The sequence below is a fragment of the Paraburkholderia silviterrae genome, assembly GCF_004353915.1.
Taxonomy (GTDB): Bacteria; Pseudomonadota; Gammaproteobacteria; order Burkholderiales; family Burkholderiaceae; genus Paraburkholderia; species Paraburkholderia silviterrae.
In genome coordinates, this window is the sequence record NZ_SMRP01000004.1 from 227,244 (window position 1) to 283,821 (window position 56,578).

Genomic DNA, 56,578 nt, shown 5'->3' on the forward strand with positions numbered 1-56,578 from the left:
GTTGATGTCCTTGTAGGCGCGCGCGGCACGGTCCACGTGCTCGCGCGAGGCCGCGAACTTGGGCGGATCGAGCACCACGAGGTCGAAGCGCTCGCCTTCTTCGTGCAGGCGGCGCAGCGTCTTGAAGGCGTCGGCGTCGAGCCAGGTCGCGCGGGCCGCGTCGAAGCCGTTCGCCTCGACGTTCTTCTGCGCGGTGGCGAGCGCCTCGCCCGACGAATCGATCGACACCACGCGCGTGGCGCCGCCCTTCATCGCAGCGAGCGAGAAGCCGCCCGTGTAGCAGAAGCAGTTGAGCACGTCGCGGCCCGGCGCGAAGGTCTGCACGAGCGCACGGTTGTCGCGCTGATCGACGTAGAAGCCGGTCTTGTGGCCGTTGCGCACGTCCACGTGATAGCGCACGCCGTTCTCATTGGTCACGATGGTCTCGGGCGGCTCGTCGCCGGCCATGAGGCCCGTGATCTGCTCGAGCCCTTCCTTTTCGCGGATCGAGACATCCGAGCGCTCGTACACGTTCGGGCAGCCCGTGGCCGCCGTGAGCGCCGCGACGATCGCTTCCTTCCATGCCTCGACGCCCGCCGCCATGAACTGGCAGACGAGCTGGCCGCGTGCATTTTCCGCCGCTGTGTCTTCCTTGTAGTAGTCGACGATCACGCCCGGCAGGCCGTCTGCCTCGCCGAAGATCAGGCGCACCGCGCCCGTGCCGCTCACCATCGCCTGGCGGTGTGCGACCGCGCGCTGCACGCGGCGCTTGAAGAACGCATGGTCGATGGGCTCGTTCTCGTCGAAGCTCCAGACGCGCGCGCGGATCTGCGAGTGCGGGCTGTAGGCGGCGCGCGCGAGGAAGCGGCCGTCATGCGCGCGCACGAGAACGGTCGCGCCGGAGGCGGGCTTGCCCTCGACGCGCTCGATCGCGTTGGCATAGACCCACGGATGGCGGCGCAGCAGGGATTTTTCTTTCGACGGCTTGAGAGTGACGATATTCATGATGGATTTGATGCCTGGCGTCGTGGCGAGCGGCGCTGCGAGGCGCCGCGCGCGCGAATGACGGGTGAATCGTGCGAGTCGTGTGAGTCGCGTGAATCGGAGGTTAATCAGTCGCGCTTCTTGGCGCGTGGGTGTGCGTTGTCGTAGACCTTCGCGAGATGCTGGAAATCGAGCGAAGTGTAGACCTGCGTGGCCGAGATGCTGGCGTGGCCGAGCAACTCCTGCACGGCGCGCAGATCGCCGCTCGACTGCAGCAGATGCGTCGCGAACGAGTGCCGCAACACGTGCGGATGGACGTTCGCCGGAATGCCGGCGAGCTGCGCCGCGCGCTTCACGCGCTCGCGCACGACGCCCGGCGCCATGCGGTTGCCGCGCACGGACAAGAAGAGCGGGGCGTCGTCGTGCTTGACCCAGGCGCCGCGCACGGCGAGCCACGCGTCGAGGGCTTCCAGCGCCTTCTTGCCGACCGGCACGAGGCGATGGCGCTCGCCCTTGCCGTGCACCTCCACTTCGGCGGCGTCGCGCTTTAGCCAGCCCGCCGATTCGTAGCCGTCGCGCTTCACGTAGCGCACGTCGAGGCCCACGAGCTCGGCGAGGCGTAGCCCCGACGAGTAGAAGAGCTCGAGCATGGCGTGATCGCGCAGCGCCTCGACACTGCCCGCGGCGCCTGCGCCGGCAGGGGCCGCATGCGTGGCCGAGGCGGGCGCCTCCATGAGCTTCACGGCGTCGTCGACGGAGAGCGCCTTCGGCAGCGTCTTCTCGCGCTTGGGCGCGCGCACCGCGGCCACCGGATTCGCGTCGAGCTCGATGCGGCCCGCGAGCCAGCGATAGAACGCGCGCCAGGCCGAGAGCCGATGCGCGATCGAGCGCGCCGAGAGGCCGCCCGCGTGGGCGCGTGCCACGGCACCGCGCACGTCGGCGGGCATGATTTTTTCGAGCGGCCGGCCGTTCGCGAGCTTTTTCAGTTCATCGAGCTCGTGCGCATAGCCACGCAGCGTGTGCGCCGAAAGCCGGCGCACGTGCTCGAGCTCTTCGAGATACGCGGCGATCGGGTCGGTCGGATTCACGGTGGGGACTTGAGCGTGGCGTCAGTGCGGCTGCGATGCGCGTGCTGCGCGCTTCAATGCGGCAGCAGCCGCGTGAGCCCGGCGCTCGCGAGCGTGCCGATCTTGCGCAGCAGGTCGGTGGCCATGCCATCGTGAAAGCGGCGCGGATCGGGCGAGCCCAGCACGAGCAGGCCGAACGCTTCGCCGCTCGGATCGCGCTCTTCGGCGCTCACGCGCTTGCGCAGCGCGACGATCGCCACCGACTGTGGCGTCTCATCGCCGCCTTCGAGCCACTGTGCGGCTTCGAAGCCGGTGTTCGCGCCGCAATACGGCACTTCGAGGCTGTTGGCGTAGAGCCGGACTTCTTCGCCCGTGTGCTTCGCGAAACTCGCCTGCGCATAGGCATCGGCCACGTCCCACAGGCGCAGCACGGCCTGTGGCACGTCGAATTCCTGGCGCAGCTGCTCGGCGATCAGGCGCGGCAGGGCGTGCGGGTCGCGCTCGGCGAGCACGTGCGAGACCCAGTGCACCGTCTTCGCGGCGATGCTGTCGTTCTCGTGCCCGTAGCGCAGCAGCTCGGACAAGCGCAGCTCCAGATGCTTGTTCTTCTCGCGCAGCATCTCCATCTGGCGTTCCTGCAGCGACACGGCCGCCTTGCCGTGCGGATTGCCGAGCTTGATCGTTGCCAGCAGTTCGGCGTGCTCAACGAAAAAATCGGGATTGGCGAGCAGATAGTCGGCGACTTCGCGATCGTTCATGTTGGTGGCGCGTTCGATGAAGAAGCGGCGCGCGGGCGCGCCATGCGTGATACGGGGGAAGCCGGCAAAGCTCAGCTCAACAGATCGTCGGCGAGTTCGATCTCGCCTTCGAAGACGGTCGCGGCGGGGCCAGCCATCGTCAGCGCGGCGGATTCGTCGCGCGCGCCGTCCCAGGCGATCGTGAGCAGGCCGCCGTGCGTATGCACCTTCACGGGCGAATCGAGCAAGCCGCGGCGAATGCCCGCCGCCACCGCCGCGCACGCGCCTGTGCCGCAGGCGAGCGTCTCGCCCGCGCCGCGCTCGTAGACGCGCAGCCGCACCTCGTTGCGCGAGACGATCTGCATGAAGCCTGCGTTCACCTTGTTCGGAAAGCGCCGGTGCGCCTCGATCACGGGGCCGTCGGCGAGCACGGCGAACGCCTCGGCGTCGTCGACCACCTGCACCGCGTGCGGATTGCCCATCGACACCGCCGAGATCCAGCGCGTCTGGCCGTTCACCTCGAGCGGCCAGAGCGTGTCGTTGCCTTCGCGGCGGCCCTCGAGGCCGTTCGCGTCGAACGGCACTTGCGAGGGCTCGAACACCGGGCTGCCCATGTCGACCACGACCTCGCCGTTTTCCTGCATGACGAGCGTGATGACGCCTTTCTGGACCTGCACGCGCACACGGCTCGCATCGGTGAGCTTGCGGTCGCGCACGAATTTCACGAAGCAGCGCGCGCCGTTGCCGCAATGCTCGACCTCGCCGCCGTCGCAATTGAAGATGCGATAGCGGAAGTCGACGCCATCGACGGTGGGCTTCTCGACCAGCAGCAACTGGTCCGCGCCAATGCCGAAGTGGCGGCTGGCGAGCGCGCGCACGCGCTCGGGCGTGAGCGCGATGGGCTGGCTATAGCCGTCGAGCACGACGAAGTCGTTGCCCGCGCCGTGCATCTTGGTGAACTTGAGTTTCATCCCGCTATTGTAAGCGACGAGCGGGCGAACGCCCGCGCGCTGTGCGCCGCTTGCCGGTGGGTATTGGCGGGTATTGGCGGGTCTCGGCGGGTATCCGCCGGTATCAATAAACGCTTGGCTCGCCGGGCGGGCGCGTCTTGAAGCGCTTGTGAACCCAGTAGTACTGCTCGGGAATGCGCGGAATCTGCTCTTCGAGGAAGGCGTTCATGCGTCGCGCATCCTGTTCGTCGTCGCCGGTGGGGTAGTTGTCCCAAGGTTTGAACACCTTCAGCCGATAACCCTTGTAATTGGGCAGCACCTCGCCGATGAACGGCAGGACCTGCGCATGGCCCACCTTCGCGAGGCGTCCCACGGCGGTCAGGGTACACGCGGGCACGCCGAAGAACGGCACGAAGGTGGAGTTGCGCATGCCGTAGTCCATGTCCGCGCCGAGCATCACGGGCTTCTTTTCGCGCAGCCAGCGCAGCACGACGCGCGCGCTGTCCGCGCGGCTCGCCAGTTCGGCGCCGAAGCGGCTGCGGCCCGCCTTGGCGGCGGCTTCGAACTCGGGGTTCGAGAACGGCTGATAAAGCGAGCCGCACGTGCGGCCCAACGCGTAATTGATGGCCATCGAGCCGGCTTCGATGCCCACGAAGTGCAGCCCGAGCAAGAGCGTGGGCGGCATATTGGGGTCGGTGAGGTCGACTTCGCTGTCGACTTCGACGATCTTTTCGAACTTCTTTGCCGAGGCGAACCACTGGAAGCTGCGTTCCACGTAGCTGCGGATCGCGTGGCGAAAGTGCAAGCCGGCGATTTCCTCGCGCTTCTCGTCGCTCCATTCGGGAAAGCACAGGCGCAGGTTGGTGTGGACGACGCGCTTGCGGCTGCTCGGGATCTGGTAGAGGAGCCAGCCGAGCCCGTCGCCGAAACGGGCGACGAGGCCATAGGGCAGGATCGCAAACAGCTTGAGCAAGCCAATGCCGAGGCGGGAGCCGAGCTTACCGAGCATGCGCGGCTCCCGTGGCAGGCGTGGATACAGTGAAGAGGGCGATGGACGGCACGCGGCGTGACTCTGCGACAAATTAGGGAAACCGCTATAATAAGGGCTTCGCCGAGTTAATAGACAACTTGCGGGGCGAAGCCGGCAGGCAGCCGATCGTGACGATCCATCCACGAATCAGGCGCCAACCGGACAGGTAATCCGCTAAAGCGTCGCCGCTTCAAAGCTCCCGAAGCTGGCTACGTGAATACAACCGTCACCAGCTACAAGGAGCCTTACACGTGGCAAACGACTATTTCTTCACCTCCGAATCCGTCTCCGAGGGCCATCCGGACAAGGTCGCCGACCAGATCTCGGACGCGATTCTCGACGCCATCCTCACGCAGGACAAATACTCGCGCGTTGCGGCTGAAACGCTGTGCAACACGGGTCTCGTCGTGCTCGCTGGCGAAATCACCACCACGGCCAATGTCGACTACATCCAGGTCGCGCGCGACACCATCAAGCGCATCGGCTACGACAACACCGATTACGGCATCGACTACCGCGGCTGCGCGGTGCTCGTCGCCTACGACAAGCAGTCGCCGGACATCGCCCAGGGCGTGGACCGCGCGCACGACAACAACCTCGATCAGGGCGCCGGCGACCAGGGCCTGATGTTCGGCTATGCGTGCGACGAAACGCCCGAACTGATGCCGCTGCCGATCCACCTTTCGCACCGTCTGGTCGAGCGCCAGTCGAACCTGCGCCGCGACGGCCGTCTGCCCTGGCTGCGTCCGGACGCCAAGTCGCAGGTCACCGTGCGCTACGTCGACGGCAAGCCGCACGCGATCGACACCGTCGTGCTCTCCACGCAGCACTCGCCGGACATCGACCTCGGCACGCTGCGCGAAGCCGTGATCGAAGAGATCATCAAGCCGGTGCTTCCGTCGGAGCTCATCAAGGGCGACATCAAGTTCCTCGTGAACCCGACCGGTCGCTTCGTGATCGGCGGCCCGCAGGGCGATTGCGGTCTCACGGGCCGCAAGATCATCGTCGACACGTACGGCGGCGCAGCCCCGCACGGCGGCGGTGCGTTCTCGGGCAAGGACCCGTCGAAGGTGGACCGCTCGGCCGCCTACGCAGGCCGCTACGTGGCGAAGAACATCGTGGCCGCCGGCCTCGCCTCGCGCTGCCTGATCCAGGTCTCGTACGCGATCGGCGTGGCGCAGCCCACCTCGGTCATGGTCAACACGTTCGGCACGGGCAAGGTCTCGGACGCCATCATCACGAAGCTCGTGCGCGAGCACTTCGACCTGCGTCCGAAGGGCATCATCCAGATGCTCGACCTGCTGCGTCCGGTCTACGAGAAGACGGCGGCATACGGCCACTTCGGCCGCGAAGAGCCGGAATTTTCGTGGGAAGCCACCGACCGCGCACTCGTGCTTGCCGAAGCGGCCGGTACGGAGCCGGTGGGCGCGCTCGCGTAAGCAACGCGCACGAAGGCCGGCGCACTCGCCGGCCTTGTCTGCCCGTATGAATAAAAACCCCGCCAGAGCATGTGCCCTGGCGGGGTTTTTCGTATCTGGGCGCGGGTTGGGTCAGCCCATGGCGAAGCCGAAGCCGAACCAGCCCGTGCTGCTGGCGCCCATGCGGCGCGGACGGCGGGAGGTGCGCGCCGCGTGCACGGTGGCGGGCGCCGCGAGCGCGCGCAGCGTCGCGTTGGGACGGTACAGGAGCGTGCGCAGCGAGAAGTGGCGTGCGCCCGCGCGCAGGCGCAGCACCGAGAAGAACGAATGGAACCAGGTGCGCATGTTGTCCACGGCGCGGGTGTCGCGCACCTGCTGCCCGAGCGCGCGCGTGCGCGCGGCGTGGTGGCGCAGCGCGCGCACGACGTGACGGCGGGCGGGGCGCGCCGCCTTCAGGGCGGCATGGGTCATGCGGCGGGTACTGAAAAGGGTATGCATGGCGTGTGCGGTGTCAGGTTCGGAGTGCGCCTTGCGCGAGGCTTCGCGCGGCACATCGATTCGAGCAGCAAACGTGCCCGTCTTCAGGACGGCCACGATAACGGAAATCGCGGGATGGATCGCGCGGCGTGCGCGAGGCAAGAGACGGCGCGCAGACGCGCACTGCGGGATCACTGCGGATAGCGGCGGCCTTGCTGGACAAGGCTTCGAAGGCGCCCCGTGCGCTCGATGGATGTTCTGGGTGAAGAAACTGCATGCGCGCAGACTACACGCGAATCATGACGCCCGAAAGTCGGTTAATACCCGCGCCTGCTCAAGTTTGAGGCAGGTGTCGCGGCCCGATCGCGCCCTTGGGCGCCATTGCGGTGCGTTTGCATCACGGTTGTGCGTGGCCCCCCCTTCCGCGCGTGCGCACACGTCTTACAATCGAGCGATTGGCGCGCGCGAGAAGCGCCGCCGTTGCTGCAGCCGTTCGCGGCTGCAGCCCTCGCAGGCCTCGAACAACGGAAGTCTCATGTCGATCCAATCAAAAAAGGAACAGGTGCAGGCGCTGCGCGAGCGCGGTTTCGTGGTCGTGCCGGGACTCGTCTCGCCCGAGCGGTGCGACGAGCTCAAGCGCGTGGCGCAGGAGCAGTTGCATGCGGCCGCCGCGCCGCTCGAATTCGAAGCCGATCTGCGCTACCCCGGCGCGCCCGAGTCGAAAGCGGCGCCTGGCGGCCATACGGTGCGCCGCTTGCTCGACGCGCACGCGCGCCATGCGCGTTTTCGCGAGTGGGCGACCTCGCCCGAAATCGCGGGATGGATGGAACTGTATTTCGGCGAAGAGCCGGTGCTCTCGCGCGCCCATCACAACTGCATGATGACGAAGCACCCGATGTACGGCAGCCTCACGGGCTGGCATCGCGACTCGCGCTACTGGTCGTTCGAGCGCGACGATCTGGTGTCGGTGTGGCTCGCGCTCGGGCCCGAGACGATCGAGAACGGCGGCCTGTGGTTCGTGCCGGGCTCGCATACGGAGCCGTTCACCTCGGAGCGTTTCGACGCCGCGAAATTCTTCCGCGCCGATCTGCCCGAGAATCAGGCCTGGATCGATCGAGCGACCTCGCCCACGCTCAACGCGGGCGACGTCGTGTTCTTCCATTGCAATACGCTGCATTCGGCGGGCCAGAACAGGAGCGGCGACGTGAAGTTTTCGCTCGTGTTCACCTACCACGGCGCGAGCAACGTGCCGTTGCCGGGCACGCGCTCGGCCTCGCTGCCCGAAGTGAAGCTGGTGTGAGCGCGCGGCGGGGCCGTATGCCCGCACCCGCCGAGGCGCCGCGCGTCTAGCGCCGGCGCCCTAAAAACGCGAGGCCGGAGATACCGGCGATGGTCGCGGCCACGCCGGCCGCGATCAGGGTCATCGTGCGGTCGGTGGGCGCGCCAGTGACGAGGCGCGAGACGTCATTCGAGAACGAGTGAAACGACTGGCCGCCGAAGTAGAGCAGCACGACGCCGCAGGCGATCAGCGCGAACGAAATCACTTTGACCATGAAGACCTCCCGGGGTATGACGAACGCCGCAGTGTAGGCGAGCGTCGCTTTGGCGTCCATCCGCGCATCCCACATGGTGGGCATCTGCAGGCGACGCGCGGATTGGCTACCATGACTGCCCGCGCCGCATGTGCATGTCGCCGGACCCTGTCACTCCCTCATTTCGTCGAGGATTCAAACGATGGCCTACGAAGCCGCTGCTGAACGCTATTCGGAGATGCAATACCGCTTTTGCGGCAAGTCGGGACTCAAGCTGCCGGCGCTGTCGCTCGGGCTGTGGCACAACTTTGGCGATACCACGCCGATCTCGACGCAGCGCGAAATCCTGCGCACCGCCTTCGATCTCGGCATCACGCACTTCGATCTCGCGAACAATTACGGCCCGCCCTACGGCAGCGCCGAAATCAATTTCGGCCGCATTTTCAGGGACGATTTCCGTCCTTACCGCGACGAGCTGCTGATCTCGTCGAAAGCCGGCTGGGACATGTGGCCGGGCCCCTATGGCCAGGGCGGCGGCTCGCGCAAGTACGTGCTCGCGAGTCTCGACCAGAGCTTGAAGCGCCTGGGCCTCGATTACGTCGACATTTTCTACTCGCACCGCTTCGACGTGGAGACGCCGCTGGAAGAGACCGCGGGCGCGCTCGCCATGGCGGTGCAGCAGGGCAAGGCGCTCTATGTGGGCATCTCGTCGTATTCGGCTGCGAAGACGCGCGAGATGGCGAAGCTGCTCGCCGAGTACAAGGTGCCGCTCTTGATCCATCAGCCGTCGTACAACATGCTCAACCGCTGGATCGAGCACGAGCTGCTCGACACGCTGGAGGATCTCGGCACGGGCAGCATCGCGTTCACGCCGCTCGCGCAGGGGCTGCTCACGAGCAAGTATCTGAATGGCGTGCCTGAAGACGCGCGCGTGAACCGTCCGGGCGGCGGCTCGCTCAAGAACGAGCACCTGAGCGCGCACAACATCGAGCACGTGCGCAAGCTCAACGAGCTCGCGCAGCGCCGCGGCCAGAGCCTCGCGCAGATGGCGATCGCGTGGACGCTGCGCGGCGGCCGCGTCACCTCCGCGCTGATCGGCGCGAGCCGTGCGGAGCAGGTGCGCGAGAACGTCGCCGCGCTGAAGAACCTCGAATTCTCGAAGGAGGAGCTCGCGGAAATCGACCGCTACGCGACCGAGGGCAGCGTGAACCTGTGGGAGAAACCGTCGACGGATCAGCGTATCTGACGACGCGCGCCTGCCTCGCTCCGCCGGCCACTGCTTCAGGAACCGCCTCGCTTCATGCGAGGCGGTTCTGTTTTCGGCGATGCGTTTTGTGTTGCGCAGCGGCGTACGCCGGCCGCCCTGGCCTCGCTTACCCGCGGCAGCGCCGCTTCATGTCGCTTAACCTCGCTTCACATCCCGCGGCGGCCTATTCGGAACGTCTTTGGCACGGCTTTCGCACGTCTTCGGCCTGTCACGCGGCGCTGCTAACGTCGCGGCAGTCTTTGCCGCGAGGAATGTCGATGGAGTCCACGAGCGCCGTTCGTCCCGTTGCTGCCGGGCCTGCTCAAGCCGTGCCGCAGCCCGTTGCGCAGGCGTTGCAACGCGCGCCCCATGTGGGCGCGAACGTTGCACTCATCGCTGTTGCCGGTTTGGCGCTCATCTATCAACTTTTCGGCTTGCCGTTGCTCTTGCGCGCGGCGGGTGGGCCGTCGTTTGCACTGCTCGCGTCGCTCGTGCCGGTCGTGCTGGCCACGCCGATCCATTGGGGCTTGATCCACGAGGGCATACACGGGCAGTTGCTCCCTTCGCGGCGCGCCAACGAAGCCGTTGCGCGCCTGCTCGCGATCGGCCTGGCGATACCGTTCGACGCCGTGCGTTTCGGACACCTGATGCATCACCGCTTCACGCGCGAGGCGTTCGATCGCCCCGATGTCGACGATGCGCGTGGCCCGCGCTGGCGGCGCCGGATCGCCTGGTACGTGCGGCTGCTGGGCGGGCTTTACGTGGCCGAGTTGCTCGTGCCGCTGCTGGCGTTCGTGCCGGCGCGCATGGCACGGGTGCTGGTCGAGCGAGGCGTGGGCACGCATGGCCGCGCGGGGCAGCATGTGCAGCGGCTATTCGCGAACCACGCCGCCGATCCCGTGAGACGCAGGCGCGCACGACGCGACGGGCTCTGCTCACTCGCGCTTTATGGGCTCGCTTTCTCGCTCTATGGGAAGGCCTGGCCGGTGCTGCTTGCCGCGATGTATTTGCGCGGGCTGTGGCTCTCGCTCGCCGACAACCTGCCGCATTACGGGGTGGCGCTCGACGAACCGGGCCGCGCGCGCGACTTTCGCGTGCCGCGCGGGATGGGCGTGATGCTCATGAATCATCATCTGCATCGGCAGCATCATCTGCATCCCACGCTGCCGTGGGTGCTGCTGCCCGCGCTCGCGTGTGCCGACGAGGGCGCGTCCGGACACGCGCGCATGCCCTATTGGTATGCGGCGCTGCGGCAGTTCAAGGGATTGCAGCCGGGTGTCGGGGTGCGTTCAAGCGTGCACTGAGGCGCGCGCGAACGGCACCGATGCGCGCCGGCGCCGTTCGGCGCGTGGCGCGCGACCGGCTGCGAACGCAGACGAATCGCGAATACGCGCGTGCTGCCGCTACATCAGCGCGGGCAGCGTTTCCACTAGCGCAACGGCACACATCGCACCGATCAGCGCGCCGATCACCCGCAGCGTGTTGTGCCTGAACTCGGTCGCGCACGGCACCGCGCCGAGGAAGAGCGCGCCGGCGAGGGCCATCGGGATGATCATCACGAAATCGCCGATCGTGAAATAACCTTCCATGCTCGTCTCCTGTGTCGACCGGAATAAGTACTTCAGCACTCACTCCAGCCCATTCGAGGCTGTCATATCGGCCACCGAAGACGCGGCGCGTGAAGTATGTCGTTATCGCGTGCTGTGCGCCGCTGCGGCTTCGGACCTCAATCGAGTATAGGAGAGCCTCACGAACAAGGCGGCCCGCGCGTGCCGCCGTGGTGCGAGTACCACGGTGCGCGGCCCCCGTCCGGCGGGGCTTTGAGGTGGGCGGCTGATGCGCTGCGCAAAACATTCGATTTCAGGAAAGGTTACGACTGCCTTTCTTTTGATGGCGCAAAGGCCATGACGCCAGGCGCGCCCTGATCAGATCGGATCACCGCGCAAATCCCCGGCGCAGATCCCGGCGCGGATGGCGGCGCAGATGACGACGCCCCGCAAGGCCACACGTCGAGCCTCAGGCCGCCCCGGCGCGCTCCCGTGCGCGCAGCATCCACGCCCCGGCCAGCCCCGCCACGAGCAGCACCGCAACGAGCCCGGTCACGCCGCCCCAGCCCCAACTGGCCCAGAAGTGCCCGCCGATCGACCCCACGATGCTCGAGCCCAGGTAGTACGCGAGCAAATAGAGCGCCGCGGCCTGGCCTTTCGCTTCGCGCGCGAGGCGTCCGACCCAGCCGCTCGCCACCGCGTGCCCCGCGAAAAAGCCGATGGTGAGGCAGCCGATGCCGGCCGCGATCATGCCGATCGAAGCGAACATCGTGAGCACGACGCCCACGAGCATCAACGCGATTGCGGCGATCAGCACGGGGGAGCGTCCGAACTTGTCGGCCATGCGGCCCGACCACGGCGAGGCGAGCACGCCGGTCAGATAGACGAGAAAGATCGCGCCGATGGCGGCCTGGCTCATGTTGTAGGGCGGCGCGATCAGCCGGTAGCCGATGTAGTTGTAGAGCGTGACGAAGCTGCCCATCAGCACGAAGCCGAGTGCGAACAGCACGGGCAGGCCCGGCCGTGCGAAATGGCGCATGAGCGCCGCACGGTGATGCGCGAAGCCAAGTCCGCTCTTGGGCGAGAAATGGCGCGAGGGCGGCAGGAGCGCACGGAACGCGAACATCGCGGCGAGCCCGAGCACGCCGATCACGGCAACAGCCACGCGCCAGCCGAGCAGATCGGTGCAGATGCCGGTGATCACGCGCCCCGCCATGCCGCCGATGGCCGTGCCGCCCACGTAGAGGCCCATCGAGAGGCCGAGGCCCTCGGGGTGCATCTCCTCGGCAAGCCAGGCCATGGCGACCGCGGGCACGCCGCCGAGCGCGATGCCTTCGAGCGTGCGCAGCACGAGCAGCGTGTGCCAGTGGGGCACGAACGCCACCGCGAGCGTGAGCAGCGACGAGACGGTGAGCGAGGCGGTCATCATGGCGCGCCGGCTCCAGCCTTCGGAGATGAAACCCGCCACGAAGATCGCGCAGGCGAGCGCCGCCGTGGTGAAGGAGAGCGAGAGGCTGCTCTGCGCGGGGCTCACGCCGAAGGCTTGCGAAAACGCGGGCAAGAGCGGCTGCACGCAATAGAGCAGCGAGAACGTGGCGTAGCCCGCGAACAGCAGCGCGAGGCTCGCGTGCCAGAAGGCGGGCGTGCCGCGCTCGATATAGGGAACGGCAGACGGGGTCGCGGAGGGTGAGGCGCTGGGCGTGGCGGTGTTTCGCCCGTCGCCCGGTGATGCAGTCACGACTAAAACTCCTCGCGGAAAAAAGCAAAGGCGCAACGATACGCCTTTCGCTCGATCCGTGCCGTGCCGCCTCCCGTCTCTCAGGGCGTTGCGCCGCCGCTCGCGGAAGGGGGCGGATGCACGAGCGCGTCGTCGGTGGGCAGCGCGGCCGTGCTCCAGCCGCCGCCCAGCGCCTTCACGAGCGCGACGCTTGCCGCGAGGCGGCGGCGCGCGATGCTCACGGCCTGGCGCTCGTTGGTGAGCGCCGTGGTTTGTGCGACCACCACGTCGAGATACGTGATCGCGCCGCTCTTGTAGCGGTTCTCGACGATCGCGAGCGTGCGTTTCGCGGCGTCCACCGCGCGGTCCTGCGCAATGGCTTCCTGTTCGAGCACGCGCAAGGCCGCGAGGTTGTCTTCGACCTGGCCGAACGCGTCGAGCACGGTCTCGCGATACATGGCGACGCTCTCGTCGTATTGCGCGCGCGCCTCGTCGCGCACGGCGGCGCGGCCGCCGAAGTCGAGCAGCGTGCCGGCGAGCGCGGGGCCGAGCGACCAGAAGCGCGCGGGCGCGACGAGCCATTGGCTGTAGCTGGTCGCCTCCAGCCCGCCCGTGACCGCGAGCATGAGGCTCGGGAAGAACGCGGCCTGCGCCACGCCCACCTGCGCATTCGCGGCGGCCACGCGGCGCTCGGCGGCGGCGATGTCCGGGCGCCGCTCCAGCAGCGTCGAGGGCACGCCGGGCGGCGCGACGAGCGCCTGTGCGGCAAGCGGGGCGCCGGGCAGCACGGGCAGCGCGAAGGTGGACGGCGATTGCCCCGTGAGAATCGCGATCGCGTGTTCGAGCTGTGCGCGCTGCACGCCCAGATCGATTGCCTGCGCTTCGGTGGTCTGCAATTGCGTCTGCGCCTGGCCGACGTCGGCGTCGGTGGCGATACCGCCGTCGTAGCGATGCTGCGTGAGCGCGAGCGATTCGCGGTAGGCGGCGAGCGTGTCGTCGAGGAGCTGGCGCTCGCGGTCGATGCCGCGCAGCTCGAAGTAGTCGGTCGCGAGCTCGGCCTGCATCGAGAGCAGCACGGCCTGCATGTCGGCGGCGCTTGCCTGGGCGCTGGCCTTCGCGCTTTCGACGCTGCGCGACACACGGCCCCAGACGTCGGGTTCCCAGCTGGCGTCGATGCCCACGAGGTAGTCGTTGAGCGTGAAGCCCGCGGTCGACTTGAACTCGATGTTCCTCGACGTGCGCGCGCGCGAGTAGTCCCCGCCCGCCGTGACCGTTGGGAAGAAGCTCGAGCGCTGCTGTGCGACGTTCGCACGCGCGGCGCGAAAGTGCGCCTGCGCGGCCTGCACGTTCTGGTTCGCGCGTTCGACCTGCGCTTCGAGCGCGTCCAGTTGCGCGTCGCCGTAGATCGACCACCAGGCGCCGCGCGGTGTGGAGTCGGCGGGTTGCGCGGGCGTCCAGCCAGTGCCTTCGAGCTCCTTGTACGTGGCGGCGATGCCGGCCTTCGGGCGCACGTAGTCGGGGCCGACCGTGCAGCCCGCGAGCGCGGCGCTCAGGGCGACGCAGAGCGCCACGCGGCGCAGCATGCTTTGCCGCGCAAGACGGTTCGAGCCGATGGCGCGCTTCATGGCGATGCGCCTCACGACGCCGCAGCGGCAGACGACGCGCCACGCGCCGCCGCGCCCGAGGGCGCGGCCGCCGAGGCTGGCGGGGCTGCAGGAGCCGCAGGAGCCGCAGAAGCCGCAGAAGTCGCAGAAGCCGCAGCCCCCGCCGCACCCTGCACGCCCGCTGGTTTTTCGACGATCCGCACCGGCGTCCCATCGACGATCGAATCCTGCGGATTCACGATCACGCGTTCGTTGCCGCTGAGACCCGCCACCACCGCCACGCGCGTGCCGAAATCGGTGCCGAGCGTGACCTCGACGAGCTTCACGCGCTCATCCGCGCCGACGGTCGCGACCTTCACGCCATCGGGACGGAACAGGAACGCGTTGCCCGGCAGCGTGAGCGGCGTGGCGTTGCCGTCGAGCGCGAAATGCACCTGCGCATAGGCGCCTGGCAGCAGATCGCCGTTGGGGTTATCGACGTCGACTTCCACGAGCATCGTGCGCTGCTGCGGATCGACCGCGCCCGCGGTGCGCGCGACCACGCCCGGGTAGCGCTTGCCTTGCGTCTCGTTGAGCGTGAGATACGCGTGCTGGTTGGGACGGATCTGCTGCGCGTAGGCCTGCGGAACATTCGCGTAGACGCGCAGGCGCTCGGCCTGCGCGACATGGAACAGCTCCTTTTGCTGCCCGCCCGAGCTGCCCGCGTCGATCAACGCGCCCACGTCGACGTTGCGCGCGGTGACGATGCCGTCGAACGGCGCCAACACCTTCTCGTATGACTGCAACTGCGAGAGCCGCGAGACGTTGAAGCGCGCCGCGTCGAGCGTCGCCTTCTTCGCGAGCATGTCGCCCACTTTCTCGTCGGCGTCCTGCTTCGCGACGGAACGGGTCTGGAGCATCTGCGTCCAGCGGTCGGCGGTTGTTTTCGCGAGCGCGTAGTTGGCTTCGGCGTTCGCGAGATCGGCGCGCGCGGCGCGCAGCTGGTCGTCGACTTCGGGCGCGTCGATTTCGGCGAGAAGCTGGCCCGCCTTCACATGCGCGCCGATATCGGCGTACCACTTGCGCAGATAGCCGTTGGTGCGCGCGTAGATGGGCGTGTCGAGAAACGCCTGCACGTTGCCGGGCAGCACGAGGTCGAGCGCGCGTGTGGAGCGCTGCGGCATGACGACTTGCACGCTCAGGGTGCTCGCGCGCGCAGCTTCCCGCTCGAGCGCCGCGTGCGCGTTGTGACGCGACCAGATGCCCTGCGCGGCGAGCGCGATCACCACGAGCGCCGCGAGCACGAGCGGCCAGCGGCGCTTCTTGCGCCCATTGTGGCCACCTTGCGGATCGCCCGGCGGCTGCGGCTGTGGAGGCGGCGGCGCGTCAGCGTGGCCAGGCTGCATGGCGGCTCCGCGTCGAAGGAGAAAAGAGAATCGTCGTCATGATTTGGGTACTACGTTTTCGATGGCGCGCTGGCGGTGCTCGCCGAGCTTGCGATACACGAGCGAGAACACCACGGGCACGAAGATGAGCGTCGCGAGCGTGCCCACCGCGAGCCCGCCGATCACGGCGCGCCCGAGCGGCGCGTTCTGCTCGCCGCCTTCGCCGAGACCGATGGCCATCGGCACCATGCCGATCACCATCGCGAGCGCCGTCATCAGCACCGGGCGAAAGCGCGTGAAGCCCGCCTCGATGGCGGCGCGCGCCGCGTCGCCGTGCTCGCGCAACTGCTCGCGCGCGAAGCTGATCACGAGAATCGAGTTCGCCGTGGCAATGCCGATGCACATGATGGCGCCCGTGAGCGCGGGAATCGAGAGCGTGGTGTGCGTGAGGAACAGCATCCAGACGATGCCCGCGAGGGCGCCTGGCAGCGCTGTGATGATGATGAACGGGTCGAGCCACGACTGGAAGTTCACGACGATCAAGAGGTACACGAGCGCAATGGCGAACACGAGGCCGCCCAACAATCCGGAGAACGAATTGTTCATCGTCTCGACTTGGCCGCGCAGGCGGATCGTCGAGCTTTTGGGCAAATCGGGCGTCGCGTCGCGAATGATCTTCTCGACATCGTCGGAGACCGCGCCGAGATCGCGGCCGTCCGCGCTGGCGTAGATGTCGATGGTGGTCTGCGCGTTGTAGTGTGTGAGCACCGCGTCGCCGGCCACGCGCCGCATGCTCGCGAGCGAGCCGAGGATATTGCTGCGCCCGTTCGCGGTGAGCGCAATGTTGGCGAGCGACTGCAGCGAATCGATCGTGTATTGCGGCGCTTCGGTGATGACGTTGTAGCTCACGCCGTTCATCGGGTTGAGCCAGAACGCGGGCGTGGTCTGCTGGCTGCCCGAGAGCGTGATGAGCAGATCGCTCGCCACGTCCTTCTGCGTGAAGCCCGCCTGCTGCGCGCGCGTGCGGTCCACGTCGATGAAGATGCGCGGCAGGTCGGCGGGCTGCTGGATGCGCGCGTCGGCAAGGCCCGGCACGCCGCGCAGCTTCATGAGCAGGCGCGCCGCGAAGGCGCGGTTGGCGTCCACGTCGCGGCCCACGATCTGCACGTCGATGGGCGCGGGCATGCCGAAGTTCAGCGTCTGGCTCACGATGTCGGCGGGCAGGAAGGCGAACTGGACGCCCGGGAATTCGTCGTTGAGCGTGCGGCGCAAGACGCGCACATAGCCGGCCGTGGGATGGTGGTCCTCGTTCAGCGAGATCAGCACGTCGGAGTCCGAGGTGCCGATCGTGCCGGTGTTGCTGTACGAGAGGTTGATGCCCGAAACCGGCAAGCCGATGTTGTCGATGATCGAATGCAGCTCGCGCGCAGGAATCAGCTGGCGGATGCGCTTGTCGATGCGGTCGGTGATGACGGCGGTCTCCTCCACGCGCGTGCCGGTTTTGGCGCGCAGGTGCAGCGCGATCGTGCCCGCATCCACTTGCGGAAAGAAGTCGCGGCCGAGAAACGGCAGCAACAGCAGCGAGGCGGCGCAGCACGCGAGAAACGCCGTCACGAACCACACCGGATGCGCCACCCGCGCCGCGAGAAACGCGCGATAGCGCACGCGCGTGCGCTCGAAGCCGCGCTCGAACGCGAGGTGAATGCGCATGAACGGATTGCGCGTGAGCGCGTGCATGTGATGCAGATCCGCAGGCTTGTGGTGATAGCGCAGCAGATACTTTGCGAGCGTGGGCACGAGCGTGCGCGAGAAGAAGTACGACGCGAGCATCGCGAACACCACGGCTTCGGCGAGCGGAATGAAGAGGTAGTGCGCCACGCCCGTGAGCATGAACATCGGCACGAACACGATGCAGATGGAGAGCGTGGAGACGAGCGTGGGAATGGCGATCTGCTGCGCGCCATCGAGAATCGCCTGCTCGAGCGTCTTGCCCTGTTCGAGCTGCTGGCTGATGTTCTCGATGGCAACCGTTGCGTCATCAACGAGTATGCCGACGGCGAGCGCAAGACCGCCGAGCGTCATGATGTTGATGGTCTCGCCGAGCGCCGCGAGCGCGATGATCGAAGTGATCATCGAAAGCGGAATGGAGATGGCGATGATGAGCGTCGCGCGCCAGTTGCCGAGAAAGAGCAGGATCATGAGGGCAGTGAGCGCGGCGGCGATGAGCGCCTCGCGCAGCACGCCTTGCACGGCCGCGCGCACGAACAGCGACTGGTCCGCGACCGGGTCGATGTTCATCGACGCGGGCACGAGATTGCGCAGCGTCGGCATCATCTCCTTGATGCGGTCGACGATCTCGAGCGTGGAGGTGTTGCCGCTCTTGTTGATCGTGAGGAGCGAGGCGCGCTGGCCGTTCACGCGCACGATATTCGTCTGCGGAATGAAGCCGTCGCGCACGTGCGCCACGTCGCGGATATAGATCGTGCCCGCCGCCGTGGTTTTCACAGGAATGTCGTTCAAGCCGGCTATGGTGTCCGGACTTGCATTCATCAGCACCGAATACTCGGCCGCGCCGATCTTGGCCGTCCCCGAGGGCAGGATGAGGTTCTGCGCGCTGATGGCGTCCACCACGTCCATCGGGGAGAGGTTGTGCTGCTGCAGCGCGCGCTGGTCGATGTCGACCATGATCTGCCGCTGCTTGCCCCCATAGGGCAGCGGCGCGGAGGCGCCCGGCACCGTGGCGAGCTGCGTCTTGAGGAAGTTGTTGCCGTAGTCGTACAGCTCCTGCTCGGTGAGCTGCGGCGAGGAGAGCGACAGGCGCAGGATCGGCACCGTCGACGCGTTGTAGCGCAGGATGAACGGCGGGTTGATGGCGGGCGGCAGCGAGCGCAATTGCGCCTGCGAGAGCGCCGTGACTTCGGCCAGCGCCTCCTGCACGTTGGCATGCGGCTGGAAGAAGATCTTCACGACCGTCACGCCGTTGAGCGAAGTGGACTCGGTGTGCTCGATGTCGTTGACGGCCACCGAAAGGCCGCGCTCGTAGTTGATGGCGATGCGTTGCGACATCTCGTCGGCGGGCAGGCCCGTGTAGGTCCAGATGACCGAGAGCACGGGAATGTCGATGTTCGGGAAGATGTCCGTGGGCGTGCGCTGAATCGTCAGCGGGCCGACGATCAGGAGCAGGAGCGCCAGCACGACGAACGTGTAGGGGCGCTTGAGTGCGAGCCGGACGATCCACATGAACGGGAAGATTCCTTCGCTTGTGCTGCCTGGGGTGGCGTGCGCCGCGCGAGGACGCCGGCGCATGCCGCCGTGGCCCCGGGCGGCGATGTTATTGCCGGTATCAGTGCGCAGTGATCGCGCTGTTAATGGATCAGGCGATGATGCGTGCTTCCAGGCACGCGTTGTTTGTCCCCTTGCTTTTTTCCGCTCCTGCCGCTTGCCTTGCTTCGGCAGGACTATAGCCCCTGCACGCAATAGTCAGAGTACTTTTGCCGATGGCGCTCCACAAGCGCGGGGCGGGGGGTGTTTACCATCTGCTACAGTCAGGATTTCGCTGGTTGACTGGGGCGTATGAGATGCCCCCCTATTTTTTGCTTTGCGCATGCCGCCGAAATGTGGCAACAATGCGTAAACCGGTCGGGTCCGAAGCGCGCCAGCGGGCAGCGGAGAAGAAGCAGTGAAGAGGTAGTGAAGCGAGGCAGCGACTCGCCGGAGCAGGTTGGATGTGTGCGCAACATCGAATGCGCACCGGTTTTTATCAGCACATTGACTGGCTTTTTCCTGCGGGGAAGCCGGCACTGGAATGGGAACGGGGAAACATCATGCAAGTCGGTTCTATCGTCCGCACCGTACATATCGCTGTGCCTCATGGCGCGCGCGGTATTGTGATGCGCATTCTCGGCGACATGGCCATGGTCACCTGGTACGTCGGGGAGCCTGGCGCGTCGAGGCAACTCAATACCGAACCCTTTTTTCTGGTAGACCTGATAGACACGGGCGAGCACGTCATGCCCGCCGGCGCGAACCTGCATTGAACGCGCCCCGAATCTGGCCTGAATTCGCAACGAGTTTGACCTGAACTCCCCGCCGCGGCCCGCACGATGCACAATGCGGAGATGAACGATCCAACCACACTTGCATCGGGCGAGCCGTCCGCGCCCACGCCGGGCAGCGGCGATCCGCCGGACACCGGCGCGGCCGCACCTTACGCCCGCCTCACGCCCGAATGCGTGCTCGACGCCGTCGACGGCGTTCTGATGCCCACAGGCCGCCGCACCGACGGCCGCATGCTCGCGCTCAACAGCTACGAAAACCGCGTCTACCAGATTGGCGTAGAAGACGAAACGCCACTCGTCGCGAAGTTCTATCGTCCCGGGCGCTGGAGCAACGAGGCGATTCTCGAGGAGCATGCATTCGTGGCCGAGCTCGCCGCGCGCGAGATTCCCGCCGTGCCCGCGCTCGTGTTGGAAGGCCGCACGCTGCACGAGCACGAAGGCTATCGCTTCGCGCTCTTCGAGCGGCGCGGCGGCCGCGCGCCCGAGCTCGACCGCAGCGACACGCTCGAATGGCTCGGGCGCTTCATCGGCCGCATTCATGCGGTGGGCGCAACCGAGCCGTACCCCACACGCCCGTCGATCGACATCGAGAGCTATGGCTACGAGCCGCGCGCGTACCTGCTCGAACACGGTTTCGTGCCCGCCGACGTGCGCGACGCCTGGCAGGCCGTCGTCGCGCTCGCGCTGCAGGGCGTGGAAGTGGCGTTCGAGCGCGCGGGCGACGTGCGCAAGCTGCGCCTGCACGGCGATTGCCACCCGAGCAACGTGCTCTGGACCGATGCGGGCCCGCACTTCGTCGACTTCGACGACAGCCGCATGGGTCCCGCTATCCAGGATTTGTGGCTGCTGCTGCCGGGCGAGCGCGCGGACGCCTCGCGCGCGCTCGCCGATCTGCTCGCGGGCTACGAGGACTTCTGCGAATTCGATCCGCGCGAACTGCATTTGATCGAGGCGCTGCGCACGCTGCGGCTCATTCACTATTCGGCGTGGCTCGCGCGGCGCTGGAGCGATCCTGCGTTCCCGGCGGCGTTCCCATGGTTCAACACGCAGCGCTATTGGGAAGAGCGCATTCTCGAATTGCGCGAGCAGATTGGCGCGATGCAGGAAGGGCCGCTCTGGCCGGTTTGAGCGGAGCGCTTTTCGCACGCCGCGTCGCAGGTGTACGGCGCGGGAAACATCAAGGCGGCGTGCGCGGCGCCGATGCCAGTGGTTCTTCGACGTCGTGGGCGCTGCCCGGTTGCTCCGTCACGCCAGGCCCCGGTTTCGCAATGGGCTTGACGATCAGCGGGGCGCGCAGGTCGCGCGCCATGGTCTCGAAGGTGGGGCGCATCTGCATGAAGTCGGCGGGCGTGCAGACGTCGCTCGCAAAATGCGTGCGGCCCGTGCGCGTCACGCGCAGCACGTTCGCATTCGTATCGAGCGTGTACTGTGAGCTGTAGTCGAGCAGCGCATTCCCGGCGCGCTGCGGCGAAGGCATGTCGAGCACGCGCAGCCCCGGCGGTAGCTGGATGCGCGTGCGCTCGGTCACGGCCACGTTGCGGCAGACGAACGGCTGGGTGCGGCGCGGCTCGCCCAGCCAGTAGCGCAGATTCGCGTCGAGCCCGCCCACGAGGCTCGTGAGCGTGGGCACGGGCGTTGTCATCCGCGGGTCGACGAAACCGTCCAGCGTGCCCGTGAGTGTCACCACGAGCGGCCCCGAGGTCGCGTCGAGCGGGCTCGACGCGAGCAGGGCATTGCCGCGCAGGTTCGCATTGCGCAGCTCCCATTGCAGTGATTCCTCGCGCTGCGCGGGCGTTTGCAGGCGCAGCACGCTGCGCGTCTGCTCCGCGGCCCAGCCTTCGGACTGCAGACGATAGATGAAGCGCGCCGAGCCGTCGGGGGCGACAGTGATGTCGAGATCGCTGTCGCGCGCGGTCATCTCGGTGGCGGGCGTGCGCATGAGCGTGCCGTCGCCGGCGAGCACCGTCTCGCGGTCCATGTCGGTCGAGGGTAGATAGCCGAACTCGACGTTGTTCGCTGTGGAGTCCGCGAAGAGCTGGAGCTCGGGCAGCCAGGTGATGACGTGATTGATCACGCCGAATCCCGGCACCGAAGGCAGCGTGTAGATCGTGCCGCTGTTCACGAGCGCGGGCACGTTGCGCACGCCCACGGCGTCTAGCAACGCGCCATAGAGCGCGACATGATCCTTGCAGTCTCCATAGCGGTTTGCGAGCACCTCGGTTACGCGGTGCGGCACGATCTCGCCGCGTCCGACATTGACGGCCACATAGCGGATGCCGCGGCGCACCCAGTCGTAAAGCGTTTGCGCCTTCGCGCGCGTGGTTGCATCGTGTGCGGTGAGCGTCTGCGCGAGCTGCACGATGGCCGCGTCGCGCGCGCTCGGGTCGGCGGCCGCCTCGCGGTAGACCTTCGCGAATGCCGCGTAGTCCGGAAAGGTCGAGACCATCAGCCGGTCTCCGTAGCTTACATAGGAAACCGAACCATATTCGAGGCGTGCGAAATTCGCCTTGTCGTAGCGGTATTCGTAGCGCGTTCGGCCGTTCGCCGTAACGGGCTTGAGCGCGGTGAAGCCGCGTGCGTCGGCGAAGAGCGGGACCTCCGCGGGCAGGTCGTAGATCACGCGGAAATTGTGCGTCGGCGCCATGTCGGGTGGCGTGAAGTCGCTGAACCAGCCGGGCACGAGCGGCACGTGCTGGGTCTTGCGCCACGTGAGATGCACGCGCGCGCCGGGCTCCACGGCCGGGAACACGATGACCTTGTCCTGCACGTCCTGGAACATCGGGGCATCGAAGGAGCGGACTTCCTGCACGTCGCGAATCTGCTCGGGCTGCACGTCGTGGCGCTGGCCCTGGGCGTCCTCGGTCCACGCCTGCAGGACGTCCACGTGTGCCATGCCGCGGTTGAACCAGACATAGTACTGGCCCGCGCGCGCGATGCCCGCTTCGGTATTGATGCGCAGGGTGAGCGCATCGACCTTGGTATAGGAGCCGTCCGCGTTGACGGTGAACGTCTGCGTCTCCGACTCATTGGTGTACGGCGCCTGGTCGGCGGCGACGCCGGCTGTGGCCTCGGCGGTCTCAATGGAGGCGGGCATCCCCGCCGCATGCGAGCCGAAGGCCGGGCCGAGAATTGCGATGCAAAGGACGAGGACGTGACGCATGGCGGCGTTCCGTGAGCGGCGCTACGGTTATAAGAACGGCTCTCGCAGGGAAAATCGGCGCAATCCTCCACTTAAAAGTCATGCTTTTCCCTTGTCTAGCGGGTCCCCCACATAGCGGTGCAGATGGCCCTTCGGGACGCGTTTGCGCCGCGGTTTCGGCCGCTTTTTCTCCATGCGTTTGCCCAGTTGCTGGATGGGCTGCGCTTCGTCTTCTACGTATGTAATAATAACCATTCTCATTTGTAAGGTGGCGCTGACGCAGGCTGTGCGCGGCGCTCATCCCTGTTCGAATTGGCGCGTGTCGGCGCGGCCTGGGTAGGGCCCTCGCGACGCTTGCGCGCCGAGCCTGGAGCCGTGCCTTGAACGCCCGTCTTGACGAGTCTCTGATCGAATCCCCGAGCGCCGAAGCTGGCGATGACGTTCGCGTCGAACCCTTGCGCCGCGCCGGCCAGCCCCTCGCTGCCGCCGATCTCGCCGCAAGGCGCCAGCGCTCGCGCCGCGCGAACTTCATCAAGTGGCTGCGCAAGGTGCATGGCTGGGTGGGGCTGTGGGGCGCCGTGCTGGGGCTGCTGTTCGGCGTGACGGGCTTTTTGCTCAATCATCGCGCGGGGCCGCTGCAGATCTCCACGGGCACGCCCCAAGTCACGCAGATGCAGCTCGCGCTGCCCGCCGAGCGTCCCGCCACGCCCGAGGCGCTCGCGCAGTGGCTCCAGCGCGAATTGTCGTTCGACGGCAAGCCGGGCAAGATCCGCCGCGAGCGCGCGCATCCGGTGGCGTGGGGCGAGCGCAACGTCGTGCAGCCCGAGTCCTGGCAGTTCGCGTTGATGGGGCCGCGCCAGAGCGTCGCCGTGGAGTACTGGGTGGGCAATAGCACGGTCGCCGTGCGCCGCACGCAGAGCGCATTTCTCGCGACGCTGAGCAATCTCCATCGCGGCGTGGGCATGGGCATCGGCTGGGTGCTGCTCATGGACACCATCGCGGGCAGCCTCATCCTGCTTTCGCTGACCGGTGTGCTGCTGTGGACCGAGCTCAATCGGCGCCGCACCACAGGCGTGGTGCTCGTGGCGGGCTCGGTGGCGGCGGCACTTGCGCTCGGGTTGCACCAGGGCCTGTTATTAGCGTGAACAGGCCCTGGCCCGCTTCCTTGCGCGCGCAACCGGTGATCGGGTTCGCCTGTGCGCACCGCGCACGAGGGCACGAGAAGCCCGAGGAAGCCCGGGACGGGCACAGCGCGGGTTCGCGGCGCGCCTGAAGCGGCGAGGACGTGGTCAGACGCGTAGCGTTGCGCCTGCGGCGTCGAGGCCGCAGGACACCCTCAGCACCCGTCCGGCACCTTCAGACATCAGACGTCGCAGCTCGACCCGACGCTCGCGGCCTGTTCGCGCGCGGCCTTGGCGCCTTCGACCTGAAGCAGGGTGGGCAGCGAAACGCCGTTCTTCGCCGCCGTGACTTCGGCCAGGATCGACACGGCGATCTCGGGCGGCGTGCGGCTGCCGATATAGATGCCCACCGGCCCGTGCAGGCGCGCGAGCTCGGCATCGCTCAGATCGAACTCCTTGAGCCGCTCGCGCCGCGCCGCGTTGTTGCGCCGCGAGCCGAGCGCGCCCACGTAGAACGCACGCGTCTTGAGCGCTTCCATGAGCGCGAGGTCGTCGAGCTTCGGGTCGTGCGTGAGCGCGATCACGGCGCAGCGCTCGTCGAGCTTCATGTCGAGCACGGTGTCGTCGGGCATGGTGCGCACGAGCGCGGTGCCGGGCACGTCCCATGTGTCGGTGTATTCCTCGCGCGGGTCGCACACCGTCACCTGATAGTCGAGCCCCACGGCGATCTGGCACAGGTAGTGCGAGAGCTGCCCCGCGCCGATCACGAGCATGCGGTAGCGCGGGCCGTGGATCGTGAGCAGGCGCGTGTCGTCGAAGTCCACGCCATCGGTGGCGCTCGCGGGGCCGAGCGTGGCCTTGCCGCTCGCGATGTCGAGCGTGCGCGCGACCAGCTCGCCGCGCTCGACTGCTTCCAGCAGCGCGTGGATGCCCGAAGCCTCGGTGAGCGGCTCCAGCACGAGCTGGATGGTGCCGCCGCAGGGCAGTCCGAAGCGATGCGCCTCTTCCGCCGTGATGCCGTACTTGACGGCCTCGGGCTTGACGATGCCGATGCCTTCGCGGCGCACGCGCTCGATCAGGTCGTCTTCGATGCAGCCGCCCGAGACCGAGCCCACCACGAGGCCGTCGTCGCGCACGACGAGCATCGCGCCCTCCGGACGCGGCGACGAGCCCCACGTCTTCACCACCGTCACCAGCAGGGCGCGGTGGCCTTCTTCGAGCCAGCGAACGCTGGATTTCAGGACTTCGAGATCCACGCTGTCCATGATCGTTTCCTCTTTTGCGGTTCATCGCCGCCGGCGCCTTCGGCGTCGCTGGCGGCTTGTGTTTCAGATGGCTCTTGCTGCGCTTCGGCGCCTGGCTCAGCGATGCCCCCGGCTTGCGCGCCCCCACCGAGCTGCTCGGTGAAGCGCTTGAAGAATTCGGCGGCGATCTTGCGCGCCGCGCCGTCCACGAGCCGCGAGCCGATCTGCGCGAGCTTGCCGCCCACCTGGGCGCTGGCCGTGTAGCTGAGCGTGGTTGCGTCCTCGCCCGCCGGTTCGAGCATCACGCGCGCGTCGCCCTTGCCGAAGCCTGCCGCGCCGCCCTGGCCCTCGAACTGGATCGTGTAGCTGCGTGGCGCGTCGATGTCGGCGAGCTGCATGCGGCCCTTAAAGCGCGCCTTCACGGGCCCGACAGCGGCGGTGAGGGCGACAGCATACGCGTTCTCGCCATCGGCATCGATGCTCTCGCAGCCCGGAATGCACACCTTGAGTATCGCCGTGTCGTTGAGGGCTTCCCACGCGCGCTGCTGCGGCACTGGCAGCGTGTGGGTTTCGGTCAGCTCCATCGTGTCGCTCCTTGTGTTGATCCCTGCGTCGGTCTCTGCGTCGTTGGAGAGGGTTTGGCCGAATGCGTCGACAAAAGCGACGAATTCGGGCGCGAACGGCCGGGCGATGCGTCTTGCAGGCTGCGGCCGAACGCTTCCAGGCTCTCCAGGTTGTGAACGGGGTAATGCGCGTCGACGTGCGGCAGCATTGCCTGCACGCCGCGTGCCTTCGCCTCGAAACCGCGGTAGCGCAACAGCGGATTGAGCCACACCACGCGATGCGCGAAGCGGTGCAGCCGCGCCATTTCCTCGGCCAGCGCGCTGCCCGGGTCGTGATCGAGGCCGTCGGTGACCATCAGCACCGTGGCGCGGCCGCCGAGCACGCGGCGCGCCCAGCGCCGGTTGAACTGCGCGAGCGTCTCGCCAATACGCGTGCCGCCCGACCAGTCCGCCACCTGGGTGGCGAGCTGGGCGAGCGCGACATCGGGGTCGCGTTCGCGCAGCGCGCGCGTGGCGTGCGTGAGGCGCGTGCCGAACAGGAACACCTGCAAGCGCTCGCGCGATTGCAGCAGCGCATGGCAGAAGTAGAGCACGGCTCGCGAATAGCTGCTCATCGACCCGGAGATGTCGAGCAGCAGCACGAGCGGCACGCGGCGCTCGACGCACGCGCGGTACTTCCAGACGGTCCAGTCGCCGCCCGCGCGCACGGCGTGGCGCGCGCTCGCGCGCAAATCGGCGTGCGTGCCGTGCGACGACGCCTTCAGGCGCCGCGTGCGCTCGGTCGCGAGCGGCAGGCGCCGCGCGCGGATCAAGTGGCGCAGCGTGCGCCATTCGTCGGCGGAAAGGGTGTCGAAGTCGCGATGGCGCAGGCGCTCTTCAGCGCTGAAGCTCGCATGCGCGCGCAGTTCGTGCTCCTCGTGCGCGGGCGGCGTCTGCGCGCCCGCGCGTGAGGCTGCGCGCGCCGCGAGCGCATCGGCGAGGCGATTGTTGCGGCGCGGCGGCGGCAGGGCGCCTTGCACTTTCGGCAGCAGCAGCGCGCGCAGCTTGCCCTCCCAGTCTGGATCGCGCCAGAACAGCTCGAACGCGGCGTGAAAGAGCTCGCGCTCGTCGGGCGCGGCGGTGAGCAAGGCGGCCAGCGCGGCGCGCACGTCGTCGCGGCGCGTGAGGTCGATGAAGCTCAGCGCTTCGAGCGCATCCACGGCGCGCGCGCTCGACATCGGCAAACCCGCGCCGCGCAGCACGCGCACGAAATGCACGACGTTGCGCGCGAACATCGGCGGCAGCGTGTCCGGGGCGTGCGGTTCGCGTTCGTCGCGTTGGTCGCTTTCGTGGCGTTGGTCGCGTGCTTCGCGTGCATCGCATGTGTCACTTGTCTCGCGTGCCACGCGCGGGGCGTGCGCCCGCAGCGCTTCGCGCGCTTGCTGCGCTTCGTGAGGGCGGTTCGGCGCGTGCGGCATCGGCGTCACTCCGCGAGCGCGAGCGTCTGCGCGATCCGCTGCGGATCGAGCTGCGCGAGGTCGTCCTGATACTTGAGCAGCACCCCGAGCGTGTCCTGCACCGACTGCGGGTCGAGCTCGGTGACCGAAAGCGCGGCGAGCGCGCGGCACCAGTCGATCGTCTCGGCGATGCCGGGCGCCTTGTACAGATCCATCGTGCGCAGTTGATGCACGAACGCGACGGCGCGGCGCTGCAGCTCGGCGCCGGTCTCGGGCGCGCGCGCCGCGACGATGGCAAGCTCCCGCGCGCGCTCGGGGTAGCCGAGCCATTGATAGAGGCAGCGCCGCTTGAGCGCGTCGTGCACCTCGCGCGTGCGGTTGGAGGTGATGACGACGAGCGGCGGCACGCTCGCGCGCACCGTGCCGTACTCGGGAATCGATACCTGGAAGTCCGAAAGAAGCTCGAGCAGGAAGGCTTCGAACGGCTCGTCGGCGCGGTCGATCTCGTCGATCAGGAGCACGCGGCGCGCGCCGGGATGATGCGGGTCCGGTTGCAGCGCCTGCAGCAGCGGGCGCTTGAGGAGGAATTCGTCGCGATAAAGCGTGTCGCCGCGCGGCTTCTCGCCGGCGGCTTCGGCCAGACGCAGCGCCATGATCTGGCGCGGATAGTCCCACTCGTAGAGCGCGCTCGCCGTATCGAGCCCCTCGTAGCACTGCAGGCGCAGGAGCGTGGTGCCGGCAAGCGCCGCCGCCGCCTTCGCCAGCTCGGTCTTGCCCACACCCGGCTCGCCTTCGAGAAACAGCGGGCGCTCCATCTTGAGCGCGAGAAACAACGCCGTGGCCAGTTCGCGGCTCGCGAAATAGCCTTGCGCTTCGAGCTGCGAGAGCGTGTCGTCGATCGTGGCGGGGAGCATGGCGGGCCTGAAAATAGGGCTAGAAGTGCTGGCAAGAAGGGCGGAAGAAAAAACGCCGATGAGAAGCCTCGGTGCGTACCGCAGCCAAATGGCGATGGCAAAAAGCGCCTGCGCGGCGGCAATACGCAGTCAGCCCGCAGTCGGCCGCTCGCACCGCGCGTGATGCCGGGCGCGGCGCGAGCGGCCGTGAACAGCGAGTCTAGCCGAGCGCCTTCGTCACCGCCCGCGCCGCCAGCACCGGAATCAGGTGCGCGCGGTACGCTGCGCTCGCGTGCAGGTCGGTGTTGAGCTCGTCCGGCGCGATGCTCACCGCACGCGCCGCGGCGGGCGTGAAGCTCGCCTTGAGCGCATCTTCGAGCGCCGTCGCGCGGAACACCGAAGACGCCGCCCCGGTGATCGCCACGCGCACAGAGCTATCCGCGAACTGCGCCACAAACACGCCCGTCAACGCGAAATGCGAGGCCGGGTTGTGGAACTTCTCGTAGGCGGCGCGCTGTGGCACGGGAAACTCGACCGCGACGATCAGCTCGTCGGGCTCGAGCGCGGTCTCGTACATGCCGAGGAAGAAGTCGTCGGCGGCAATGCGGCGGCGGTCCGTCACGACCGTGGCGTTCAGGCCGAGCACGGCGGCCGGGTAGTCGGCGGCGGGGTCGTCGTTGGCGAGCGAGCCGCCCAGCGTGCCGAGCGCGCGCACCTGGCGGTCGCCGATGCCGGCGGCCAATTGGGCGAGCGCCGGCAGCGAGGCCTGGATCTGCGCGTTTGCCGCCACGTCGGCGTGGCAGACCGCGGCGCCGATCTTCACCACCTTGCCGTCCACCTGCACGGCCTTGAGCTCGGGAATGCGCGTGACGTCCACGAGCGTCGAAGGCTGCGCGAGCCGCAGCTTCATCGCCGCGAGCAGGCTCTGGCCGCCCGCGAGGAATTTGGCGTCGGGGTCGGCGCCAAGCGTCTTCACTGCGCCTTGCGCGTCGCTGGCGCGCTGGTAATCGAATGCATACATGGTGCGCCTCCGCTCAAGGTTGTTGTGATGCCGGCGTGGACTGGGCGGCCTGGATCGCTTGCCAGACACGATGCGGGGTGGCCGGCATCTGCAGGTCCTTCACGCCGAGCGGCGCGAGAGCGTCGAGGATCGCGTTGATGACGGCGGGCGGCGAGCCGATCGCGCCCGCCTCGCCGCAGCCCTTCACGCCAAGCGGATTGTGCGTGCACGGTGTGCCCTTCGCGGTCTCCACGGTGAACGACGGCACATCGCAGGCGTGCGGCATCGCGTAGTCCATGTACGAGCCCGAGAGCAACTGGCCGCTGTCCTTGTCGTAGATGCACTGCTCCAGCAAGGCCTGGCCGATCCCCTGGCCAAGCCCGCCGTGCACCTGGCCTTCGACGATCATCGGATTGATGACGTTGCCGAAGTCGTCCACGGCCGTGAAGCGGTCGATGCGTGTCTCTCCGGTGTCGGGATCGACTTCCAGCTCGCAGATATACGCGCCCGCCGGGTAGGTAAAGTTGGTGGGGTCGTAGAACGCGCTTTCGTCGAGGCCCGGCTCGAGCGTTTCGAGCGGATAGTTGTGCGGCACGTAGGCCGAGAGCGCGATTTCGGCGAAGGTCTTGGTGCGGTCGGTGCCCGCGACGCGAAACACGCCATCGGCGAATTCGATGTCTTCCACGCCCGCTTCGAGCATGTGCGCGGCGATCTTCTTCGCTTTGGCTTCGATCTTGTCGAGCGCCTTCATGATGGCCGAGCCGCCCACCGCGATCGAGCGCGAGCCATAGGTGCCCATCCCGAACGGAATGCGCGCGGTGTCGCCGTGCACGATTTCGATCTGCTCGATGGGCACGCCCAGACGCTCCGACACCACCTGCGCGAAGGTCGTCTCGTGGCCCTGGCCGTGGCTGTGCGAGCCCGTGAAGACGGTGACCGAGCCGGTGGGATTCACGCGGATTTCGCCCGCTTCGAAGAGGCCCGCGCGCGCGCCCAGCGCCCCGGCGATATTCGACGGCGCGAGGCCGCACGCCTCGATGTAGCACGAGTGGCCGAGGCCGCGCAGTTTCCCTTGAGCCTTCGATGCGTCGCGCCGCGCCGGGTAGCCCTGCACGTCGGCGAGTTCGAGCGCGCGCGCGAGGCACGCCTCGTAGTCGCCGATGTCATAAGTGAGGCCCACGGGCGTCGCGTAGGGGAAGCTCGTGATGAAGTTGCGGCGGCGGATTTCGGCCGGGTCGATGTTCATTTCGCGCGCGGCGGTCTCCACAAGCCGCTCGACCACGTAGGTCGCCTCGGGGCGGCCCGCGCCGCGATACGCGTCCACGGGCACCGTGTTCGTGAACACGGCCTTCACTTCGGCGTAGATCGCAGGCGTGGTGTACTGGCCCGCGAGCAGCGTCGCGTAGAGGATGGTGGGCACGCTCGAAGCGAAGGTCGAGAGATACGCGCCCATGTTCGCCGTGGTGTGCACGCGCATGGCGAGGAACTTGCCGTCCTTGTCGAGGGCGAGCTCGGCCTTTGTCACGTGGTCGCGGCCATGGGCGTCGGAGACGAACGACTCGCTGCGCTCGGCCGTCCACTTCACCGGGCGGCCAATCTTCTTCGCGGCCCAGGTGAGCGCCACATCTTCGGCGTACAGAAAGATCTTCGAGCCGAAGCCGCCGCCCACGTCGGGCGCGACGATGCGCAGCTTCGTCTCCGGCAGCCCGAGCACGAACGCGGCCATGAGCAGCCGCTCGACGTGCGGATTCTGGTTCGACACGTAGACGGTGTAGCCGTCGTCGTGGCGGCTGTAGCTCGCGTTCACGGCGCGCGGCTCGATCGCGTTCGGAATGAGCCGGTTGTTCACGATATCGAGCGTCGTGACGTGCGCGGCAGTGGCGAAGGCGGCGTCGGTGGCGGCCTTGTCGCCGTGGCCCCACGTGTAGCAGGTGTTGTCCGGCACGCCGTCGTGGACGAGCGCCTGGCCCGCGTCGGCGGCATGTGCGGTGTCGACGGTGGCGGGCAGCTCCTCGTAGTCGACTTCGACGAGCTCGGCGGCGTCCTTCGCTTCTTTCAGCGATTCGGCGATTACGAGCGCGACCTGGTCGCCCACGTGGCGCGCTTTCTCGTGCGCGATCACCGGATGCGGCGGCTCGTGCATGGGCGTGCCGTCGATGCTGTGGATGAGCCACCCGCAGGGCAGGCCGCCCACGTTATCGGCGGCGAGGTCTGCGCCGGTGAAGACGGCCACCACGCCGGGCGCGACCTTGGCCGCGTTGGTGTCGACGCTCTTGATGCGCGCGTGCGCATGCGGCGAGCGCACGAACACGGCATACGTCTGTGCGGGCAGGACGACGTCGTCGGTGTACTGGCCCGCGCCGGTGAGGAAGCGATAGTCTTCCTTGCGCTTGACCGAGGCGCCGATCATGCGGGGCGTTTGGGAGTCGGGTGCGTTCATGGCGTCTCTCCCTTACGCTGCCGATGTGGCTGGCGTGGCCGGTAGAGCCGAACCGGAGCGCATGCCTTCGGCGCCCGCGAGCACGGCCTTCACGATGTTGTGATAGCCCGTGCAGCGGCACAGATTGCCGTCGAGGCCCGCGCGCACATCGGCTTCGGTGAGTTCTGGCTTTTCGGCGGCGAGCGCCGCGGCGCTCATCACCATGCCGGGTGTGCAGAAGCCGCATTGCAAGCCATGGCATTCGCGGAAGGCCGCCTGCATGGGATGAAGTGCGCCGTTCCCGGAAGTCGCCGCGAGCCCTTCGATCGTCGTCACGTCCATGCCCTCGCACTGCACGGCGAGCTGGTTGCACGACTTGACCGCGCGGCCATTGAGGTGGACGGTGCACGCGCCGCACTGCGCGGTGTCGCAGCCGACGTGCGTGCCGGTGAGGCGCAACTGCTCGCGCAGGAACTGGACTAGAAGCGTGTGGGGTTCGACTTCGGCGGTCACGGGCTTGCCGTTGACCGTCAGGCTGAGACTGATCGCCATTGACTGTCTCCTCTTGGCCAGAGTTCGAGCGCCGCGCGTCGTGCTCTGGACCCATGCAAAGTGATGGTAGGGACCGGCCTGGGCCCGCATTCATCCATTGCCCCGCATTTGCCGCCTGCTGTCTATCGCCCAGAGCGCGTCGCGCGGCTGGCGCGAAGCGTCTGCCGCGCGCGATGGCGGGCAGGCTGGACGGAAACGGGGACGAGGGTCCGGCTGGTGCTTTGCTTGTTCAGTGATGCCTGGGTGATGCTGGGTGATGCTGGGTGTTGCCTGGTATTGCCTGAATCCAGGCGTGAAGCTGCGTATTTCCTGGAAATTGCGAGGTGCCGCGACAACAATGCCCGAACAGTAAAGCACACTTTGCCGATTCGCGCTGCGCGGGCTTATCCCCGATTTTTAAGCGATTTTTAGCCGTATTTCGACGGCCGCGCGCCATGTGAAACGGCCCGCGCCGGAGACCGGGGCGGGCCGTTGCAGTGCAGCGAACCGGGCTGCCGGGCGTGCCATGAAGCGCGCCGCGAGTCGTGCAGAAAAGCGTGCAGAAAAGCGCGCGGCGGGCGCGCTGTGCGAGAACGCCTCAGTGCTCGTGCGGATGACGCCCGAGGTGCGAATGATGGCGAGAGTAGAGGAAGTAGATCGACAGGCCGATCAGCAGCCACACCACGAACGCGACCCACGTGATCCACGCGAGATTGAGCATCAGGAACAGGCACGAGGCCACCGCGAGGATCGGCACGACCGGGACACCCGGGCAGCGGAACGCGCGCGGCAGATCGGGGTGCGTGCGGCGCAGGACGAGCACGGCGATCGAGACCATCGAGAACGCGGCGAGCGTGCCGATGTTGATGAGCTCGGCGAGCACGTTCAGCGGCACGAGCGCGCCGATCATGCCAAAGAAGATGCCGACGAGCCAGGTGGTGAAGAACGGCGTGGCGTAGCGCGGATGGACCTTCGAGAGCTTTGCGGGCAAGAGGCCGTCACGCGACATGGCGAAGATGATGCGGGTCTGGCCGTAGCTCATCACGAGAATCACGGTGAGCATGCCGAGCACGGCGCCAAGGTCGATGAAGCCGGCGACCCATTTCTCGCCGGCCACCTGCAGGGCGTACGAAACGGGGTGGGCGATGCCGGCGAACTGCTGCCAGGGGACGATGCCCGTGACGACGGCCGCGACGGCCACATACAGCACCGCGCAGACGATGAGCGACGCGATGATGCCCACAGGCAGGTCGCGCTTCGGATCCTTGACCTCTTCGGCCGCCGAGGAGACCGAGTCGAAGCCAATGAACGCGAAGAACATCACGGCGGCGGCGCCGAACACGCCGTTCCAGCCGTGCGGCATGAACGGGTGCCAATTCTCGGGCGTCACGTGGAAGGCGCCCACGGCGATCACGAGCAGCACGACCGTGACCTTGATCGCGACCATGACGTTGTTGATGCGCGTGGATTCGCGCACGCCAATGGAGAGCAGCGCCGTGATGACCATCATCACGAGGAAGGCGGGCAGGTTGAAGAGCGTGAACGCGCCGGGCACGGCGCCGGGCGCGGCCGTGAGGGCCGTGGGCAGCGAAATGCCGAAGCCGGAGAGCAGCGACTGCAGATAGCCCGACCAGCCCACCGAGACGGCCGAGGTGGCGAGTCCGTACTCGAGCATCAGGTCCCAGCCGATGATCCACGCCACCAGCTCGCCGAGCGTGGCGTACGAGTAGGTGTAGATCGAGCCCGCCACGGGAATGGTCGAGGCGAACTCGGCGTAGGCGAGGGCGGCGAAGCAACAGGCCACGGCGGCGATGAGGAACGAGAGCATCAGCGCGGGGCCGGCCTGCACGGCGCCGGTGCCGGTCAGCACGAAAATGCCGGTGCCGATGATCGCGCCGACGCCGAGAAAGGTGAGGTCCAGTGCGCCGAGGGCCTTCTTCAGGCCGGCGCCCTGGGCGCTCGCCTGCAGCATGTGTTCGACGTTCTTTTTGCGAAAGAGGGACATTGGGCGGGGGACTCCAGGTAAAGCGCGCGGGCGGCAACGCAAACGCGAGGGACGCTATCGCGCTCTTGTGCCTTCTCGTGCCGTATGGCGGGGAAACCCATAATTTTAGCGGATCGGGGCGGTGCAGCCGGTCCAGCCGGGTTGGGCGCGAGCCGGATTCGGCGCGGGGCGGCAGTCGATTCCGCCGCAAAGGGGCAGAGGCGCGTGCAATCCTTGCACGAACCCGCGCGAAAAGGCGCAATTCATCTCCGGATCAACGGCTTATGGCGAGAAGGCGCCTTAGTGACGCGTCCTTTGCGCAGTACATGCGGTGCGGTGGAGCGCCGTCGGACCGCTCGCGGCCCGACCGCCCGGGCGGCCGCTGGGAAGCGCCGCTGTCGAGCGATGCGCCGACTCAGAGCCCGGGCGTGGGCGCGAGATCGACGAGCCGGTTGCTCATCACATAGAAGGTGAGCTCGGCGTTGTTGGTGAGCTTCATCTTTTCGAGCAGGCGCGTGCGGTAGACGCTCACCGTCTTCACCGAAAGCGAGAGCGTGTGCGCGATGTCGGTGAGCCGCTTGCCCGAGGCGAGCATGCACAGCGTCTGGTACTCGCGGTCGGAAAGCTTTTCGTGCGGCATTTGCTCGCCGTCGACGAGCACGTAGTCGGCGAGCGCTTCGGCCATCGCCGGGCTCACGTACTTGCGGCCGTTCGCGACCTGCTGAATCGCTGCGATCATCTGCGCGGCGTCCACCGTCTTCGAGAGATAGCCCGAAGCGCCCGCCTTCAGCGCGCGCACGGCGTACTGATCTTCGCGATACATCGAGAACATCAGCACCGGCACGCGCGGCGCCTTTTTCTTCGCGCGCTTGAGCACTTCGATGCCACTCATGTCGGGCAGCGAGATGTCGAGCAGCGCCACGTCGCAGGCGTGCTTCGCGACGGCGGCGAGCGCTTCGGCGCCGCTTTGCGCCTCGATCACTTCGCACGCGACGCCACGATCGAGCAGCAGCTGGCGCACGCCCTGGCGCACCACAGCGTGATCGTCGACGAGCAGGATGCGCAGGGTCATGAGCGCACGCCTTTCACGAGGTTCGGAGCCTGCTCGGCGCACGGGCGCGAGAGCAGCGCCTCCCACAGGAAGCGTGCTTCGATGGTCGTGCCGGGACGGGCTGGATCGGCGGCTGCGCGGTGGGTCTGCGCGTCGCTGGCGTGTTCAGTGGGCATGTCGCAAGCCGGCTGGCCGGCCTGAGTGTTCTGGCTGGCGGACAAGGCGTGGCGAGCGGGCGCGGTGCGCAGCGTGCCGCCGAAGGCGGCGCAGCGCTCGCGCATGCCGGCAATGCCATAGGCGCTGCGGCCGTTCGCGTGGCTCTCGCCGTTGTGCGCCGCTTGTCCGCACTGGCGCCTTGCGCGCCGTGCGGCTTCGCGCGAGAGGCCCACGCCGTCGTCGATCACGCTCACGATCAGCTCGCGCGGCGTGCTCGTCAGCCATACCTCGATTCGCGTGGCTCGCGCATGGCGTGCGACGTTAGTGAGCGCTTCCTGCGCGACGCGAAAGAGCGCGAGCGCCGCCTCGGCGGGCAGGCGCGCGAGGCGCGCCTCGTCGTCGCGGGAGAATCCAGTGGTGTGGGTGGTGGCTGGCGCGCCGGCGGTCGAACGGCTTGTTGAGGGGGGCGTTGAGCGGGTCGTTGAGCGGGCCGTAAAGCGCGCGGCAAGCCCGGTGCGCGAGGCGAAGCCGCGCGTCCAGCTGGCGAGCGCGGCGGCGAGCCCCGCATCCAGCTCGGGCGCGTACAACCCGTCGAGCACGCGGCGCAAGGCGTCTCCGGCGCAATCCAGCGAGCCCCTGACGAGCGCGAGTGCCTCGGTGCATTGCGGCGGCGCGTCGGCGGGCAGCCAGGTGTGGACGTTCGCGAGGGCGATGCGCGTAGCCGCCAGTTCGGCGCCCACGCTGTCGTGCAACTCTTGTGCGAGCCGGTGGCGCGCGACCTCGTCCGCGTGAACGCGGGCGGCGCAGGATGCGACAATCTGCCGCTGCACGCGCGCGATGGCGTCGAGCGCCACGCGCGCGCCTTCGGCGTTGGCGAGCAGGGGCGGGCCGCTGGCCGCGCAGGCGGCACGCGTGCCTGGCGCGTCAGCACGAGGCACGCCCGCATCAAACGCGGCGCGAGTCGACGTATCCATCCATCCCCCGTTATTTCCCGTCCAGGAACCGGCTCTTTTCTGCTTTTGCTTGCGCGCCGACGCCTTGGCATCATCCAGAGCACGGCGCAGCGTAACGAAACTTACATTCAGTAACAGTCGAGCTCTGACCTTGTCAGGCGCTCTGATCCGGCCCATGTTGCGCCGCGATAATATCTGAAAAAAATGAAAACTTCAGTCGGGACAACACTTAGCGGCGAAAGCTAAGAGACTGTATGAAGTTGCCCAGCGCTGTCTATGTAGGAAAAACGCTGACACGGAAGCTACGCGAAGTCTGTGAAAAATGTAACCGCGAGATGGGTGTTGCGCGGGGTTTTTTGACGTGCGGCTGTGACGGGTAGTCGGCAAATAAAAAAACCGGAGCGCGAGGCTCCGGTTTTGTGTGCCGGGCATGCCGGTGGTTCAAGCCGGCGATGCTGGCGAGGGGGCATGCCCCAAAGCGGCTTGACCGATAGACCCAGCCGCTCGATTCAGCCAATGGGCTTAGCCAACGGGTTTAGCCAACAAAGGCCTTTTCCACGACGTAATGGCCAGGTTCGTTGTTGCTGCCTTCCTTGAGGCCGGCCTTTTCGAGCAGGGCGACCGTGTCGCGCAGCATATGCGTGCTGCCACACATCATGATGCGGTCGCGCTCCGGCGAGAACCCGGGCAGGTCGAGGTCGGCAAACAGCTTGCCGGTATCGATGAGCTCAGTGATGCGGCCGCGGTTGTCGAACACTTCGCGCGTCACGGTCGGGTAGTAGACCAGCTTCTCGCGCACGATCTCGCCGAGGTACTCGTGCTCGCGCAGCTCCTCGGTGATGAATTCCTTGTACGCGAGTTCGTCGACGAAACGGCAGGTGTGCGTGAGCACGATCTTCTCGTAACGGTCGTAAATGTCCGGGTCCTTGATGATCGACATGAAGGGCGCGAGGCCCGTGCCGGTCGAGAGCAGCCACAGGACCTTGCCGGGCAGCAGGTTGTCGGCCACCAGCGTGCCGACGGGCTTCTTGCCGATCAGAACCTTGTCGCCGACCTTCAGGTGCTGCAGGCGCGACGTGAGCGGGCCGTCCGGCACCTTGATGCTCAGGAACTCGAGATGCTCTTCATAGTTCGCGCTCGCAAGCGAGTACGCGCGCATCAGCGGCTTGCCTTCGACCTCGAGGCCGACCATGGTGAACTGGCCGTTGTCGAAACGCAGGGCCTGGTCGCGCGTGCAGGTGAAGCTGAATAGCGTGTCGGTCCAGTGGTGGACGCTCAGAACGGTTTCTTCGGTGTGTTTGCTCATGGTTCCTGATGATGCGAAACAAGGTCCGCCGGACGGGGGCGTTCCTTCCGGCCGCGCATGACGGTGCATGACGGACTCGGTTTGACGATGCGCAGCGTGCGCGTTTTGGCGGTTGCCCATGCGTGCGCCTTGCGTTCTTGCGCCGCGCTTTGCTTCCGCTTCGTGCCCCGCTTTTTTGCCAGCTTGCCAGCCGTCCCATTGCGAACGAGGCGCAGCCCGTTATTTTACCGCGAGCGTGCCTCATGGGCTGCGCCGCGTCTAACGAGCGTGGTGGCCTGCGCTACGCGAGGTGTCGCAGGGTGCTGTGTCGGCGCCTGCGCGGCCCATGCATACAGGCCGTGACGCGACAAAGCGGGCTTCGGCGGGATGCGGCGCGAAGGCGCGAAAGCCTCGGATTTCGACAGCCCTTGGGACGGGCCGGTTTGGCCCGTCAGGGCGTGCGCGCTTGCCGCAGGCGGCACGCGCTCGAATACGACGCATGCCGCTCGAATGTTCGCCCAAATGATACCGGAAGGTCTGACAGGCCGCAGCAGAGACCCTGCTCGCGGGGGCAGATTCGGCGCGTGGCGGCGGTGTATCGCCGCGCTTTTATGGCCCAGCGGCGCGCGGGTGTCAGCGGTCGGCGGCGAGCTTCGCGGCGAGGCCGATCAGCGCCGCGCCGCAGAACGCGTCGATGGGGCGGCGCAGCCGCTTGTAGCCGCGTTGCGTGCGGTGGTCGGCGAACAGGAGCGCGAGGCTCGAGTGATAGCCAAACGACATCGCCGCAACGAGTGTGAGCGCCGTGCCGTAGAACCACAGCGGCGGATGAGCCGGAAAGATCGCCGCGAACACGCTGGTCCAGAACACGCAGGACTTCGGGTTCGTGAGGCAGGTGAGAAAGCCCGCGCGCCACGTGCGCAGCCATGCGCGCCGGTCGGGCGGCGGCAGCGGGGCGACGGGGGCGTTTTCGGCGCTGCGGCTCGCTCCGGCGTCACGGGCGGCGTGGGGTTCATCGGCCGTATTGGCGTCCCGTCGTGCGCCCGAGCGCAGCAGCTTGATGCCGAACCAGAGCAGATAGAGTGCGCCGGCGACGCGCACGCCGTGATAGAGCCATTCGATGTGCTGGAGCACCGCGGCGAAGCCGAGCATGGCGAGCGCGGCCCAGAGCGTGGAGCCCGTGCCCACGCCGAACGCCGAGGCGATGCCAAGGCTGCGCCTGCCGGCCAGCGAGAGCTGCGTCACCATGAAGAAGTTCGGGCCGGGGCTCACGAGCGCGAGCAAATAGACAATGGCGATCTGAAGCAGCGTGGTGAAGGGATGCATGGGGGAGCCGGGCGGGAAGGACGCACCCCGAGGGCGCGCGACGCGCCATATTAGCGCGATTGCGCTGGCCTTTCGCGGGTGTTTGGCGGGTGCCTCACGGCGGCGCGCTGGGCATCGCGTGCTGGCGGAACTTGCGCTGCACGTGGTTCCGCCGCCGGCTGGGTGTCCTGGCGCCGCGTGGGGCGGCCGCCGGCTGGGTGGCGTGGCGCATCGTGGGGCGCGGCGCGCCCCGGCGCGTCATTCGAGCCGCAGCCGCGCCATGTAAGGCAGGTGATCGGAGAGCCAGGCTGTTTCCTGCGCGGGCTGGATCAGCTCGACGGGCTGCAGGCCGCGCACGAACATCTTGTCGAGCGCGAGCGCGGGCGAGAACGCCGGAAACGTGCGCGCCGGCTCGCCGAGCAGCGTCGCGACTTCCTGCAGGCCGTGCTCCGCGAAGAGCGGCACCGAGTCGTTGCGCCAGTCGTTGAAGTCGCCCGCGAGCACGAGCGGCCCTTGCGGCGCCTCCTTGGCGATCCAGTGCGCGATCCAGGCCATCTGCCGCAGGCGCGCGCTGCGCGTGAGCGCGAGGTGCGCGCACAGCAGCGTGACCGACTGGCCCGCCACGCTTGCGCGCGCGACGAGCAGGCCGCGCCGCTCGAAGCGGTGCGCCGAGATATCCCAGCGTCCGCCCAGATCGAGCGGATGGGGCGAGAGGATGGCGTTGCCATGCCGCCACGAAGGCTTGAACACGTTCGGCCCGAGCGCGATCTGCAACTCGAGCGCGTCGGCGATTTCGGTGGCCTGGCAGTGCCAGACGTCCTCGAGCGGGTCGCCGAGCTCGGCGCCGAAAGTCGAGGAGAGCACCGGTTGCGGCAGTCGCCGCGCCATCGCCTCCTGAAGGAACCAGGCGTCGGCGTGGGTGGACTGCACCCAGCGCCGCATGGCCTGCCAGGCCTGAAAGCCAAGCGGTGAGCGGCCCTTGTGCAGGTTCCAGCTCACCGCAACGAAGTCCCGGGTGTTGGCCGGCACCGTGTCGATGAGGGGTTGTTCGAAATTTCGCATGCGCTTGTTACGACGAGTTCTTACGACAGTTTCGTGCGGATGGCGGATCGCGCTTCGAGGCGGCACATCCGGGCAGTATCTCAGGGCTGCTGGGATGGCGGCGCGAGGCTTGCGCGCACCCGGTAGAGCAACTTGGGATTCTTGTCGATGATGGGCCAGTCGACCCACTGGCCCGCGGGCACGACGAGCCCCGGATGGCTGGCGTGCACCTGGCGCGGCGTGGGCGGCAACTTGCAGCCTTCCGGGGTTTGCGGCGCGACGTCGCCTTCGATTGTCTCCTGGGCTTCGATCGCCAGGATCGACTCGGTCCGGTTCGCCCGCAACGGCGAGACCGTGATGGTGCGCTGCAGGTCGATGCTGCCGGCGGGCTGGTCCTTGCAGCCGACATCGTGTGAAACGACCTTGTGATGGGTGTCGGTGCGCGCCTGGCCGACCGTGGTCGTGCCGTCGAATGAATCGATCAACTGGCCGTCGCGGAGTATCTGCAGCGTCCACTGGACGACGGGTTGCTCGGCGGATTGCATAGAGGGCTGCGACGCTGGCGCCGGCTGTGCGGCGGGTTGCGGCGTGGTTACCGGCACTGGCTGTGCGGTGCGCTGTGGTGCGGGTGCGGGTGCGGGCGCCGTGGCTGGCTGTGCATACGGCTGCGGGGCGGGTGCCGGCTGCGTGTATGGCTGGGGCGCGCTCTGCATGGCGGGCTGCCGCGCTGGCGCGGGTTGCACGCCCGGTTGCGGCGCAGGTGCGAGCTGCGCGGCCGGTTGTGGCGCGGGTGCGGACTGCACGGCTGGTTGCGGCGCGGGCGTGGACTGCGCGGCCGGTTGTGGCGCGGGCGCGGACTTTGCGGCTGGCTGCGGCGCGGGCGCGGACTTCGCGGCTGGCTGCGGCGTCGGTGCGGGCTGCACGCTCGTTTGTGATGCCGGTGCCGGCAGCAATGGCGGCTCCGCCGTGAGGGTGGGCTGCACGGCGGGCTGCGCATTCTGCTGGGGAGCGGGCTCATAAGCGGGTTCATACGCCGGCTTGTGAGCGGGCTTATGGGGGCGCTTGTGAACGGGGTGGGGGGCCGGCTTCGATGCTGCCGGTGCCGCCGGCTGTTGAGCCGGTTGCGCTGCTGGCTGCTGAGCGGTCCCGGCAGAGGGGGCCGGAACGGCGTGCACCTTCGGTTGAGAGGCGGGAACCGCGGGCTGCACCACACCCTGCGTCTCCGTCTGCGCGCTCACACATGCGGCGGCAGCGGCGAACACTACAGCGGCGAGGCAATTCTTCAACAACGTCATATCGGCAGGCTCCATGCACGCGTGCCGCGCGAGTCGGCAGTGCGGGCTCGCAACGGCGGGGCGGGTTCCTTATGACCTTCGATCCTATACCGGGTTCGCAAACGCCGGACCGCGGACATCGATTTCAAATGGGGACAGCGCGGCGCCGCTTCATCGGGGCCGCGCGTGACTATTTGTAATATAGAGGCAACAACGGTGCATTTCGAGGTCTACTATGGAAGAGATTGTTATTTTCATTGCAACGATGAACGTCATTTAATCGAAGTTGCCGATCGATAGCCAAGGCATGCGCCGACACGGGCTGGCTCGCAAGAGTATGCGCGATGCGTGGATTTGCCCGCATATCCGGCGAGTATTCGAGTCGAGCACGCCTTGCACGAGGCGTACAATTTTTCTCATGGCGGCGCCGGCGAGCAGCCGCCGCCTCATTCGCCGGAGGCGGACGCAGGACATGGATCAGATCGAGTGTGTGGTGATCGGCGCGGGCGTAGTCGGCCTCGCCGTGGCGCGTGCCCTGGCAGCGCGCGGACGTGAAGTGATCGTGCTGGAGGCCGCCGACGCGATCGGCACCAGCACCAGCTCGCGCAACAGCGAGGTGATCCATGCGGGGCTCTACTACCCGCGCGGCTCGCTCAAGGCGACGCTATGCGTGCGCGGGCGCGAGATGCTCTACGAGTACTGCGCGGCGCGCAACGTCGCGCATGAGCGCTGCGGCAAGCTGCTCGTGGCCACCACGCCCGCTCAGGTCGCGCAACTCGAGGCGATTCGCGTGCGCGGCAAGGAAAACGGCGTGTTCGACCTCACGCGCATCAACAAGACGGAGGCCCTCGCGCTCGAGCCTGCGCTCGAATGCGTGGCGGCGGTGTATTCGCCGCAGACGGGCATTGTCGACAGCCATCAGCTGATGCTGGCCCTGCAAGGCGACGCCGAGCGCGACGGCGCTGTGGTCGCGCTCAAGTCGCCGGTCGAGTCAGTCGACGCGACCGCGAACGGCTTCGTGATCAAGACGGGCGGCGACGCGCCCACCGAAATCCGCGCGGCCTGCCTCATCAACAGCGCGGGTCTGCACGCCACACGGATCGCCAAGCGCATTCGCGGGCTCGACCCGCGTCATATCCCGCCGCTCTATCTCGCGCGCGGCAGTTACTTCAGCGTCTCGGGGCGCGTGCCGTTTTCGCGCCTCATCTACCCGCTGCCGAACGAGGCCGGGCTCGGCGTGCACCTCACGCTGGACCTCGGCGGCCAGGCGCGCTTCGGTCCCGACGTGGAGTGGATCGATGCGATCGACTACGACGTCGACCCGCGCCGCGCTCAAGCCTTCTACTCGCAGATCCGCAGCTACTGGCCAGGCTTGCCCGACGGCGCGCTGCAGCCCGCCTACGCGGGCATCCGCCCCAAGCTCTCGGGCCCGGGCGAGAGCGCCGCCGACTTCGTGATCCAGGGCGGCGCGGCGCACGGCGTGCGCGGGCTCGTGAACCTGTTCGGCATCGAGTCGCCAGGGCTCACGGCGTCGCTCGCCATCGCCCAGCGCGTCTGCGAAATCTCCGGGCACGCCTGAGGGGCCTGATTGGACTGATTGGCTTGATCGGGCTGATTGGACTGATCGGACTGATCGGACTGATCGGACTGATCGGCCAGATCGGCCGCCGTGTTTTGCCGGCCCCGTATCCTCAGCACCGCCTGCGCGCCCCGACGCCTCGCGGGCGGCATCCCCGCGCGTGGCGCATCACGTGGCGCATCGTTTCCACAATGCGAATCGCTTATCTCCGGAATTCCTGACGCACGCATGGCGGCTTCGTTGCTATTCTTCTCGCCACGCCGTCGGCAGAACGGTGTGCCCACAATATTGGAGTACTGCTCATGAAATCGTCCCGCCGCAGCTTTCTGATCACGAGTGTTGGCGTTGCCGCAACCGTCGCGCTGTCGCGCCAGGCTTTCGCCGACGCGCCCAAGGTCGGCGAATCCGAACCCACCGCGCAGGCACTCGGCTACAAGGCCGACGCCACCAAGGTCGACAAGGCCAAGTTCGCGAAGTACGCCGCCGGCCAGGATTGCAGCAACTGCACGTTCTATCAAGGCAAGGCCACCGACGCCTACGCCGCCTGCCCGATGTTCCCCGGCAAGCAGGTCGCGGGCAAGGGCTGGTGCAGCGCCTACAACAAGAAGGCCTGATCGCCCGAGCCCGGCGTGCCGGGCAGACCTGGAAGCGGCGCGCCGCATCGATGCGCGCGCAAGCGTTTCTGGGCTAGACCCGCGCCATCAGCAGAGGCGGCCGCCGTGCGAACCACGGGCGTGCCGCTTCGAGCTGGGCCGCCAGGCGCAGCAGCAAGGCATCGTTGCCTTCGCGCGCCGCGAATTGCACGCCGATCGGCAGGCCGCGCGTATTCCACGCGAGCGGCACCGACATCGAAGGCTGCCCCGTCATGTTGAACAGCTCGGTGCAGCCCGCCCACGCGAAGGCCTTGTTCGCGGCTTCCGTCAGCAGTTTTCTCATTAGCGCATCCATCGGCATCGCGCTGACGGCGCGCATCTGCATGCGCTCCGAAGGCGTGGGCTTGAGCTCGCCGATCTTCACCGGCGCCGCGGCCGTCGTCGCGCACAGGATCACGTCGAAACGCGTCATCAGGTCGGCGATCTGCGCCGTGATGCGCTGCTGCGTCTCGAGCGCGGCGGGCAGAGCGCGCTCGCCGAGCTTGCGGCCGACGAGCGCCATCGCCCAGGTGGAGATCTCGAAGTCCTCGCGGCGCGGCTTCTTGCCCGTGATCGAGTCGGCCTCGAACACGTATTTTTCGACGACCACCGACCACAGCATCAGGAACGCCTCGCGCGCCGCCGCGAAATCCACGCCGAGCTTCACTGGCTCCACGTTGTGCCCGAGCGAGGCGAGCAGCGCGGCCGCGTTGTCGAGCGCTTCACGCACGTCGGGCGCGAGCGTGTCGGCGAACAGCGGCTCGGTGATGAAGGCGACCGCGAGCGGCTTGCCGCCGTCGAGCGGCTCGCGCGCCGCCGCGAGAAAGGTGCCCGGCGCACCGGGCGCGCGAGCGGGGTCGCCGGCGAGCAGGTCGAGCACGAGTGCGCTGTCGCGCACGCTGCGCGACACGGCGAGATCGACGCCCAATTCACCCGGCGACGGCGGCACGTCCGAAGGCGGTTGATTGCCGCGCGACGGCTTGAGGCCAAAGAGCCCGCAGCACGACGCGGGAATGCGGATCGAGCCGCCGCCGTCCGAGGCATGCGCGAGCGGCACGATGCCGGCCGCGACCGACGCGGCCGCGCCGCCGCTCGAGCCGCCCGGCGTGTGGTCGAGATTCCACGGATTGCGGCACGGGCCAAATAGCTCGGGCTCGGTGTACGGCATCTGGCCGAGCTCTGAAGCGCTGGTCTTGCCGAACAGATTCAGGCCCGCGGCGCGAAAGCGCTCGATTACGGGCGCGTCGGCCGTCGGCACGTAATGGCGATAGTGGCGGCTGCCGAACGTCATGCGCAGGCCCGCGACCGCCGCGCCCAGATCCTTGACGAGAAACGGCACGCCGGCGAGCGGCCCCTGCGCGAGGGTGTCGAAGCCGTTGCCGCCCGCCTCGATGCGCAGCGCCCGCTTGCGCGCGGCGTCATAGTCCTTGAGCACGATCGAATTGATCGCGGGATTGGCGGCCTCGGCGCGCGCGATCGCGGTGTCGAGCAGCTCGCGCGCGCTCACCTCGCGGCGCCGCACGAGTTCGGCCAGGCCGATGGCGTCGTATTCCAGATAGTCGGACTGCAAGGTGCGCACTCCTTGGGGGGCGTCGTTGAATTCAGCGGGCCGATAAGTCGGTTGGCCGATGAAGGCTTCAGGCGCCATGAAACGAAAGCGGCCATTGCAGCGATTCTGCCGCAATGGCCGCTTGCCATGCCGGGCCTGCGCGCAAGCCGCGCGCGCCGGGCTCTTGCGGCTTAGAGGTTTTCGGCGAGGAACGTCAGCGTGCGGCCGTGCGCGAGCGCCGACGCATTCTGGTTGTACGACGCGCGCACCGAGCAGTTGAAGCCGTGATCGGCGCCCGGGTAGATATGGAATTCGGCGTTGTCGCGCCCGGCGAAGCGCTCCTTCACCTGGCCCACCGCGTCGAGCGGAATGCCGTGGTCGAGCTCGCCGTAGTGGAACAGGATCGGCTGCTTGATCTTGTCGGCGAGATCGAGCTGCGTCTGGATGCCGCCGCCGTAGTACGAGACCGCCGCATCGACCGAGCCGCTCGCGGCGGCCAGATACGCGAGACGGCCGCCAAGGCAGTAGCCGACGGCGGCGACCTTGCCGGTGCACTCGGGCAGCTTGCGCAGCGTGGCGGCCGTTGCCGCGATGTCCTCGACGACGAGGTTCATGTCGATCTTCTTCATCAGCTCGATGCCGCGGTCGCGGTCCGCGCCCGTGTAGTCGAGCTCGACGCGCGGCGCGGCGCGCCAGAAGATGTCGGGGGCGATGGCCACGTAGCCGTCGAGCGCGTATTGCTCGACCACATCGCGAATGTGGCCGTTTACGCCGAAGATCTCCTGAATGATGACGATGCCCGGGCCCTTGCCGCCCTTGGGCAGGGCGAGATACGCGCCGAAGCTGTCCTTGCCGGCGGGGATGTCGATCCACTTGGTCGATACGCTCACGTTGCTCTCCTTCTACGCGAATGGGGGGGGGCAGCAAAACGGGGAGCCAGTTTGCCACGCCGGCGCCGAGCCTGCAGCGCGCCTCGTTATCGCAAGCGGATCGTAACAATCTCGATTATTCATTTTTCGGGCGTGGCGAGCTCCGCTAAAGTCGCCTCAGCGTCGCGCCCGGTGCGATTTCAGGCTGGCGCCCGGCCAGCGCGCGTGTGCGCGTTGCGCTTTCCGGGCGGCTCGCCAGCACGGCCAGCACGGCGCGCGTATGGGTGCGTTTCCATCAGCAGGGTATCGACATGACTTCCGTTTCCGCGTCTCAGAGCGCCGCCGTTGCGGCATTGACCACGCCATTGAGCCGGCGCTTCGGCTTGCGCCTGCCGCTCGTGCAGGGCCCGATGGCCGGCGGCCCGACGACGCCCGTGCTAGCCGCGGGCGGCATCATGGACGGGCGCGGCATTGCCGCCGCGCTCGCGCTGGGCGCGCAGGGCGTGCAGATGGGCACGGCGTTTCTCGGCTGCGCAGAGAGCGCGATTCCCGCCGACTGGAAGACGCGCTTGCGCGCCTGCGGCAGGCCAACCTCGGCGCTGCTGAGCTCGTCGATGCGCTCGACGCCGAATTGCGCGCAACGCTGCGCCGGCTCGCGACCAGCGAGCTGCGCGAAGTCTGAGCCTTTCGTGCCGTTGTGCGCCGTGCACGCGTGTGTTGGCAAACGCACGCATGCCGGCTTTGCAACGCCGATCACCGAACGTGCTTTCGCGCGCCGCTCGCATGCCCGATGCGAGAAAACCCTGGCGCGCGCAACGATTTTTGTGCGCTGCGAATTAATCGAGGGCTGACTTTAATTTCGGCTAATCTCGATGCATACGGGAGAATTTGAAAAGCAAACGTTGCCGTATCGCGCGCCGTGCATTTCGCCTCTGCCGGATACCCCGCAAAAATCCCGAAAAACTTTGGGCGGAGCCTGGAAAATGCTTTCGAAAGGATTGCAAACTTCTTCTCAGACCCTTGCAGGGCAAGGCTTGCGGACCGATTGATCAGGCTTTCGAAGCACTTGGGTGAAAGCCTATTGGTACTCGCCCCGATATCTGAAAAAAATCCCCACAATTAATTTGATCACCTACACTTGCGCGCAAGTATGGATGGGCAGTCCGCCATGAACGGGCTTTTCGCCATACTGGCCAGGTGCATCAAGGATGCATCCTGCGTGGTCGTCCGCACGGGGAGCGACACGTTCGGGGCGCGGGGGCACAGGGCGATTACGTTGCTTTTGGGTTCGAAACCGGAGACTTACATGAATATCAAGCTTCACAAGCTGTTGCCGATTAGCGCGGCTGTCGTTTTGTTCGCGACATTTGCAACGGCATCCAGCGCCGATGAAGTGGTGAAGATCGGCCACGTCGCGCCGCTGACGGGCGGGATCGCACACCTCGGCAAAGACAACGAAAATGGCGCACGCCTCGCTGTCGAGGAAATCAACGCGAAGGGCCTGACGATCGGCGGCCAGAAGATCACGCTGGTGCTCGACGCACAGGACGACGCAGCCGACCCGCGTACTGCCACCCAGGTGGCGCAAAAGCTCGTCGACGACAAGGTCGTCGCGGTCGTGGGCCACCTGAACTCGGGCACCTCGATCCCGGCTTCGAAGATCTACAGCGATGCGGGCATCGTGCAGATCTCGCCGTCGGCCACCAACCCGGCCTACACGCAGCAGGGCTTCAAGACCACCTATCGCGTGGTGGCGACGGACGCGCAGCAAGGCCCGGCGCTCGCGAACTACGCCGCGAAGACCATGAAGCTCAAGAGCGTGGCGATCGTCGACGACTCGACCGCTTACGGCCAGGGCCTCGCGAACGAATTCGAGAAGACCGCCAAGTCGCTCGGCATGAACGTGCTCTCGCATGACGCGACCAACGACAAGGCCGTGGACTTCCGCGCAATTCTCACGAAGATCAAGGGCGAGAACCCCGACGCGATCATGTACGGCGGCATGGACGCCACCGGCGGCCCGTTCGCCAAGCAAGCCAAGCAGCTTGGCCTGCGCGCGAAGGTGCTCGCGGGCGACGGCGTCTGTACCGACAAGCTGGCCGACCTGGCCGGCGACGCGACCGACAACATCGTGTGTTCGGAAGCGGGCATGGCGCTCGAAAAGATGCCGGGCGGCAAGGCGTTCGAAGCGAAGTTCGAGAAGCGCTTCGGCGCGCCGATCCAGATCTACGCGCCGTTCACGTATGACGCGGTGTACATCATCGTCGACGCGATGAAGCGCGCCAACTCGACCGATCCGGCGAAGATTCTCGCGGCAATGCCGAGCACCGACTACAAGGGCGTGATTGGCGAGACGACCTTCGATTCGAAGGGCGACCTCAAGCACGGCGTGATCTCGCTGTACAACTACAAGGCGGGCAAGAAGTCGCTGCTCGACGTGGTGAAGATGTAATTGCGCTTTGCACCGCTTCGTGCGGTGCGCTGCGTTAGGCAATGTGAAAAAGCCCGCGGGTCTGCGGCCTCGCGGGCTTTTGCTTTTGATGGCTCAATGCTTCGACGGCTGTCGTTGGCCTCAAATCCCCAGCCGCCTGAGCACCTTCGGCCCGGCGAACGCCACCAGGGCCGCGCATAGCGCGACGACGGCGAGCCCGACGGTGAGATTGGTCACTTGCGTGATGCCGCCGATCACCACCGGCCCGAACAGCAGTCCGAAATAAGCGATGCCCGCCACGTGCGCGAGGCCTTCGGCGGCGTGGATACCCTTCACGCGAGCGGCGGCGGCGAACAGCACCGGCATCATGTTGGCGAGGCCGAGGCCCATCAACGTGAAGCCCGTGAGCGCGGTGAACGAAAACGGCAGCAGCAGCGCGCCGATCATGCCCGCGCAGGCGAGCGAGGCGCTCGCGAACACGAGTTGCGGCGCGCCGAAGCGTGCGCGCACGGCGTCGCCCGCGAAGCGCGCGGCGGCCATGCCGCCCGAGAACGCCGCGTAGGCGGCGCTCGCCAGCGCGGGCGTGGAGCGCACGACGTCACGCATATAAACCGTGGCCCAGTCGTACATCGCGCCTTCAGCGATCAACGCGATGAGCGCAATCCCGCCCAGCGCCCACAACGCGGGCGTGCGCCAGCGGTTGCCGGTCTTGGCATGCTCGCCATGGGTGGCGTGCGGCACGTGCGGGAGCACGGCGGGGCAGGAAACGAACAGCACGAGAGCGGCCACGGCCGAAGCGAGAAAGAGATGCAGCGCGGGCGCCATGCCGTGCGCGAGCAGCGCGCCGCCGATGGCCGCGCCGGCCATGCCGCCCAGGCTGAACATGCCGTGCAGCGCGGACATGATCGGCCGGCCGACGGCCTCCTCGACGGCGCTCGCCTCCGCGTTCATGGCGACGTCGAGCGTGGCCATGCCGACGCCGAACAGGGCGAGCACGACGAGCAGCATCCAGTAGTACGGCACGACGAGAATCAGCGCGCCGCACGCCGACATGGTGAGGCCGCCCGTGAGGCAGGCGCGGCGCGTGCCCGCGCGCGCGATCCATCCGCCGATGGTCGTCATGGCCGCGATCGAGCCGCCCGCCACCGCGAAGAGGGCGTACGAGAGCAACGCCGCGCTCAGATGGAATTTGTCGCGCACCGTGGGCACGTGCACGCCCCAGGACGCGTACATCATCCCGGCGATGAAAAAAAGCGCCATGGTCGCGACGCGCGCACGCGCTCGCGTGGCGGCGGGCAGCGCGCGGTGGACGGCATGGGGCGGCACGGCGAGTGCCGCGTCGGTGGAGCGGTCGGACACGGGAAATCCTGGTGTTGGGCAACGGCGGAGCCGATCGGCTCAGAAAACTCCGGCAAATCAGCTTTTTGAAAGGCAAGCGGAAATTCTAGCGAAGGCGCGCGCGGGCTGCTTGCGGCGCCCCGGCCTGCTCTAATAGTGGGATGGCGCAATCGGCTCAATGCGGGCGGCCGGGTTCAGTCTCGTGTTACGCCCAACGATCCCTCATCGATCGAGGACATTATCTTGAAGATCCCCGCTCACGCTCCGCTGCATCTGCTGCATCAGACCTCCACCGGCACGCTCGCCACCCATACGCGCGAGCCGCAGGGCTTCCCGTATCCCACGCTGCTGCCCTTCGCGCCCGACGCGCGGCATCGTCCCGTCATCCTCGTGAGCCGGCTTGCCGAGCACACGCGCAATCTGCAAGACGATCCGCGTGCCGGTTTTCTCGTCGCGCAGTTGGGCGGAGAGGACGTGCTGAACGCGCCGCGCATGACCCTGCTCGGCCTGTTCGAGCCGAGCGAGGCCGGCGCCGACGCGCAGGCGCCGCTTGCGCGCCGCTACCTGCGCTACCACCCGGACGCGGCGCGCTATCTCGCACTCGGCGACTTCACGTTCTGGACGATGCGCGTGGAGCGGTTGCGCTACATCGCCGGCTTTGGCGCGATGGGCTGGCTCGACGGCGCGGATCTCGACACGCTCGATCCGCTCGCGGCCGACGAGGAAGACGCGCTAATCCGCTTCTTCGAGGCGCACCCGGCGCGACGCGACGGTCTTGCGCTGCTGGGCGTGGACCGCTACGGCGCCGATCTCTCAATCGACGGCGTGCGCACGCGCTATGTTTTCGAGGCACCGCAGGGTGACACGCAATCCTTGCATGCCGTGCTAGCCGACTGCCTCGCGCGGCACGCGACCTGACTATTTTGACGATAAGGCGGCGGACGCTGTCTGCTGCCACGCATAGTGCATTGCGAGATTTGGAGATAATAAGCGGGTTCAGGCGAAAGTTCGCATGGGATGAAATGTTTGCGGTTTTTTTCTCAATTAATTTTCACGCCCTGCGAATTATGGGAACGGGATTTATCTGGAAAAAGGGCGATTGGGTAAAAATACCGATTTGCACGAAATGAAAGCTCTTCCGGCGTTGATGCCGTGCTGAACGGAGCCTAAAGCATTTTAATTATTTTTATTGCCCGTGCTTTTCGCGACATTCGATTCTGTGTTAATCTCGCCTGCAATTTCCGAGGCAAATCATCTGTCAATCGGCATACTGACGCAAGATCGGTAGCCATTAATTAACAAACCACCAGGATACCTATGTCTTCCTACAAGGAACTCCTCGCACAGCGAGAGAAGCTCGAGAAGCAGATTGAAGAGGCTAAGGCACGTGAATATGCCGAAGTCCTCGACGAGATCAAGCAGAAAATGGCCGACTACGGCATTACGCTGGCTGAACTCGGCGGCGGCCGTGCAGCGGGCAAGGGCGCCAAGGCAGCCAGCCGCTCGCGCGCCAGCGTCGCGCCGAAATACCGCGACCCGGATAGCGGCAGCACGTGGTCGGGCCGTGGCAAGCCACCGCGCTGGATCGCCGGCAAGGACCGCGAGAAATTCCTGATTCAGAAGTAAATCGCCTCTGCTACATCCGGAATTGGGCCTTGCGGCCCGCCAAGCGAAAAGGCCGCGCCGTCACGGGGACATGCGCGGCTTTTTTGTTATCTGCTTACCGCCGCCTTTCAGTAATCTCGCAAAGCAGTGAACGCGAATACGAAGTGTTCTCGTAGTCGCCTGATTTAAAAGAGGTTTCCAGGGTTATCTCGAATTCGTCATGGTAGGGCCATTACAATCGCGGCTATTCCACGTTCGCGCATTGAATCGCATGTCCACTACCACCGCCGTATCGTCATCAGATAAACAGCGCGTCGCGCGCAAGACCACGCTTGTCAGTGTCGGCGTCAATGCCGTGCTGGTCGTGCTGCAAATCGCAGTCGGCGTGTTTGCGCATTCGCAGGCCTTGATCGCCGACGGCGTCCATTCGCTCTCCGATCTCGTTTCCGATTTCGTCGTGCTGCTCGCGAACCGCCATAGCGGCGCAAAGCCAGACGCCGATCACAATTACGGCCACAGCCGTTATGAAACGGTTGCTTCATTATTTCTCGGCGCAATTCTGATTGCCGTGGGCGTGGGTATGCTCGCGCGCGCCGGCACGCGTATCGCCCATCTCGGCGACATTCCGCCGGTTCATGCGAGCGCACTCGCCGTGGCCGTGCTCGTGCTCGTCTCCAAGGAATCTCTGTTTCGCTACATGCTGCGCGAGGCCCAGCGCGTGCGCTCGGCCATGCTGATCGCCAACGCCTGGCATGCGCGCTCGGATGCGGCTTCGTCGCTCGTGGTCGCCATCGGCATCGTGGGCAGCCTCATGGGCGTGCGGCTGCTCGATCCGATCGCGGCGGCCATCGTCGGCTTCATGGTCGCACGCATGGGCTGGGTGTTCGGCTGGGACGCGCTACAGGACCTCTCGGACCGCGCGCTCGACGAAGCCACGACCACCGACCTGCGCACGCTCCTGATCGGCACGCCGGGCGTGCTCGACGTGCACGAAATGCGCACGCGCAAGACCGGCGACCTCGCGCTCGTGGACGCACATATCCTCGTCGATCCGTTCATCTCGGTTTCGGAGGGGCACTACATTGCGGAAACGGCGCGCGCGCGTCTGCTCACCGACCCGCGTGTGCTCGACGCGCTGATCCACGTCGATCCCGAGGACGACATGCACGTGCGCTCGGTCGCGAACCAGCCGCCGCGCAGCGAAGTCGAGAATGCGCTGCGCGAGGCGCTCGCGGCGCATGGCGTGCGTGTGGAGGCGGTGACCCTTCACTACCTGAGCACGGGCCTCGAAATTCAGGCCGTGCTGTCGGCGCAGGGTGAGGCGCGGCGCCTCGATGGCGTCGACATGCAGGCGCTCGCGCGCAAGCTCGGCGCGAGCAAGGTGGAAGCGGTGCAGGTCGCGACATCGGTGGCCACGTCAGCGGCGGGATCGACAAGCGCGTCGCGCGGCGCGCATCAATGATGCGCTGCGCCGCCGAGCCGAGCGGCGCTAGTTTGCCGAGCCGCGCCTCACAGCGGCAATTGCGTATCGAACTTGATTTCGCGAAGCACGACGCTCGTGCGCACCTGCGCGACGGCCGGAATGCGGAAGATGCGCTCGTGCAGGAACGCGTCGTAGGCCTTGATGTCCGGCGCGACGATCTTGAGGATGTAATCCGATTCGCCGGTCGTGCTGTAGCACTCGGTCACTTCGGGGCAGGTGGCGATCTCGCGCTCGAACTCCTCGACGCCGCCCTCGGTGTGCCGCGTGAGATGGATATGCGCGAGCGCGCAGACATGCAGGCCCAATTTCTCGCGATCGAGCAGCGCCGTGTAGCGCTGGATCACGCCCGATTGTTCCATGTCCTTGATGCGGCGCCAGCATGGCGTGCTGGAGAGCCCCACTTGATCGGAGATTTCCTGCACCGAGCGGCGCGCGTCGAGCTGCAACAGGCGCAGGATCTTCTGAGAGAACGTATCGAGTGTCAAATGCGCCTCCATGTGCGTCGCCGTATTCCCGAATGTTAGAGGCCGGAAAAACGAAACGCAATGCAAACCGCACCTGACGAGGCAGATTTCCTAATTTGGCAATCAGGTGACGGCTTTTTGCCCTGAGGCGTCCCCATCATCGGAGGTGGCGGCCGCCGCGAGCCCGGCCTGCTGCGCGCGCAGGTCGGCGAGCATGTTGCAGAAGAGCGCGCCTTGCTCGATGGCGTCGTCGAGCGCGACGTGGGTGTGCGGGTGATCGTCGAACCAGTGCTTCGGAAAGCGCGGCTTGATGCACTTGCGGTACGGCAGGCCCGTCATGGCGAACGCGAGCGTCTTGATGTCGAGCGCCGACCACGAGAACGGGCAGCGCCCCGTAAAGCGCATCATGTACCAGAACATGAAGGTGAAATCGAAGCCCGCCGGCATGGCCACGAACACGGGCTTGCCGGGCAGCGCTTCCACCCACTCCACATAAGTATTGAGCGCCGCGGCCGGATCCTGCTGATCCTTGCGGCAGGCGGCCCACGCCTCGGGCTGGGTCTCCCACCAGGCGGCCTGCACCGGATGCGGCGCCGCGCCTTCGAGCGTCATGAGATTGGCCGAGAACGTGCCGATCAGACGCTTGTCGGCGGTGTAGGCCGCCGACGCGAAGCTCAGCATCGAGTGCGGGCCGGGGATTGGACCATCGGCCTCGACGTCGGTGCTGACGTAGATCTCTTCAATGGCGGCTTGATTCGCTGGATTCATGGGCTGGATTCGTTGACGGTTTGACGCGTGCCGGTGAGCGTGAGCGGGTGCCCGACTGGCCCGGCGCTCAGCCCCAGGGCGCCTGACTCGCGCCACCGGAAACGCCGGGCACGCTGTCTGCTACATAAGGATTCGTGCGGCGCTCCTCGCCGAAAGTCGAAACCGGGCCGTGGCCCGGCACGAACGTGACCTCGTTGCCGAGCGGCCAGAGCTTCTCCCGGATCGAGCGGATCAAGTCCGCGTGATTGCCACGCGGAAAGTCGGTGCGGCCGATCGAGCCCGCGAACAGCACGTCGCCCACCAGCGCGAGTTGATGCTTGCGGCTGAAGAACACGACGTGCCCAGGCGTGTGTCCGGGACAGTGATAGACCTCCAACTCCTCTTCGCCAACCTGCACGGTGTCGCCGTCCGCGAGCCAGCGGTCCGGCTCGAATGCCTGCGCGTGACCAAAGCCGAAGCGCACGCTCTGCTGCGGCAACTGATCGATCCAGAAGCGCTCGTCCTCATGCGGCCCGATGATCGGCACGCCGAACTTTTCGGCGAGTTCCTTCGCGCCCGCGCAGTGGTCGAGGTGGCCGTGCGTGAGCAGCACCTTTTCGAGCTGTACGCCCTGGCGCGCGATTTCGGCTTCGATGCGATCGAGGTCGCCGCCCGGGTCGACGACGGCGGCGCGCCCCGTTGCCTCGCAGACGAGGAGCGAACTGTTTTGCTGGAACGGCGTGACGGGAATCAGCGTGACTTTCATGCGCGCGGCTCGTGGATGACGTGGGCCTACGCGGCCCAAAGTCCCGATTGTACCGGGGCGCGCACGACGCCGCCTGCGCTCGCCGAGGCGCAGGCGCCTGCCTTGTCAGACAAGGCGCGCCGATGGCCCGGATGGGCAAGACAAACGGCTTTGTTACATCAATAGTGAAAAATCATGGAGTTTTCTACCAGGTACGGATGGCAAGAATTACTTTTAGGTATAATGCGATGCATCAAGCACGTTACGCGTGCATTCACTGGGCGATGTGACCCGCAGTTAAAACGGGGTCGTAATACATCGCCGTCAAGCAGTGCCGTCGAAGAAGGCTGGCTAAACAGGCTGCCTTACAAGACGGCAAATCAGGTGCCGATCCGTTCGGCACCACACGTCTTGCCCAGCCAGGCGCCGCGCGCCTGCCACGGACTTGCTGCCGTGACGCTGGGTGGGGCCTACGCCGCCGTTCCTGTACGCCGTGTGTCACCGGCGTGCCTGAACGTGTACATCACGTTCGATGGCGGCATGTGGGGTCTGGTCAGGCTGCCGGGGACAGGTTGCGCCAGACGTGAAATAGAACCAGCGGTTAGCGGCATATGGGGCCGCATCCGGGTATTGGCATTCGCTCGCCTTTTTTCATCGATCGGCGGGTGGGGTGTTCTTTTGCCTGCGACCGCCGGGGCCATCCACGAACGCGCAACCAAGGCGCGGGACGGCTCCGAAACGTGATGGCTAACTTATGAACTTCGGACTATCTCGACGACGACTCGGGAGTCTTGCTGCCGTGTCCGTGCTGGCCGGCTGTGCCATGCCGCCTGCTCAACAGAACCAGGCGCAGGGCGACGCGCTCAGCACCAGGGACGCGCACACGGCCTTCGCCGCGCCGCAGAGCTACGGCTCCGCGCTTGCGGCGCTGCCCGCCTCGGGCGCCGGCAAGGACAACTCGCTTGCCGACGCACAACCGATCGACGACAACGCGCCGGACGTGGGCTCGTTCCACCAGACCGGCCGCGCCTCGTGGTACGGCTGGCCGTTCCACGGCCGCAAGACCGCGAGCGGCGAGCGCTTCAACATGCGGGCGCTGACCGCCGCGCACCGCACGCTGCCGTTGGGCTCGTACGTGCGCGTGACCGTGGCTAACAGCTCGAAGTCGGTCGTGGTGAAAATCAACGACCGCGGACCGTACGCGCGTGGCCGCATCCTCGACCTGTCGTACGCGGCGGCCAAGGTGCTGGGCCTGCAGCACGCGGGCACCGCGAAGGTGAACATCGAAGGCCTCTCGCGCCAGGAAGCGAAGGCCGCGCAAGCAGAAATGCTGGCCGCGAACTCGACCAGCAACTGAGATTCGCCGCGCTCTTGAGGCGCGTAATCGATTCCCTGTGTTTCGTCCGTGTTGGCGCGTGACGCGCGCCGGATGGCGCACATCGGATGACTTCAGAGTTGGATACGCAAGGGGCCGCGTCGAACTATCGACGCGGCCCCTCAGTTTTTCTGCCGCCTCTGGCGGCTGCATCGCTCGATGCGCGCCTTTTGTCGCTTTTTGTCGCCGTTTGTCGCCGTTTGTCGTTCTAGCGGTTCAGTCCGTGTCTTCCTCGCCGCCCTCATTCTTCAGCTCGAGCGCGCGCGCATAGAGCGCGTTGCGCGACGCACCCGTGAGCGCCGCCGCGATCTTCGCCGCGCCCTTCACCGGCACTTCCTCCAGCAGGACGCGCAGCAGCGCGTCGTGATCCGCCTCGCCTGAGGCCTGCGCGCTCGCGCCTTCCACCACCAGCACGAACTCGCCGCGCTGCCGGTTCGCATCGGCCGCGAGCCACGCTGGCCCTTCGGCCAGGGTGCCGCACCAGATCGCCTCGTGTAGCTTCGTCAACTCGCGGGCGATCAACAGACGCCGCGCCGGGGCGAATGCATCGGCGAGCGCCTGCACGGTCTCGACGATGCGATGCGGCGCCTCGTAGAACACCATCGCGTGCGCATGGTCGGCGAGCGCCTGCAGCGCGGCCGCGCGCTGCTTGGGCTTGG

49 protein-coding genes and 1 pseudogene (2 of these 50 only partly in view) are annotated in these 56,578 nt (G+C 67.0%); 16 read left to right on the plus strand and 34 right to left on the minus strand.

Annotation, left to right across the window (positions count from 1 at the left end; all coding sequences use genetic code 11):
• The 5 genes from EYW47_RS11400 to EYW47_RS11420 all read right to left on the minus strand — a co-directional run.
• On the minus strand, positions 1-984 hold the 5' portion of the coding sequence (locus tag EYW47_RS11400; protein WP_133194947.1) for a class I SAM-dependent rRNA methyltransferase. The gene continues 225 nt to the left of window position 1, outside the view; 984 of the gene's 1,209 nt are visible here — the first part of the coding sequence; it begins with the start codon at positions 982-984; its stop codon lies beyond the left edge, outside the window.
• Positions 985-1,091: 107 nt separating this feature from the next.
• A complete protein-coding gene (locus EYW47_RS11405) occupies positions 1,092-2,051 on the minus strand; it encodes a tyrosine recombinase XerC (protein ID WP_133194948.1) in 960 nt (319 codons plus the stop codon).
• 53 nt (positions 2,052-2,104) lie between these two features.
• Positions 2,105-2,788: a DUF484 family protein gene (locus EYW47_RS11410; protein ID WP_133194949.1), complete on the minus strand. Its 684-nt coding sequence runs from the start codon at positions 2,786-2,788 to the stop codon at positions 2,105-2,107.
• 71 nt (positions 2,789-2,859) lie between these two features.
• Positions 2,860-3,738 carry a diaminopimelate epimerase gene (gene dapF, locus EYW47_RS11415; RefSeq protein WP_133194950.1) on the minus strand — a complete coding sequence of 293 codons (879 nt, stop codon included), beginning with the start codon at positions 3,736-3,738 and terminating at the stop codon, positions 2,860-2,862.
• 103 nt (positions 3,739-3,841) lie between these two features.
• Complete coding sequence (locus tag EYW47_RS11420; protein ID WP_133194951.1) at positions 3,842-4,726, minus strand: lipid A biosynthesis lauroyl acyltransferase; 885 nt, start codon at positions 4,724-4,726, stop codon at positions 3,842-3,844.
• Positions 4,727-4,998: 272 nt separating this feature from the next.
• Here EYW47_RS11420 and metK point away from each other — a divergent pair, with 272 nt between their 5' ends.
• Positions 4,999-6,186 (plus strand): methionine adenosyltransferase, encoded by a 1,188-nt coding sequence (gene metK, locus EYW47_RS11425; RefSeq protein WP_133194952.1) that lies wholly within the window; start codon positions 4,999-5,001, stop codon positions 6,184-6,186.
• A gap of 111 nt (positions 6,187-6,297) precedes the next feature.
• Here metK and EYW47_RS11430 read toward each other — a convergent pair whose 3' ends face one another.
• Positions 6,298-6,663 carry a hypothetical protein gene (locus EYW47_RS11430; RefSeq protein WP_133194953.1) on the minus strand — a complete coding sequence of 122 codons (366 nt, stop codon included), beginning with the start codon at positions 6,661-6,663 and terminating at the stop codon, positions 6,298-6,300.
• A 514-nt stretch (positions 6,664-7,177) separates the two neighbouring features.
• Between EYW47_RS11430 and EYW47_RS11435 the strand changes: the two genes are divergently transcribed.
• On the plus strand, positions 7,178-7,942 hold the full coding sequence (locus tag EYW47_RS11435) for a phytanoyl-CoA dioxygenase family protein (RefSeq protein ID WP_133194954.1): 765 nt from the start codon (positions 7,178-7,180) through the stop codon (positions 7,940-7,942).
• Positions 7,943-7,988: 46 nt separating this feature from the next.
• Here the strand turns inward: EYW47_RS11435 and EYW47_RS11440 are convergent, their stop codons facing one another.
• Complete coding sequence (locus EYW47_RS11440; RefSeq protein WP_133195119.1) at positions 7,989-8,195, minus strand: DUF3185 family protein; 207 nt, start codon at positions 8,193-8,195, stop codon at positions 7,989-7,991.
• Between the two features lie 181 nt (positions 8,196-8,376).
• Here EYW47_RS11440 and mgrA point away from each other — a divergent pair, with 181 nt between their 5' ends.
• Together mgrA and EYW47_RS11450 are read left to right on the plus strand one after the other, a co-directional pair.
• Positions 8,377-9,420 (plus strand): L-glyceraldehyde 3-phosphate reductase, encoded by a 1,044-nt coding sequence (gene mgrA, locus EYW47_RS11445; RefSeq protein WP_133194955.1) that lies wholly within the window; start codon positions 8,377-8,379, stop codon positions 9,418-9,420.
• Between the two features lie 278 nt (positions 9,421-9,698).
• The gene (locus EYW47_RS11450; RefSeq protein ID WP_133194956.1) at positions 9,699-10,724 is read left to right on the plus strand and encodes a fatty acid desaturase family protein; all 1,026 of its coding nucleotides are present in this window, start codon (positions 9,699-9,701) and stop codon (positions 10,722-10,724) included.
• A 99-nt stretch (positions 10,725-10,823) separates the two neighbouring features.
• On the opposite strand, the gene EYW47_RS11455 is transcribed toward EYW47_RS11450, so the two are convergent.
• The 5 genes from EYW47_RS11455 to EYW47_RS11475 all read right to left on the minus strand — a co-directional run bounded on the left by EYW47_RS11455 (position 10,824) and on the right by EYW47_RS11475 (position 18,892).
• The gene (locus EYW47_RS11455) at positions 10,824-11,009 is read right to left on the minus strand and encodes a hypothetical protein (protein WP_133194957.1); all 186 of its coding nucleotides are present in this window, start codon (positions 11,007-11,009) and stop codon (positions 10,824-10,826) included.
• A 427-nt stretch (positions 11,010-11,436) separates the two neighbouring features.
• The gene (locus tag EYW47_RS11460; protein ID WP_133194958.1) at positions 11,437-12,705 is read right to left on the minus strand and encodes an MFS transporter; all 1,269 of its coding nucleotides are present in this window, start codon (positions 12,703-12,705) and stop codon (positions 11,437-11,439) included.
• Between the two features lie 80 nt (positions 12,706-12,785).
• Positions 12,786-14,267 carry an efflux transporter outer membrane subunit gene (locus tag EYW47_RS11465; RefSeq protein WP_377785269.1) on the minus strand — a complete coding sequence of 494 codons (1,482 nt, stop codon included), beginning with the start codon at positions 14,265-14,267 and terminating at the stop codon, positions 12,786-12,788.
• A 53-nt stretch (positions 14,268-14,320) separates the two neighbouring features.
• On the minus strand, positions 14,321-15,673 hold the full coding sequence (locus EYW47_RS11470; RefSeq protein ID WP_133194960.1) for an efflux RND transporter periplasmic adaptor subunit: 1,353 nt from the start codon (positions 15,671-15,673) through the stop codon (positions 14,321-14,323).
• 36 nt (positions 15,674-15,709) lie between these two features.
• A complete protein-coding gene (locus EYW47_RS11475; RefSeq protein WP_133194961.1) occupies positions 15,710-18,892 on the minus strand; it encodes an efflux RND transporter permease subunit in 3,183 nt (1,060 codons plus the stop codon).
• A gap of 584 nt (positions 18,893-19,476) precedes the next feature.
• Here EYW47_RS11475 and EYW47_RS11480 point away from each other — a divergent pair.
• The gene (locus EYW47_RS11480) at positions 19,477-19,689 is read left to right on the plus strand and encodes a hypothetical protein (RefSeq protein ID WP_133195120.1); all 213 of its coding nucleotides are present in this window, start codon (positions 19,477-19,479) and stop codon (positions 19,687-19,689) included.
• Positions 19,690-19,770: 81 nt separating this feature from the next.
• Entirely contained in the window at positions 19,771-20,838 is a 1,068-nt protein-coding gene (locus tag EYW47_RS11485; RefSeq protein WP_133194962.1) for a serine/threonine protein kinase, read from the plus strand.
• Between the two features lie 49 nt (positions 20,839-20,887).
• Here the strand turns inward: EYW47_RS11485 and EYW47_RS11490 are convergent, their stop codons facing one another.
• Positions 20,888-22,870 carry a DUF3857 domain-containing transglutaminase family protein gene (locus EYW47_RS11490; RefSeq protein ID WP_133194963.1) on the minus strand — a complete coding sequence of 661 codons (1,983 nt, stop codon included), beginning with the start codon at positions 22,868-22,870 and terminating at the stop codon, positions 20,888-20,890.
• A 434-nt stretch (positions 22,871-23,304) separates the two neighbouring features.
• On the opposite strand from EYW47_RS11490, the gene EYW47_RS11495 reads away from it, so the two are divergent.
• Positions 23,305-23,994, plus strand: coding sequence for a PepSY-associated TM helix domain-containing protein (locus tag EYW47_RS11495; RefSeq protein WP_240763659.1), 690 nt, complete (start codon positions 23,305-23,307; stop codon positions 23,992-23,994).
• 218 nt (positions 23,995-24,212) lie between these two features.
• On the opposite strand, the gene EYW47_RS11500 is transcribed toward EYW47_RS11495, so the two are convergent.
• The 4 genes from EYW47_RS11500 to EYW47_RS11515 all read right to left on the minus strand — a co-directional run bounded on the left by EYW47_RS11500 (position 24,213) and on the right by EYW47_RS11515 (position 28,127).
• Positions 24,213-25,235: an XdhC family protein gene (locus EYW47_RS11500; RefSeq protein WP_133194965.1), complete on the minus strand. Its 1,023-nt coding sequence runs from the start codon at positions 25,233-25,235 to the stop codon at positions 24,213-24,215.
• The gene (locus tag EYW47_RS11505; protein WP_133194966.1) at positions 25,208-25,798 is read right to left on the minus strand and encodes an SRPBCC family protein; all 591 of its coding nucleotides are present in this window, start codon (positions 25,796-25,798) and stop codon (positions 25,208-25,210) included. The genes EYW47_RS11500 and EYW47_RS11505 overlap by 28 nt, the downstream gene beginning before the upstream one ends.
• Positions 25,789-27,051, minus strand: coding sequence for a vWA domain-containing protein (locus EYW47_RS11510; protein ID WP_133195121.1), 1,263 nt, complete (start codon positions 27,049-27,051; stop codon positions 25,789-25,791). The genes EYW47_RS11505 and EYW47_RS11510 overlap by 10 nt, the downstream gene beginning before the upstream one ends.
• 188 nt (positions 27,052-27,239) lie before the next feature.
• Positions 27,240-28,127, minus strand: coding sequence for an AAA family ATPase (locus EYW47_RS11515; protein WP_133194967.1), 888 nt, complete (start codon positions 28,125-28,127; stop codon positions 27,240-27,242).
• Between EYW47_RS11515 and EYW47_RS40835 the strand changes: the two genes are divergently transcribed.
• A complete protein-coding gene (locus EYW47_RS40835) occupies positions 28,126-28,290 on the plus strand; it encodes a hypothetical protein (protein ID WP_165976534.1) in 165 nt (54 codons plus the stop codon). The genes EYW47_RS11515 and EYW47_RS40835 overlap by 2 nt on opposite strands.
• A gap of 36 nt (positions 28,291-28,326) precedes the next feature.
• On the opposite strand, the gene EYW47_RS11520 is transcribed toward EYW47_RS40835, so the two are convergent.
• The 10 genes from EYW47_RS11520 to EYW47_RS11565 all read right to left on the minus strand — a co-directional run bounded on the left by EYW47_RS11520 (position 28,327) and on the right by EYW47_RS11565 (position 40,373).
• Entirely contained in the window at positions 28,327-29,127 is an 801-nt protein-coding gene (locus tag EYW47_RS11520; RefSeq protein ID WP_133194968.1) for an FAD binding domain-containing protein, read from the minus strand.
• Between the two features lie 13 nt (positions 29,128-29,140).
• Positions 29,141-31,546 carry a xanthine dehydrogenase family protein molybdopterin-binding subunit gene (locus tag EYW47_RS11525; RefSeq protein ID WP_133194969.1) on the minus strand — a complete coding sequence of 802 codons (2,406 nt, stop codon included), beginning with the start codon at positions 31,544-31,546 and terminating at the stop codon, positions 29,141-29,143.
• Positions 31,547-31,558: 12 nt separating this feature from the next.
• Entirely contained in the window at positions 31,559-32,077 is a 519-nt protein-coding gene (locus EYW47_RS11530) for a (2Fe-2S)-binding protein (RefSeq protein WP_133194970.1), read from the minus strand.
• Between the two features lie 577 nt (positions 32,078-32,654).
• Positions 32,655-34,061 carry a branched-chain amino acid transporter BcaP gene (locus EYW47_RS11535; protein ID WP_133194971.1) on the minus strand — a complete coding sequence of 469 codons (1,407 nt, stop codon included), beginning with the start codon at positions 34,059-34,061 and terminating at the stop codon, positions 32,655-32,657.
• Between the two features lie 394 nt (positions 34,062-34,455).
• On the minus strand, positions 34,456-35,112 hold the full coding sequence (rqpR, locus tag EYW47_RS11540; RefSeq protein WP_133194972.1) for a response regulator transcription factor RqpR: 657 nt from the start codon (positions 35,110-35,112) through the stop codon (positions 34,456-34,458).
• Entirely contained in the window at positions 35,109-36,221 is a 1,113-nt protein-coding gene (locus EYW47_RS11545; protein WP_165976535.1) for a sensor histidine kinase, read from the minus strand. Before EYW47_RS11545 ends, rqpR begins: the two co-directional genes overlap by 4 nt.
• Before the next feature lie 514 nt (positions 36,222-36,735).
• Positions 36,736-37,506 carry a ferredoxin--NADP reductase gene (locus tag EYW47_RS11550; RefSeq protein WP_133194974.1) on the minus strand — a complete coding sequence of 257 codons (771 nt, stop codon included), beginning with the start codon at positions 37,504-37,506 and terminating at the stop codon, positions 36,736-36,738.
• Positions 37,507-38,118: 612 nt separating this feature from the next.
• The gene (locus EYW47_RS11555) at positions 38,119-38,808 is read right to left on the minus strand and encodes a LysE family translocator (RefSeq protein ID WP_133194975.1); all 690 of its coding nucleotides are present in this window, start codon (positions 38,806-38,808) and stop codon (positions 38,119-38,121) included.
• 237 nt (positions 38,809-39,045) lie between these two features.
• The gene (locus EYW47_RS11560) at positions 39,046-39,849 is read right to left on the minus strand and encodes an endonuclease/exonuclease/phosphatase family protein (protein ID WP_133194976.1); all 804 of its coding nucleotides are present in this window, start codon (positions 39,847-39,849) and stop codon (positions 39,046-39,048) included.
• Between the two features lie 80 nt (positions 39,850-39,929).
• Positions 39,930-40,373, minus strand: coding sequence for a hypothetical protein (locus EYW47_RS11565; protein ID WP_377785270.1), 444 nt, complete (start codon positions 40,371-40,373; stop codon positions 39,930-39,932).
• Positions 40,374-41,574: 1,201 nt separating this feature from the next.
• On the opposite strand from EYW47_RS11565, the gene EYW47_RS11570 reads away from it, so the two are divergent.
• A complete protein-coding gene (locus tag EYW47_RS11570) occupies positions 41,575-42,681 on the plus strand; it encodes an NAD(P)/FAD-dependent oxidoreductase (RefSeq protein WP_133194977.1) in 1,107 nt (368 codons plus the stop codon).
• Positions 42,682-42,983: 302 nt separating this feature from the next.
• Positions 42,984-43,295, plus strand: a complete 312-nt coding sequence (locus tag EYW47_RS11575; protein WP_133194978.1) for a high-potential iron-sulfur protein — start codon at positions 42,984-42,986, stop codon at positions 43,293-43,295.
• 73 nt (positions 43,296-43,368) lie between these two features.
• On the opposite strand, the gene EYW47_RS11580 is transcribed toward EYW47_RS11575, so the two are convergent.
• Together EYW47_RS11580 and EYW47_RS11585 are read right to left on the minus strand one after the other, a co-directional pair.
• A complete protein-coding gene (locus tag EYW47_RS11580) occupies positions 43,369-44,883 on the minus strand; it encodes an amidase (protein ID WP_205710055.1) in 1,515 nt (504 codons plus the stop codon).
• 170 nt (positions 44,884-45,053) lie between these two features.
• Positions 45,054-45,752 (minus strand): dienelactone hydrolase family protein, encoded by a 699-nt coding sequence (locus EYW47_RS11585; protein ID WP_133194980.1) that lies wholly within the window; start codon positions 45,750-45,752, stop codon positions 45,054-45,056.
• Between the two features lie 410 nt (positions 45,753-46,162).
• On the opposite strand from EYW47_RS11585, the pseudogene EYW47_RS11590 reads away from it, so the two are divergent.
• Both EYW47_RS11590 and EYW47_RS11595 read left to right on the plus strand, forming a co-directional pair.
• Positions 46,163-46,309 (plus strand): annotated as a pseudogene (locus tag EYW47_RS11590) (nitronate monooxygenase); the annotation flags it as partial.
• Positions 46,310-47,037: 728 nt separating this feature from the next.
• Entirely contained in the window at positions 47,038-48,183 is a 1,146-nt protein-coding gene (locus tag EYW47_RS11595) for a branched-chain amino acid ABC transporter substrate-binding protein (RefSeq protein ID WP_133194981.1), read from the plus strand.
• Positions 48,184-48,303: 120 nt separating this feature from the next.
• Here EYW47_RS11595 and EYW47_RS11600 read toward each other — a convergent pair whose 3' ends face one another.
• Entirely contained in the window at positions 48,304-49,521 is a 1,218-nt protein-coding gene (locus EYW47_RS11600) for an MFS transporter (RefSeq protein ID WP_133194982.1), read from the minus strand.
• 222 nt (positions 49,522-49,743) lie between these two features.
• On the opposite strand from EYW47_RS11600, the gene EYW47_RS11605 reads away from it, so the two are divergent.
• The 3 genes from EYW47_RS11605 (at position 49,744) to EYW47_RS11615 (ending at position 52,567) form a co-directional block, all read left to right on the plus strand.
• Positions 49,744-50,418 (plus strand): HugZ family pyridoxamine 5'-phosphate oxidase, encoded by a 675-nt coding sequence (locus EYW47_RS11605; RefSeq protein WP_133194983.1) that lies wholly within the window; start codon positions 49,744-49,746, stop codon positions 50,416-50,418.
• A gap of 399 nt (positions 50,419-50,817) precedes the next feature.
• Complete coding sequence (locus EYW47_RS11610; RefSeq protein WP_133194984.1) at positions 50,818-51,126, plus strand: H-NS histone family protein; 309 nt, start codon at positions 50,818-50,820, stop codon at positions 51,124-51,126.
• 250 nt (positions 51,127-51,376) lie between these two features.
• Positions 51,377-52,567 (plus strand): cation diffusion facilitator family transporter, encoded by a 1,191-nt coding sequence (locus EYW47_RS11615; RefSeq protein WP_133194985.1) that lies wholly within the window; start codon positions 51,377-51,379, stop codon positions 52,565-52,567.
• Positions 52,568-52,614: 47 nt separating this feature from the next.
• On the opposite strand, the gene EYW47_RS11620 is transcribed toward EYW47_RS11615, so the two are convergent.
• From EYW47_RS11620 to EYW47_RS11630, 3 genes are all read right to left on the minus strand, one after another.
• Positions 52,615-53,085: an Lrp/AsnC family transcriptional regulator gene (locus EYW47_RS11620; protein ID WP_205710056.1), complete on the minus strand. Its 471-nt coding sequence runs from the start codon at positions 53,083-53,085 to the stop codon at positions 52,615-52,617.
• Positions 53,086-53,175: 90 nt separating this feature from the next.
• A complete protein-coding gene (locus EYW47_RS11625) occupies positions 53,176-53,820 on the minus strand; it encodes a 3'-5' exonuclease family protein (RefSeq protein ID WP_133194986.1) in 645 nt (214 codons plus the stop codon).
• A gap of 67 nt (positions 53,821-53,887) precedes the next feature.
• Positions 53,888-54,565 carry an MBL fold metallo-hydrolase gene (locus tag EYW47_RS11630; protein WP_133194987.1) on the minus strand — a complete coding sequence of 226 codons (678 nt, stop codon included), beginning with the start codon at positions 54,563-54,565 and terminating at the stop codon, positions 53,888-53,890.
• Between the two features lie 733 nt (positions 54,566-55,298).
• On the opposite strand from EYW47_RS11630, the gene EYW47_RS11635 reads away from it, so the two are divergent.
• Entirely contained in the window at positions 55,299-55,901 is a 603-nt protein-coding gene (locus tag EYW47_RS11635) for a septal ring lytic transglycosylase RlpA family protein (RefSeq protein WP_133194988.1), read from the plus strand.
• Positions 55,902-56,135: 234 nt separating this feature from the next.
• On the opposite strand, the gene rsmI is transcribed toward EYW47_RS11635, so the two are convergent.
• On the minus strand, positions 56,136-56,578 hold the final stretch of the coding sequence (gene rsmI, locus EYW47_RS11640) for a 16S rRNA (cytidine(1402)-2'-O)-methyltransferase (RefSeq protein WP_133194989.1). 451 nt of this gene lie beyond the right edge of the window; the window shows 443 of its 894 coding nt (coding positions 452-894); its start codon lies off the right edge, out of view; the stop codon is at positions 56,136-56,138.

Bases quoted from the DNA above. Each gene is read 5' to 3' on its own strand.
- EYW47_RS11410 (WP_133194949.1), bottom strand. From the start codon at position 2,788: ATGAACGATCGCGAAGTCGCCGACTATCTGCTCGCCAATCCCGATTTT.
- dapF (WP_133194950.1), bottom strand. From the start codon at position 3,738: ATGAAACTCAAGTTCACCAAGATGCACGGCGCGGGCAACGACTTCGTC.
- EYW47_RS11420 (WP_133194951.1), bottom strand. From the start codon at position 4,726: ATGCTCGGTAAGCTCGGCTCCCGCCTCGGCATTGGCTTGCTCAAGCTG.
- EYW47_RS11430 (WP_133194953.1), bottom strand. From the start codon at position 6,663: ATGCATACCCTTTTCAGTACCCGCCGCATGACCCATGCCGCCCTGAAG.
- EYW47_RS11435 (WP_133194954.1), top strand. From the start codon at position 7,178: ATGTCGATCCAATCAAAAAAGGAACAGGTGCAGGCGCTGCGCGAGCGC.
- EYW47_RS11440 (WP_133195119.1), bottom strand. From the start codon at position 8,195: ATGGTCAAAGTGATTTCGTTCGCGCTGATCGCCTGCGGCGTCGTGCTG.
- mgrA (WP_133194955.1), top strand. From the start codon at position 8,377: ATGGCCTACGAAGCCGCTGCTGAACGCTATTCGGAGATGCAATACCGC.
- EYW47_RS11450 (WP_133194956.1), top strand. From the start codon at position 9,699: ATGGAGTCCACGAGCGCCGTTCGTCCCGTTGCTGCCGGGCCTGCTCAA.
- EYW47_RS11455 (WP_133194957.1), bottom strand. From the start codon at position 11,009: ATGGAAGGTTATTTCACGATCGGCGATTTCGTGATGATCATCCCGATG.
- EYW47_RS11465 (WP_377785269.1), bottom strand. From the start codon at position 14,267: ATGCTGCGCCGCGTGGCGCTCTGCGTCGCCCTGAGCGCCGCGCTCGCG.
- EYW47_RS11470 (WP_133194960.1), bottom strand. From the start codon at position 15,673: ATGCAGCCTGGCCACGCTGACGCGCCGCCGCCTCCACAGCCGCAGCCG.
- EYW47_RS11475 (WP_133194961.1), bottom strand. From the start codon at position 18,892: ATGTGGATCGTCCGGCTCGCACTCAAGCGCCCCTACACGTTCGTCGTG.
- EYW47_RS11480 (WP_133195120.1), top strand. From the start codon at position 19,477: ATGCAAGTCGGTTCTATCGTCCGCACCGTACATATCGCTGTGCCTCAT.
- EYW47_RS11485 (WP_133194962.1), top strand. From the start codon at position 19,771: ATGAACGATCCAACCACACTTGCATCGGGCGAGCCGTCCGCGCCCACG.
- EYW47_RS11490 (WP_133194963.1), bottom strand. From the start codon at position 22,870: ATGCGTCACGTCCTCGTCCTTTGCATCGCAATTCTCGGCCCGGCCTTC.
- EYW47_RS11500 (WP_133194965.1), bottom strand. From the start codon at position 25,235: ATGGACAGCGTGGATCTCGAAGTCCTGAAATCCAGCGTTCGCTGGCTC.
- EYW47_RS11505 (WP_133194966.1), bottom strand. From the start codon at position 25,798: ATGGAGCTGACCGAAACCCACACGCTGCCAGTGCCGCAGCAGCGCGCG.
- EYW47_RS11510 (WP_133195121.1), bottom strand. From the start codon at position 27,051: ATGTTCGCGCGCAACGTCGTGCATTTCGTGCGCGTGCTGCGCGGCGCG.
- EYW47_RS40835 (WP_165976534.1), top strand. From the start codon at position 28,126: ATGGCGGGCCTGAAAATAGGGCTAGAAGTGCTGGCAAGAAGGGCGGAA.
- EYW47_RS11515 (WP_133194967.1), bottom strand. From the start codon at position 28,127: ATGCTCCCCGCCACGATCGACGACACGCTCTCGCAGCTCGAAGCGCAA.
- EYW47_RS11520 (WP_133194968.1), bottom strand. From the start codon at position 29,127: ATGTATGCATTCGATTACCAGCGCGCCAGCGACGCGCAAGGCGCAGTG.
- EYW47_RS11525 (WP_133194969.1), bottom strand. From the start codon at position 31,546: ATGAACGCACCCGACTCCCAAACGCCCCGCATGATCGGCGCCTCGGTC.
- EYW47_RS11530 (WP_133194970.1), bottom strand. From the start codon at position 32,077: ATGGCGATCAGTCTCAGCCTGACGGTCAACGGCAAGCCCGTGACCGCC.
- EYW47_RS11535 (WP_133194971.1), bottom strand. From the start codon at position 34,061: ATGTCCCTCTTTCGCAAAAAGAACGTCGAACACATGCTGCAGGCGAGC.
- rqpR (WP_133194972.1), bottom strand. From the start codon at position 35,112: ATGACCCTGCGCATCCTGCTCGTCGACGATCACGCTGTGGTGCGCCAG.
- EYW47_RS11545 (WP_165976535.1), bottom strand. From the start codon at position 36,221: ATGGATACGTCGACTCGCGCCGCGTTTGATGCGGGCGTGCCTCGTGCT.
- EYW47_RS11550 (WP_133194974.1), bottom strand. From the start codon at position 37,506: ATGAGCAAACACACCGAAGAAACCGTTCTGAGCGTCCACCACTGGACC.
- EYW47_RS11555 (WP_133194975.1), bottom strand. From the start codon at position 38,808: ATGCATCCCTTCACCACGCTGCTTCAGATCGCCATTGTCTATTTGCTC.
- EYW47_RS11560 (WP_133194976.1), bottom strand. From the start codon at position 39,849: ATGCGAAATTTCGAACAACCCCTCATCGACACGGTGCCGGCCAACACC.
- EYW47_RS11565 (WP_377785270.1), bottom strand. From the start codon at position 40,373: ATGCAATCCGCCGAGCAACCCGTCGTCCAGTGGACGCTGCAGATACTC.
- EYW47_RS11570 (WP_133194977.1), top strand. From the start codon at position 41,575: ATGGATCAGATCGAGTGTGTGGTGATCGGCGCGGGCGTAGTCGGCCTC.
- EYW47_RS11575 (WP_133194978.1), top strand. From the start codon at position 42,984: ATGAAATCGTCCCGCCGCAGCTTTCTGATCACGAGTGTTGGCGTTGCC.
- EYW47_RS11595 (WP_133194981.1), top strand. From the start codon at position 47,038: ATGAATATCAAGCTTCACAAGCTGTTGCCGATTAGCGCGGCTGTCGTT.
- EYW47_RS11610 (WP_133194984.1), top strand. From the start codon at position 50,818: ATGTCTTCCTACAAGGAACTCCTCGCACAGCGAGAGAAGCTCGAGAAG.
- EYW47_RS11615 (WP_133194985.1), top strand. From the start codon at position 51,377: ATGTCCACTACCACCGCCGTATCGTCATCAGATAAACAGCGCGTCGCG.
- EYW47_RS11620 (WP_205710056.1), bottom strand. From the start codon at position 53,085: ATGGAGGCGCATTTGACACTCGATACGTTCTCTCAGAAGATCCTGCGC.
- EYW47_RS11625 (WP_133194986.1), bottom strand. From the start codon at position 53,820: ATGAATCCAGCGAATCAAGCCGCCATTGAAGAGATCTACGTCAGCACC.
- EYW47_RS11630 (WP_133194987.1), bottom strand. From the start codon at position 54,565: ATGAAAGTCACGCTGATTCCCGTCACGCCGTTCCAGCAAAACAGTTCG.
- EYW47_RS11635 (WP_133194988.1), top strand. From the start codon at position 55,299: ATGAACTTCGGACTATCTCGACGACGACTCGGGAGTCTTGCTGCCGTG.